This is a genomic window from Thalassovita sp. ABM4_323 (genome assembly GCF_056158665.1).
This window is the reverse complement of the sequence record NZ_JBSWTS010000001.1, coordinates 1-57,671: the sequence shown is the minus strand read 5'-3', so window position 1 is coordinate 57,671 and position 57,671 is coordinate 1. Positions and strand designations below refer to the sequence as shown.

42 protein-coding genes and 1 pseudogene (1 of these 43 running past the window's edge) are annotated in these 57,671 nt (G+C 57.9%); 20 read left to right on the top strand and 23 right to left on the bottom strand.

Going from position 1 to position 57,671, the window contains the following annotated elements; genetic code table 11:
* The 3 genes in view from ACXADQ_RS00215 to ACXADQ_RS00205 are tightly spaced (at most 26 nt apart) and all read right to left on the bottom strand, a layout consistent with a single transcriptional unit that may run on beyond the window.
* Positions 1-103, bottom strand: partial view of a hypothetical protein gene (locus ACXADQ_RS00215; RefSeq protein ID WP_475313648.1) — the 5' end (the start) only. The gene continues 992 nt to the left of window position 1, outside the view; only the first 103 of its 1,095 coding nucleotides appear in the window; the start codon lies at positions 101-103; its stop codon lies beyond the left edge, outside the window.
* A gap of 5 nt (positions 104-108) precedes the next feature.
* On the bottom strand, positions 109-1,200 hold the full coding sequence (locus tag ACXADQ_RS00210; protein ID WP_475313644.1) for a hypothetical protein: 1,092 nt from the start codon (positions 1,198-1,200) through the stop codon (positions 109-111).
* 26 nt (positions 1,201-1,226) lie between these two features.
* Entirely contained in the window at positions 1,227-4,181 is a 2,955-nt protein-coding gene (locus ACXADQ_RS00205; RefSeq protein ID WP_475313640.1) for a glycosyltransferase, read from the bottom strand.
* Between the two features lie 562 nt (positions 4,182-4,743).
* On the opposite strand from ACXADQ_RS00205, the gene ACXADQ_RS00200 reads away from it, so the two are divergent.
* Together ACXADQ_RS00200 and ACXADQ_RS00195 are read left to right on the top strand one after the other, a co-directional pair.
* Positions 4,744-6,660: a class I SAM-dependent methyltransferase gene (locus ACXADQ_RS00200; RefSeq protein ID WP_475313636.1), complete on the top strand. Its 1,917-nt coding sequence runs from the start codon at positions 4,744-4,746 to the stop codon at positions 6,658-6,660.
* A 196-nt stretch (positions 6,661-6,856) separates the two neighbouring features.
* Positions 6,857-8,278 (top strand): mannose-1-phosphate guanylyltransferase/mannose-6-phosphate isomerase, encoded by a 1,422-nt coding sequence (locus ACXADQ_RS00195; protein WP_475313633.1) that lies wholly within the window; start codon positions 6,857-6,859, stop codon positions 8,276-8,278.
* 60 nt (positions 8,279-8,338) lie between these two features.
* Here ACXADQ_RS00195 and ACXADQ_RS00190 read toward each other — a convergent pair whose 3' ends face one another.
* The 4 genes from ACXADQ_RS00190 to ACXADQ_RS00175 form a co-directional block, all read right to left on the bottom strand.
* The gene (locus ACXADQ_RS00190; protein WP_475313628.1) at positions 8,339-8,758 is read right to left on the bottom strand and encodes a DUF4376 domain-containing protein; all 420 of its coding nucleotides are present in this window, start codon (positions 8,756-8,758) and stop codon (positions 8,339-8,341) included.
* On the bottom strand, positions 8,751-9,065 hold the full coding sequence (locus tag ACXADQ_RS00185) for a hypothetical protein (protein WP_475313625.1): 315 nt from the start codon (positions 9,063-9,065) through the stop codon (positions 8,751-8,753). The genes ACXADQ_RS00190 and ACXADQ_RS00185 overlap by 8 nt, the downstream gene beginning before the upstream one ends.
* A 10-nt stretch (positions 9,066-9,075) precedes the next feature.
* Positions 9,076-10,479, bottom strand: coding sequence for a DUF2793 domain-containing protein (locus tag ACXADQ_RS00180; protein ID WP_475313621.1), 1,404 nt, complete (start codon positions 10,477-10,479; stop codon positions 9,076-9,078).
* 119 nt (positions 10,480-10,598) lie between these two features.
* Positions 10,599-11,996 (bottom strand): glycosyltransferase family 2 protein, encoded by a 1,398-nt coding sequence (locus ACXADQ_RS00175; protein WP_475313617.1) that lies wholly within the window; start codon positions 11,994-11,996, stop codon positions 10,599-10,601.
* A 15-nt stretch (positions 11,997-12,011) separates the two neighbouring features.
* On the opposite strand from ACXADQ_RS00175, the gene ACXADQ_RS00170 reads away from it, so the two are divergent.
* Positions 12,012-14,585, top strand: coding sequence for a glycosyltransferase (locus tag ACXADQ_RS00170; RefSeq protein ID WP_475313613.1), 2,574 nt, complete (start codon positions 12,012-12,014; stop codon positions 14,583-14,585).
* 80 nt (positions 14,586-14,665) lie between these two features.
* A complete protein-coding gene (locus ACXADQ_RS00165) occupies positions 14,666-15,463 on the top strand; it encodes a Stf0 family sulfotransferase (RefSeq protein ID WP_475313608.1) in 798 nt (265 codons plus the stop codon).
* On the opposite strand, the gene ACXADQ_RS00160 is transcribed toward ACXADQ_RS00165, so the two are convergent.
* Positions 15,460-16,374 (bottom strand): glycosyltransferase, encoded by a 915-nt coding sequence (locus tag ACXADQ_RS00160; protein WP_475313603.1) that lies wholly within the window; start codon positions 16,372-16,374, stop codon positions 15,460-15,462. The genes ACXADQ_RS00165 and ACXADQ_RS00160 overlap by 4 nt on opposite strands.
* A gap of 84 nt (positions 16,375-16,458) precedes the next feature.
* On the opposite strand from ACXADQ_RS00160, the gene ACXADQ_RS00155 reads away from it, so the two are divergent.
* The gene (locus tag ACXADQ_RS00155) at positions 16,459-17,673 is read left to right on the top strand and encodes a KpsE/RkpR family capsule polysaccharide export protein (protein ID WP_475313599.1); all 1,215 of its coding nucleotides are present in this window, start codon (positions 16,459-16,461) and stop codon (positions 17,671-17,673) included.
* 8 nt (positions 17,674-17,681) lie between these two features.
* A pseudogene (locus ACXADQ_RS00150) lies at positions 17,682-18,317 on the top strand (ABC transporter ATP-binding protein); the annotation flags it as partial.
* A gap of 948 nt (positions 18,318-19,265) precedes the next feature.
* Here ACXADQ_RS00150 and ACXADQ_RS00145 read toward each other — a convergent pair.
* From ACXADQ_RS00145 to ACXADQ_RS00135, 3 genes are all read right to left on the bottom strand, one after another.
* Positions 19,266-20,081: an ABC transporter permease gene (locus tag ACXADQ_RS00145; RefSeq protein WP_475313594.1), complete on the bottom strand. Its 816-nt coding sequence runs from the start codon at positions 20,079-20,081 to the stop codon at positions 19,266-19,268.
* 109 nt (positions 20,082-20,190) lie between these two features.
* Positions 20,191-21,192, bottom strand: coding sequence for a ParB/RepB/Spo0J family partition protein (locus ACXADQ_RS00140; protein ID WP_475313590.1), 1,002 nt, complete (start codon positions 21,190-21,192; stop codon positions 20,191-20,193).
* Positions 21,185-22,585: an AAA family ATPase gene (locus ACXADQ_RS00135; protein ID WP_475313666.1), complete on the bottom strand. Its 1,401-nt coding sequence runs from the start codon at positions 22,583-22,585 to the stop codon at positions 21,185-21,187. Before ACXADQ_RS00135 ends, ACXADQ_RS00140 begins: the two co-directional genes overlap by 8 nt.
* A gap of 457 nt (positions 22,586-23,042) precedes the next feature.
* On the opposite strand from ACXADQ_RS00135, the gene ACXADQ_RS00130 reads away from it, so the two are divergent.
* The 7 genes from ACXADQ_RS00130 (at position 23,043) to ACXADQ_RS00100 (ending at position 31,798) form a co-directional block, all read left to right on the top strand.
* Entirely contained in the window at positions 23,043-24,059 is a 1,017-nt protein-coding gene (locus ACXADQ_RS00130; protein WP_475313588.1) for a replication initiator protein A, read from the top strand.
* A 176-nt stretch (positions 24,060-24,235) separates the two neighbouring features.
* On the top strand, positions 24,236-24,796 hold the full coding sequence (gene rfbC, locus ACXADQ_RS00125; RefSeq protein WP_475313585.1) for a dTDP-4-dehydrorhamnose 3,5-epimerase: 561 nt from the start codon (positions 24,236-24,238) through the stop codon (positions 24,794-24,796).
* 3 nt (positions 24,797-24,799) lie between these two features.
* The gene (gene rfbB / locus ACXADQ_RS00120; RefSeq protein ID WP_475313583.1) at positions 24,800-25,870 is read left to right on the top strand and encodes a dTDP-glucose 4,6-dehydratase; all 1,071 of its coding nucleotides are present in this window, start codon (positions 24,800-24,802) and stop codon (positions 25,868-25,870) included.
* Positions 25,867-26,748: a dTDP-4-dehydrorhamnose reductase gene (gene rfbD, locus ACXADQ_RS00115; protein ID WP_475313580.1), complete on the top strand. Its 882-nt coding sequence runs from the start codon at positions 25,867-25,869 to the stop codon at positions 26,746-26,748. Before rfbB ends, rfbD begins: the two co-directional genes overlap by 4 nt.
* Positions 26,745-27,626, top strand: coding sequence for a glucose-1-phosphate thymidylyltransferase RfbA (rfbA, locus tag ACXADQ_RS00110; RefSeq protein WP_475313576.1), 882 nt, complete (start codon positions 26,745-26,747; stop codon positions 27,624-27,626). Before rfbD ends, rfbA begins: the two co-directional genes overlap by 4 nt.
* A 119-nt stretch (positions 27,627-27,745) precedes the next feature.
* Complete coding sequence (locus ACXADQ_RS00105; RefSeq protein WP_475313571.1) at positions 27,746-30,253, top strand: calcium-binding protein; 2,508 nt, start codon at positions 27,746-27,748, stop codon at positions 30,251-30,253.
* Positions 30,254-30,313: 60 nt separating this feature from the next.
* Positions 30,314-31,798, top strand: coding sequence for a CAP domain-containing protein (locus ACXADQ_RS00100; RefSeq protein ID WP_475313567.1), 1,485 nt, complete (start codon positions 30,314-30,316; stop codon positions 31,796-31,798).
* An 11-nt stretch (positions 31,799-31,809) separates the two neighbouring features.
* Here the strand turns inward: ACXADQ_RS00100 and galE are convergent, their stop codons facing one another.
* From galE to ACXADQ_RS00065, 7 genes are all read right to left on the bottom strand, one after another.
* On the bottom strand, positions 31,810-32,793 hold the full coding sequence (gene galE / locus ACXADQ_RS00095) for a UDP-glucose 4-epimerase GalE (RefSeq protein WP_475313563.1): 984 nt from the start codon (positions 32,791-32,793) through the stop codon (positions 31,810-31,812).
* Positions 32,794-32,802: 9 nt separating this feature from the next.
* The gene (galU, locus tag ACXADQ_RS00090) at positions 32,803-33,696 is read right to left on the bottom strand and encodes a UTP--glucose-1-phosphate uridylyltransferase GalU (RefSeq protein WP_475313558.1); all 894 of its coding nucleotides are present in this window, start codon (positions 33,694-33,696) and stop codon (positions 32,803-32,805) included.
* A gap of 161 nt (positions 33,697-33,857) precedes the next feature.
* A complete protein-coding gene (gene pgi / locus ACXADQ_RS00085; protein ID WP_475313663.1) occupies positions 33,858-35,471 on the bottom strand; it encodes a glucose-6-phosphate isomerase in 1,614 nt (537 codons plus the stop codon).
* A 105-nt stretch (positions 35,472-35,576) separates the two neighbouring features.
* The gene (locus ACXADQ_RS00080; RefSeq protein WP_475313554.1) at positions 35,577-36,479 is read right to left on the bottom strand and encodes an aldose 1-epimerase family protein; all 903 of its coding nucleotides are present in this window, start codon (positions 36,477-36,479) and stop codon (positions 35,577-35,579) included.
* A gap of 15 nt (positions 36,480-36,494) precedes the next feature.
* Positions 36,495-37,340 (bottom strand): 3-deoxy-8-phosphooctulonate synthase, encoded by an 846-nt coding sequence (kdsA, locus tag ACXADQ_RS00075; RefSeq protein ID WP_475313549.1) that lies wholly within the window; start codon positions 37,338-37,340, stop codon positions 36,495-36,497.
* A 3-nt stretch (positions 37,341-37,343) separates the two neighbouring features.
* Complete coding sequence (locus ACXADQ_RS00070; RefSeq protein ID WP_475313544.1) at positions 37,344-38,135, bottom strand: 3-deoxy-manno-octulosonate cytidylyltransferase; 792 nt, start codon at positions 38,133-38,135, stop codon at positions 37,344-37,346.
* 10 nt (positions 38,136-38,145) lie between these two features.
* Complete coding sequence (locus tag ACXADQ_RS00065) at positions 38,146-39,129, bottom strand: KpsF/GutQ family sugar-phosphate isomerase (protein ID WP_475313540.1); 984 nt, start codon at positions 39,127-39,129, stop codon at positions 38,146-38,148.
* Positions 39,130-39,365: 236 nt separating this feature from the next.
* On the opposite strand from ACXADQ_RS00065, the gene ACXADQ_RS00060 reads away from it, so the two are divergent.
* Genes ACXADQ_RS00060 through ACXADQ_RS00050 form a run of 3 tightly spaced genes read left to right on the top strand, consistent with a single transcriptional unit; the run spans position 39,366 to position 44,234 of the window.
* Positions 39,366-40,748, top strand: a complete 1,383-nt coding sequence (locus ACXADQ_RS00060; protein ID WP_475313536.1) for a calcium-binding protein — start codon at positions 39,366-39,368, stop codon at positions 40,746-40,748.
* Between the two features lie 21 nt (positions 40,749-40,769).
* Positions 40,770-42,467, top strand: coding sequence for a calcium-binding protein (locus tag ACXADQ_RS00055; RefSeq protein ID WP_475313531.1), 1,698 nt, complete (start codon positions 40,770-40,772; stop codon positions 42,465-42,467).
* Between the two features lie 9 nt (positions 42,468-42,476).
* A complete protein-coding gene (locus ACXADQ_RS00050) occupies positions 42,477-44,234 on the top strand; it encodes a calcium-binding protein (RefSeq protein ID WP_475313527.1) in 1,758 nt (585 codons plus the stop codon).
* 78 nt (positions 44,235-44,312) lie between these two features.
* Here the strand turns inward: ACXADQ_RS00050 and ACXADQ_RS00045 are convergent, their stop codons facing one another.
* Positions 44,313-45,488 (bottom strand): nucleotide sugar dehydrogenase, encoded by a 1,176-nt coding sequence (locus ACXADQ_RS00045; RefSeq protein WP_475313523.1) that lies wholly within the window; start codon positions 45,486-45,488, stop codon positions 44,313-44,315.
* A 284-nt stretch (positions 45,489-45,772) separates the two neighbouring features.
* On the opposite strand from ACXADQ_RS00045, the gene ACXADQ_RS00040 reads away from it, so the two are divergent.
* Together ACXADQ_RS00040 and ACXADQ_RS00035 are read left to right on the top strand one after the other, a co-directional pair.
* Positions 45,773-46,891, top strand: coding sequence for a polysaccharide biosynthesis/export family protein (locus ACXADQ_RS00040; protein ID WP_475313519.1), 1,119 nt, complete (start codon positions 45,773-45,775; stop codon positions 46,889-46,891).
* Positions 46,892-46,991: 100 nt separating this feature from the next.
* Positions 46,992-47,957, top strand: a complete 966-nt coding sequence (locus ACXADQ_RS00035) for an NAD(P)H-dependent glycerol-3-phosphate dehydrogenase (RefSeq protein WP_475313515.1) — start codon at positions 46,992-46,994, stop codon at positions 47,955-47,957.
* A gap of 161 nt (positions 47,958-48,118) precedes the next feature.
* Here the strand turns inward: ACXADQ_RS00035 and ilvD are convergent, their stop codons facing one another.
* From ilvD to ACXADQ_RS00015, 4 genes are all read right to left on the bottom strand, one after another.
* Positions 48,119-49,963, bottom strand: coding sequence for a dihydroxy-acid dehydratase (gene ilvD, locus ACXADQ_RS00030; protein ID WP_475313511.1), 1,845 nt, complete (start codon positions 49,961-49,963; stop codon positions 48,119-48,121).
* Between the two features lie 175 nt (positions 49,964-50,138).
* The gene (locus ACXADQ_RS00025) at positions 50,139-51,590 is read right to left on the bottom strand and encodes a CgeB family protein (protein WP_475313507.1); all 1,452 of its coding nucleotides are present in this window, start codon (positions 51,588-51,590) and stop codon (positions 50,139-50,141) included.
* Entirely contained in the window at positions 51,577-54,867 is a 3,291-nt protein-coding gene (locus ACXADQ_RS00020) for a glycosyltransferase family 2 protein (RefSeq protein ID WP_475313503.1), read from the bottom strand. The genes ACXADQ_RS00025 and ACXADQ_RS00020 overlap by 14 nt, the downstream gene beginning before the upstream one ends.
* Positions 54,864-55,658 carry a sulfotransferase gene (locus ACXADQ_RS00015; RefSeq protein ID WP_475313499.1) on the bottom strand — a complete coding sequence of 265 codons (795 nt, stop codon included), beginning with the start codon at positions 55,656-55,658 and terminating at the stop codon, positions 54,864-54,866. Before ACXADQ_RS00015 ends, ACXADQ_RS00020 begins: the two co-directional genes overlap by 4 nt.
* Positions 55,659-56,009: 351 nt before the next feature.
* Between ACXADQ_RS00015 and ACXADQ_RS00010 the strand changes: the two genes are divergently transcribed.
* Positions 56,010-57,146: a GSCFA domain-containing protein gene (locus ACXADQ_RS00010; protein WP_475313497.1), complete on the top strand. Its 1,137-nt coding sequence runs from the start codon at positions 56,010-56,012 to the stop codon at positions 57,144-57,146.
* A gap of 248 nt (positions 57,147-57,394) precedes the next feature.
* Positions 57,395-57,671, top strand: a 277-nt coding sequence (locus ACXADQ_RS00005; RefSeq protein WP_475313496.1) for a hypothetical protein, incomplete at its 3' end; no start/stop codon positions are given.

Here is a 57,671-nt window from a genome sequence, read left to right as displayed (position 1 = left end):
ATCCGGATTTGCCGAGAACCTTCCGGTTTTCCGACATCAGACTCTGGATTGATGTTGTCCCGGTTTTTTCCATACCGATGTGCAACGAACACTTCTTAAACATTTAGCTCAGCTCCTTCCTACCGTTCGATCATCAGCATCAGTCCGCTGTTTCAACAGCTTCGATTGCTTCTGCTGAAGCCGCGTCATCGCAATGCCAAACGTACGCGCTGACAGCGTTTGGAGCACCTGAGGATTTACGAGAATAACATCTTGCAGCGTTTCAGGCTGGAAGTTTGTCGGCTCCTCTGTTTCAGAAATAGCCTTGTACAAATCAGAATCCGCAAAGCTAAAGCCAAACTCGTCACGCAGTCGAAGCGTGTCCGCCCGCGTGATTGCAACGACCCGCTGATACACATCATCCCGAAGCGAAGGTTTGCTAACCACAACACCCTCTGGAAGGCTTTTTTCGGCCAAAGTAACCAAATTTCGGAACCGGCGGGTCGATTGATTAAACTGGTTGTTGTTATTTGGAAAATTCACCGCGCGAAACTGTTGTAGCAGCACCATAGCCTCGGCTGACATCGAACTGTTCCTCTGAACAATCGTCAATGTGTCAGCATCTACCCGGCCCTCCAAGGCCGTCGCGCAAAAGTCTGAAATAACATCTCCACCGACCAGTGTGTCGCGATTGAACTCTCGGATGATAACCGGAGCCAGATGGCTCCAGCGTGCGATTTGCATTGACCAGTTCCGAGGCTCAATGGTCCGGATTTCGCTGGAAGCTTTTAACACTTGCTGCAGGCCGGAAAGGTAATGCGCCGCCGGGTGACGGACATAACACCGCAAATCAATATCTGCGCCGGGGAAAACATGGGCCAGCTGGGCAGAAAGCCCTTCCACATCTTCTATTCCCAAGAACCGTTCCCCCGACAACAGAACAATTTCTGGGGATTTCTCGGAGACCTCTTGTCGTACCTGCTCCCACAGCTTCATAGCTGCAGCATCGGCAGCGGGCTTATCTCGACCGAAACGCCCCCAAAACTCACGCGGCAAGCGTTTCTTGTAGAACGGTACGCTTAGAAGGCAATGTTTTTCCAGCCGCCCCAACTGCGGGTAATATATTCCGTGCTGCTCCAGAATGTCGTGATTGGCGCTGCAGGTACTCTGGATCGAGGATGTCCCCGTCTTTCCCGTACCGATATGCAGAATGACCTTCATATTTTATCTCCCTTCATCCCCAAGCCTCAGCTAGCAACCTTATCCGACTTCAACGCCTGCCCAAAACTTGGCCATGTCAGTTGCTCTGCCACTTGGCGCGCGGCGGCCTTAGCCTCGGAACGCTCTTCCGGAGTTTGTTCAAGAATTTCACGCATTGCGCGTTCCATATCCGCTTGCGAGCCATCATAAATCCGGCCAGCCTGCGTACCGCCCAGAACTTCGCGGGTCATGCCCACTTCGGGGATGATCGCAGGCACACCATAGCTCAGCGCCAGCAACAATGATCCCGATGTCAGGATCTTCTGGTATGGGTAGACCGCAAAATCCGAAGCCCGCAAAAACAGTTGCAGCTCCATATCGTCCACAAAGCGTTCCGTCGCAGTGATCCGGGCCTGCTCGGCTTTGGTCAGCTTGGGCTTGATCTCGGCGAACAGGTCGAACCGCATTTCCCCGACGATCAGCAAACGCAGCTTGGGGCGCTCTTTCAGCAGCTTTCGGAACGCTTTCACCAGCGTTTCGACCCCTTTGTACGGCCGAACCTGCCCCGAGAACAGGATCACTTCGTCATCCTGCGCGATCCCCAGCTGTTCTCGGGCCTGTTCGCGGGTGACAAAATCAGGATAGACACCAACATAGCTACCATGGCGCGAAATCTTCACCTTTTCACGCGGTACGTCAAAGACCTCGGCAACCTCGTCGATCGAAGCCTCGGAATGGAAGTGCAGGACATGCGCGGCCTTGGCGATCTCGTTCGACATCCAGACCTCAAGGTCATGGAACGGCGTATCGTGCGACACATGGTTGTGGATGGTCCAGACAAGGCGCCCACCCTTCCAGACGAACTTTTTCAGCTTTTCGATATAGTCTTCAGCGGTCTTCTTGGCGACCGCTGCATCGGTGATGTCGCGCAGCAGGAAGTTGAGCCAATGCAGATGGAATGTCAGCTTGGACTTGTCCGCCATGGTTTCCAGAACCTTCAGCGCGGCGTCGATATTGCCCGCGACGACCTCGGCCTCCTGGCGCAGCTTGCCATATAGCAGGTGCTGATAGGGGTTCGCCCGGGAATAATCCGGCCAGAACATAACCACATCAGCATCATCACGCAGCTTGTAGGACACACGACGATCATCATCCGGGTTGGGCAGATAGATTTCCCAGAACGGCAGCATCCCAAGACGTTCCAGCGTCTCGTTCTGCACCCGATACGTGTTGGTCGTCTGGAAGCCTTCATTGACGTTCGATGTGTTTTCACCATGCCAGCGACGCTGGTACATCATTTCATCGATGTGGTGGAAATCACCCACTTCGCTCATCTTGAGGAAAATATCGTAATCCACCGCATTCACGATGTCCTCGCGGAAATACGAGGTCCGCTCCCAGGCCTGCCGGCGGAACATGCGGAAATGGTGCGCGATCGAGGTGATCATCATCTTCTCGCGCGAGAATACCGGCCAGCTGTACTCGTCTTTGACGTAGTTCCCCGCCGCATCCACGCGTTCGCACGAACCATAGCAACAGGCCACTTCGGGGTGGTCATCCAGATATTCCATCAGACGGCGCACAGCGCCCGGCTTCAGACAGTCGTCCGAATCCAACTGACCGATATAGATGCTGTTCGACATCCGTATCGCCTGGTTCGACGCCCACCCAATACCACCATTCGGGTTATCCACCCAACGCACCCGCGGTTCATCGCTATAGGTATCTTCCAGCAGTTGCAGCGTGTGGTCTTTAGAGCCGTCATTGGCCAGACACACATCCAGATCCTGGACATCCTGGCTCAGAATGCTGTCCACGGCCCGCTCGATATATTTGCTGGCGTTATAGGTCGGGATATAGACGCTGACCTTGGGCGTCAGGAATGTCCCGTCTTCTTTGCGGTCCCAATGGTTTGGGCACAGTTCGATATACAGTTTCTGATCGTCTTTGTACTTCTTCTCATCGTGATACTTGTCCACCTTGCGAACTGCCACAGCCGAGAAATAGGCGCCAACATTGAACATCCGGTACGCCAGTTCGCGCGCAGCCACATAGGTGCTGCTCAAACGTCGGTCCAGCATGCCCACACGGCGCAGCAAGGCCCCGGTGACCGCGAAATTCAAGCCTTTCACATCGCGTGACGGATAACGTCCGCCAAACAGCTTTGTCAGGCCCGAGACAGCAAAAGGTGTCCGCATCTGATCGCCAGAGGGCAGCTCAACAAGCGGCTGCACCAGCATGTCCGTCACGTTGGCCATCCGCTGCATACGGGCCAGGACCAGATTATCCAGCACCACCTCTCCGGTCAGGAACAACACCAGGTCGGAATGGGCAGCCGCCCGCACCAAACGCTTGTGGCCTTCTTCATCGGTTACAGCGCACTTGGCCTGCTCGGCCAGACCGCCGCCGGGCAACGACAGCCCCTTGGGCAAACTACCCTTGCCGTCGGGCGTAAAGACACTGACATCAACACGACCGTTGAAATGCTGCTTGGACAGCTGTTCCAGAACGGCTTTGGCATCGCCTCCTGCTGGCGGCGTATAAAGGACATGCACACGCTGAATACTGCTCTTATAGGCGCCCTCGAGACAGGCGGCGGCATCCTCGAGAAAACGGGAATCGTTTCTGGGCCCCGGCAAAGGCGGCAAGGTCATGGTCGGCGGGTAGGGATACGGAACTTTACGGTCGGCATAAACGCGACGGAACTGTGGGCGCATCAGGCCGCTGGGATGATGCAGATAATCGGTAGGGATATTAATCTTGGCCGCAGTACCGGCCTTTTGCTCGGCCTCAGACAGAAGCCCCTCGTACAGGTTGTAGACCTCACTGGTCACAGCAGGATGATAGCGCACGCTCTCCAGCACACGACGCGCCCGGTAGAACTCCCCACGGCGAATCAACTCCAGCAGCACATTGCAGCGTGTCCATAAATTCCGCGGCCGTTCCCTGATGCGCTCAACCGGATCACGTTCCAACAACAAATCCCGATCAGACAAGTTCATATCTTTCCCACCTAATACCTATCAGTTCCAATTCAGTTCCAATGAAGCGTCGCAAAAAATCGACACCCACCCCCTACGCAACCATCGCGTATCAATGTCGTCCGGGTTTGTGAAAACTCACCCATGTTTTTCAAAAATCTTGACGTTCAGGTCATCTTTCACGACCTCTCCTGAATCAAGCCTTTAATCAAAAGTTAGGACACACAGAAGCATGGATATGCGCCCTGCGATCACGCTCTAAGTTTCGGCCACATGCTGCACACTATTTGAGCACTTAAGTCAACTCTTTGGGGTGTGTTTCACACGATCGTTTCCATTTGAACAGCCTCAGGTAAACCTGCGACCAGACGCCATGCTCAAAGCGGCGGCACTTATGTGCTCGAGCCATATTTGCACAACTCATTGGCTTGCGCGGATCAAAACGAACTTCAACACGCCCGTTCTTTGTGCAAGAACTAGACCAAGACCTTCATTCCAAAAAGAGCAGAGCCTTGACACAGTCCGCTTTTCATAAGGCTCCTACAAAATTTCGCCTGATTTTGGGCATTGCACGAGACCACCTATGACTTCCGAAATTATGACGGCCACTTCGAATGCGCTAAGCACAGGCAACATCAGCCCCTTCGCTTCGCAAACACTCTTCTGGCGCGCCCGCTTTTTGTGCGACAGCCCTTTCCTGCATCATCTCTCGTCCCTGTTCTGGATCATAGAAGCCCTGCGTCCAGCGGTCGCGGTCGAAATCGGGGTCAGCGATGGAGCCTCCTATTTCGCCACCTGCCAGGCCATGGACAAGCTGGTACAGTCCCCGCGCTGCCATGGCCTGGGCGTCTGGCCAAGCGACACGCCTCCCGCCGCAATCCAAAGCTACAACGACCAGCAATACGCCGAATTTTCCACCCTGGAACCCTATGCAAAGGCAGGGGCCGCTGACCGCTTTGAAAGCGGTAGCATTGATCTTTTGCATGTAGACCTGGAAGTTCTGGAACTGAGCGACGCACTGGTCAGCTCGCTGCGCAACGATTGGTCCCGCAAAATGTCCCGCAGGGGTGTCGTCGTACTTCACGGTATCTACAAAGGCCTGGAACACAGCGCGACCAGCGACTTTCTAAAGACACTGGGCAAGCACTATCCAACCGTTTCACTAGAGGCCGGAAATGGCGCTTTGGTTGTGCTGTTTGGCGCAGCCCGCAATCCACGGCTGGAAACATTGGCCTCTTTGGGCCATGGCGAGGCAGGATTTTCGGAAATTCATCAGATGTTGCGGCGCCTGGGCGCCCTGCACCACTTCGAACAGGCCAACCGTGAAAGTGCCGAACAGGTTCAGGACCTGACCCGAAAACTGGCCGAAGCTGAAGCCCGGCTGGCGGCACAATCCGCTCCGGCACCAAGCGAAGCACAACCGCCTGCGCCAGACGCGGCCCAACTTCAGGCCCAAACAGAAATTGACCGTCTGACCGAAGCTCTGGCCGACAAAGAGCAGGGAATCGCCACCCTGACTAAGACCTTCGAGCAAGAGACCACCCAATCGGCCCAGCTCTTGCAGCAAAAAGAAGAGGAGTTGGCCAACCTCAAAGCCGAGATTCACGCTCTGACATCTCAGGCGGAGCATGATCCGGGAATCACCACCCTGACCCAAGCCTTCGAAGCGCAAACCGCCGAGGCCACGGCGCGCATGCAGGAACGCGATGCTGAAGTCTCCGCGCTCAAAGCCGAAATCCAGACCCTAGAGCAAGCCCTGACCAGCAAGGAACAGGGAATCACCACTCTGACCGAGACCTTCGAGGAACAAGCCACCCAATCGGCCCAGCTCTTGCAGCAGAAAGAAGCGGAATTGGTCGACCTCAAGGCCAAGATTCAAGCTCTGGAGGCGACCCTGGCGAACCGCGATCAGGGAATCATCACCCTGACCCAGACCCTCGAAGCGCAAACCGCCGAGGCTGCGGCGCAAATGCAGGAACGCGACGCTGAACGCACCGCACTCAAAGCCGAAGTCCAGACCCTGGAAAAGACCCTGGAAGACCGCGACCACACGATTGCCGATGTCAATCAACAGCGCGACCAGACCGTACGCATTCTGACCGACGCCCTGGAAGAGCAGACCGCCGAAGCCCTGCAGGCCCAGCAGGAACAAGCTGCAGCCACCTCGCCACTGCAAGCCGAAGTGGACCGCCTGACTGAGGCCTTGGCGGATAGCGAGAAAAACTTCACCGAGTTGAACCAGAGCCTTGAAACACGGGGCGGCGCACTGGCCGTGGTTTCGGCCCAGTCCCAGCAATGGCAGCAAGCCCTTCAGGCCAAGAAATCCGAAGCAAGCGCTTTGAAAAAGGAAACCGAAGCCCTGCGCACCAATGTGACTGCGCTGAAGAAGCAGGTCCGCCATCTGGAAAAAGAGCGTACAGAACTGCTGAACAGTACGTCCTGGAAACTTACCGCTCCAGCTCGGAAAATCCTGGGACGTAGCCGCAATACCCCAAAATGACCCCCGACAGGACCGCCTGGACCGGGGGTATCACTTTGAAGCAGAGCGGCGTACTCGGCCAGCCGGTCTGACTAATAAATGAGCATGAGAAAATCGGTCGGTTTTACATCTTCACAAGGCAAACCAGATTGGGTCTTGTTTTTGGCCAGCATGTCGCGGAAAACATCAAAGAAAGTTCAATACCAAAGGTTTTTACATGATTTACCCAATTCTTCTGTGTGGGGGATCAGGGACTCGTTTGTGGCCCTTGTCTCGCAAGTCCTATCCCAAGCAGTTTGCCAAATTGATGGGCGAAGAGAGCCTGTTTCAAGCATCGGCAAACCGCCTCTCAGGCGATGGGTTCAGCGCGCCTATTGTTCTGACCGGTGATCCATTCCGCTTTATCGTCACCGAGCAACTCGCCCAGATCGAACAGTCCTCTCTGGGCATTCTGATCGAACCCGAAGGCCGTAACACGGCCCCTGCAGTGCTGGCCGCTGCCTTGTGGCTGGCGCGCACGGATCCGGCGGCGGCAATGCTGATTGCACCCTCAGATCACGTCATCCCGGATGCCGCAGCTTTCCAGAAAGCTGTGCAGGATGCTGTTCCGCAAGCCCAGGCCGGCAAGCTTGTGACCTTTGGCATCACGCCGTCACGCCCCGAAACCGGATATGGCTATCTGGAACTGGCAGAGGGTTGTGATCCTGCGGCCACCACCCCCCAAGCTCTGTCCCGGTTTGTCGAAAAACCCGATGCCGAACGCGCAACCCAAATGCTTGAGGCAGGAAATTTCCTGTGGAACGCCGGGATTTTCCTGTTCACCGCGGAAACCCTGATTGCGGCCTACAAAACTCATGCCCCTGACCTGTTCAAGACCGTCAACGCCTCATTGGAAGACGCCCAGATAGACCTCGGGTTTACGCGTCTGGAACCCGAAAGCTGGTCGAAAGCCGAAGATATCTCGATCGACTATGCCATTATGGAGAAGGCGGACAACCTGGTCGTCATGCCCTACGCCGCTGGTTGGTCGGACCTGGGCGGCTGGGATGCCGTTTGGATGGAAAGCGGGCCAGATGACAACGGGAATGTCTGCTCGGACCACGCCACCGCGATTGACTGTCAGGACACGTTGCTACGGTCAGAAACGGCCGGACAACAGGTGGTCGGGATCGGGCTGGAGGACATGTTGGTTGTGGCCATGTCAGATGCTGTTCTGGTTGCGCATAAATCCGAAGCACAACGCGTCAAGGATGCCGTCGCGGCTCTAAAAGCCAAAGGGGCCAGCCAAGCGGTGCAGCTTCCGCGCGACTACCGCCCTTGGGGCTGGTATGAAAGTCTGATCATCGGTGGGCGTTTCCAAGTGAAACGGATCGTCGTACATCCCGGGGCTGCTTTGTCGCTGCAGTCACACCATCACCGCTCGGAACACTGGATCGTTGTTGAAGGCACCGCACGAGTCACCGTGGATGAGGATGTTAAATTGGTGACCGAAAACCAATCCGTCTACATTCCTCTGGGGGCTGTGCACCGCATGGAAAACCCCGGGAAAGTCCCCATGGTTCTGATCGAGGTGCAAACCGGATCCTATCTGGGTGAAGACGATATCATCCGCTACGAAGACGTGTACGCACGCAGTTGAGCACACACTCTGCCCCCAGAGAGGATACTCGGGGGCAGAGCACTCTTTTCAGGAAATATACTACAGCGTTACATCTGCGCTCGCCATCTCGAAGGCAGTATGGATGTCAAAGTCAGACAAGTCCCCAGGTGTGTTCTCCATCTGAAACGCCACATTCTTTTCCACTGCGAAACAGGTCCTGACATGCGCAAGCACGGCTGTCGCCACAGTTTCTATCTGTTCTGCGCTCAACTGCTGCCACCCACTTTCAAGCTTCCAGTCGACAGGCCCGCTCATCAGGCCTGATTTCATCATCTGCACGGCACTGGACAATTGCGCCTGGCAGTCTCGGGTGGTCAGAACCCGAGTGCCATCCGGCAAAGTTATCCCCCCGGTTTCATGACGCCAGCGCAAATCGGCCAACTCGGCCATGCGCTGCGCGCGCGCCTGTGTCAGTTTGGTGTCGGCTGAAATCAACTGGCTCAGGTCGATATTAGACATCGGACACCTCTTCGGTCTCGGTGGGGAGATGGATCAGACCATCCTCCTCAATTTCAATCGCTGCAGGAAATAGCAAATCTTCCGACGCACCGGCACCATGCGGCAAGATCACTGCCAGGTGCAGACACCCGTCTTTTCGCTCGATGTCCGAAGCCAGCCATCCGCAATTCACAGCCCTGCGCGGCAAAGTTGCCCCATCCGGCACACCCGAAAAATCAAAACTCTCCCCGTTGAAGCTCAAAACGTCCCCGGTCTTCACAAGTGTCAGAACCTCATCCCGGCGTTGGGGTATCAAAGTAATCTTCACGTCCTTCTCCTTAGTACCAGCGGCCCACGGCCAGCAACGAAACTTGCGTATTTTCTCCAGCGAGCCCGGTAATGCTGAGGCCACTCCAAACAGAGACTTCGTCCCAATCCGCTTGCAGGGTCCCACTGCCGGCGCGCACCTTCAAAACACCCGCGTGATCACGGATGGCTGTGTTGTCGCTGCCATCTATGACCGCCCCAACCGCATCCGCGCCAGCCCCGGCAAAAGACGCAGGAAATGTAAACGTTCCCAGCGAAGCCCGAAACACGCTGCCCGACGCTGTCGAGATGCTCAAACCCGAAACAGATACCCGCCGTGTGCAAATTTGTGTTCCATCCGCAAAGCGCACATATTCGCCGTTGGCATTAGCACCCCGCTCGATCACCGCCCCGGTTGGCACTCCTGCATTTTGGCTGACAACCCCCAACATCTGCTCTCGCGAGAGCAGGCTATGCACCTGCTCCCAGGCAGAGCTCAGGGTGGTTTTTTCATAGATGCTGATATCTTCTCCGAAATACATTCGCACCTGACCATAGTTTCCTGTCGCAACCCGTCGAGTCATGTTCAGGAACGGTTTGTACCGGGCATTCCCACTGGGAAAGGTGCTCATATCCGCCGAACTGCCGCCACCCGCATAAAATCCCGAAGGCAAGTCCTCCTGCCCGTTGTCCAACCTGACCTGTGCCAGATCCGAAGCCCCCAACCCAAAGGCCCCGACCTTCAGCAAGGTGTCCGCGGTATCGTCAAGCGCCGTACTCTGCACAGCCGTCCCAGTGATCGGAGCGTCAACCTGAATGGCACCGGGATCCGCACGCATCACCTGATGCCAAGCCAGACCGTCAGAGCTCAATTTCAGCGACCAACTGGTATCCCCCGTCAACCCCATCTCGGCATGGCCGGTCCAGCCAGACTGAAACAATACCGAGGCCGTTTCCCCTGCCCCAGACTTGTTGATTTTCAATTGGTGCCCAGCCCCGTCATGGTTCAACAACACAGCCTGGGAACTGACAGACAAGCGATTGACCGGGTCAGCGACCGCTCCGACGCCAAGGCCATCCAGATTGTCGAGTTGCGTGATCAAAGAGTGCCAGCTTCCATCTCGCCAAACCCGCAGTTCAGTCTCTGATACACCCCAAGCGCGCCATCCTTCCTGCGGCATAAGAAACATCCAAGCACTTCCATCCCAGTATGCAACGCTCCCGCCTTGCCCAGACCATGCGCCAGTAGGCGCAGCGCCCAAACCGGCCATATAGCCATCTTCCGGCTCTGCAGGAGGATCTGTCTCGGCAAAGCCCGACAGCGTCAGGTGGATCACGGCATCCAGCCTTTGCAGAGCCTCGTTATGCGTGACATGTTTCTGTGCTTGCGACGGCATCAAAAAGGGCAACTCGACCCGAGGAGAAGTTGAGGACATCCGATACTCCCGAATTTCACGACACAGCTGTGCCTTCGAAGCAGGAGTTCTACGCACAAAACTTCAACAGAAACTCAGGCCACAGTACGCATACTTCAGACCTCGTTGGGCTTTACGTCCTACTCACCCAAACCGAAATCAGACAGATTTTCCAGAATGTGTTCTTGCGGCACATCCGCCAGCTCAGGCAAGGAATATGGTCTCTGTTTCGGCGGAAAAGCATAGTAAGCCGTCTTGGGATTCAGATGCGCGGCTTGCCACCGGCGCCATACTTGCCGATAGGCTTGCCGCCCTTCCGTCACGCCGAAATCCGGATGAATGCCCGTCACAGGATTGTTTGTCAGGCTACCGGGTACATCCAAAGACAGGCTGGCGCATATCGGAAACGTGTGCATTGGTTCTCCAAGTATCGCTGCTACACGGCCCTGCATTTCCTTGTCCGCCCCAAACCGGGCACAATCCCAAGACCCCAGCGCCTCCAATAACAAAGAACGCTCAAACAAAGGTGAAACAGGGCAATGCTGCAGAACACCGTCGTGCACTTCTTTGCCTATACGCCGAATTTGGGAAAACCGCCCCTCAGGGGTCATACGCAGCATGGAATGGGCGCTGGCGCGCAGAGGGGGGCCAGCCTCCAATGCAGCACGCAGATGGCGGGCCAGTCGCATCGGGTGCGACCATTCATCGGCGTCCTGGCCCGTAATCCAATCACCTGTTGCCAGCTGCAAAGCGGTATTCTTGCTGACAAAAGGTCCAACATTGTGCCGATTGCGCAGCACACGCATCCGGCTATCCTGCTGTGCCATTTTTTGCAGGATCGGCCACGTACCATCAGTGCTGGCATCATCCACTACAATCAATTCTAGATTGCGCCAGCTTTGCTGCAAAATCGACCCTACAGATGCGCGAATTGTATCCTTGGCCTCATATGCCGCCATCAGAACGCTCACCTTTGGACCGCCTCCAATTGTAGAATGCGCAGGCGCCGACAATCGGTCAAACAGCTGGTCCCCAGACCCCAATTCCACCCCGGGTTCGCCTCGGGCGCTCAAATATGCATTCAGGTGCTTCAGCCAGACCTCGTGATCGGGCAAGGACGCATTGCAGTGCAGGATATGTACCGTATGTGCCAACTCTGGAGGCAAATCACGCGTTGCCAGTCGCACCGCCAAATCTGAGCGACCTCTCTGGGCCACAATATCCGCGGCATATAAGACCGTGTTCACATCCAGGCCGGACTGCGCGGGATCCGTATGATTCAGCGCATGTAACAAGGGATTGGCCCCACGGCGACGCGCCTTGGGATGGGTCTCAAGATAGTACTTTGCAGAGAAATCGGGGCCCGGATCATGATTGCCGCCAGCCCCATACGCCAGAAAATGCTCGGCCGGATCCGGGCCATCCCCGGCAAGATAGGTCGCTCTGTACCATTTGGAATCAAACTGCTTTGCGCCACGGATCATCCGCAACTTGTCATCATGTGAAAAGGCCATTTGCCTGCACTGTTCCTTGCTCACTCAAGGGCACCGGGCTTGGAAAACCCGGCAATCTCTCCTAATACCAGATCAGGCACACAGAACTATAGCATCCCATTTTCAATGGGACACAGAATTGGACAGATATTGAAGCGGCTGATCAGCATTTTTTCCAGGTTCCGTGCTGCCAACCTGATACTTACTGGCCCAAGCGTTGCGCTGCGGCGCCAAGACGGTGGGCGCGCCGGCGAAATCAGCGCCGTCTCTTTGCGTAAGGACCGATTGTACGTTCAAGGGAAGGCCCCTGGTGGACCGGTCACCCTGTCTATCGGACAAATGAGCACCAGCACGACGCTGCCAACCTCTGGTGGAAGCTTTCGCCTGGAATTACCACGCCCGACCGACCTGCCTTTGAATCGTTTCCGTGCGGACCTGACCGCAAATGGCCTTCCCTCGCAGACCGTGCGCCTGTTTTCTCCGGGTCCAGCTCTGCTTGCTCTGGGGCTACGTTTTGCCTTTATCCTTCTGCAACTCAGTCCCGATATCTTGCGATGGATGTGGCGCAAAGATCCTCACAGCAAGAACAAAATCAAGTCACGGCTGGGATTGAACACCACTGCAGTCACTGCCGGCCCTCTACCCAAAGACCTGTTTACGGCATCTGACCTTCATCATGTTCCAAATGGCGAACCGATCATCATCGTATTACCGGTCTTCAATGCCCACGACCTTCTGACAGAATGCTTAAAAAGGATCAGCCGCCATACGGATTTACCCTGGACATTGATCGCGATTGATGACGGCTCGGATGACCCGCAGATACGCCCGGTTCTGAAAGCCTTTGAGGCCGCTCATTCGCCTGGGCAGGTACGCCTGCTTCTAAAAGAAAAAAATGCCGGCTTCATCACCAGTGTAAACTCTGCATTCGAGACTATTCTGGCGGAAAACGCGCTATCAGATCGCCCTGTTATCCTCTTGAATACGGACGCCTGGGTGCCCGCTGACTGGGCCTCTCGTTTGATTGCGCCGCTGCGCCAGGACACATCTATCGCCAGTGTCACCCCTATGTCGAACGACGCCGAGATATTTTCCGTACCCGCCATTTGCACCCGACAAAATCTGCGCCCCGGACAAGCCGAGGCGATCGACGCCTTGGCGCGCGACCTGCCGCCCGACCCAACATTGGCCGAAGCCCCAACCGGAGTCGGGTTTTGTATGGCTCTGAGCCCGCAATATCTGCGAAAGGTTCCCCAGTTCGACACAGCTTTTGGCCGAGGCTACGGCGAAGAGGTCGACTGGTGTCAAAAAGTACGCGCCTTGGGCGGGCGGCACGTTGGCACCGCCAGGCTGTTTGTCGAACACCATGGTGGCAGCAGCTTCGGCACTGATGAAAAACGTGCATTGATAGACACGAACAACCGGATCGTGACCGCCCGCTATCCTTCCTATGATCGCGAGGTTCAGGACTTCCTAAGCACAGACCCGTTGAGAGCCCCCAGATTGGCATTGGCAGTGGCGTGGGCCGCCAGCGCAACGCCTGGGTTGGCAATTCCGATCTATATCGCTCATTCGCTGGGCGGGGGGGCCGAACATTGGCTGCACGCGCGCATCCATCTTGATGCCGAAGAGGGCGTGCCATCGATCGTTTTGCGCGTCGGCGGAAGTGCACGCTGGCAGATCGAAGTTTGGGGACCCCACGGCAATACAGCTGGCTGGACGGATGACACCGCCCAGTTACACCAACTTCTATCACCTCTGAAACAACGGCGCATCATTTACTCATGTGGTGTCGGCGACCGCGACCCCATTGAACTACCAGATTTGATGCTGTCGCTCCGAGGCGCAGAACACGACCAAATCGAAGTCTTGTTTCATGACTACTTGCCGATCTCGCCGTCTTTTACGTTGCTCGACGGCAACGGGAAATTCCACGGCGTCGTAACACCTGAGCGGCTGCAGCATCTCTCTGCCAACACGGTGAACGCGCATCAGATTCCCCGTCCAAATGGGATCACCCTGCCCTTATCAGAGTGGCAATCATCCTGGGGGTCACTATTGCACGAAGCCGACGTTATACGCGTCTTCAGCCCATCCGCCGCGCAATTCGTATCCGAAGTCTGGCCGGAACTCAGCGCACGGGTCACTGTCCGCCCACACCACCTTCTGACTGACATCCCTCACCTGGACCCCTTTCCAGAATCGCAGCCTCCAGTCCTTGCCGTGCTTGGCAATATAGCCCCGCACAAGGGGGCCCGTTTGGTGCAGGAACTCGCAAATCTATCCCCCCAACATCTTGGAGCAAAATTGATCCTAATAGGCAATATAGACCCTGAATATCCGCTTTCGCGCAAGATCCGCGTACACGGAGACTACACGCCTGCGGACATCCCTGCTCTTGTCGCCCATTACGGCATTACACATTGGCTAATTCCCTCTGTCTGGCCCGAAACCTTTTCATTTACAACGCACGAAGCCCTGGCAACCGGACGGCCCGTTTTGGCATTCGATATCGGTGCCCAAGGAGATGCTGTATTCAACGCCGACAACGGAATAGCCCTTCCCTACCGACCCGACGCAGATCACGCCGCATTGGTTGTCAATGCCCTGAAGCAGCTGACAAATCGCGCATGAGCCATCTGAGCAAAACCCTGCGGCGGCACATACCGCGCCGGGCCTGGTCCGGATATGCGGCACCCTCGGAACTCGACCGGATGCAGTTCAACGCAGACATGCGCCTACCCGAACCAACAACGCGGTATGTGATGTTCTTCACGCCTCGTTCGGGCAGCTCTTGGGTCGCGGATCTTCTCTCACGAACCAAGCGGATGGGGCGCGTTACCGAGTGCTTCAACCCGAACTTCATGCCCCGGATGACCCGCTCCGTGAATGCGGCTTCCCTGGACGAATACTGTGCTGTTCTGCCACGCCGCTTGCAATCCGGGGGCAGCTTCGGATTTCAGATCACCCTATTTCAAATGCGTGCGGTTTTCAGCCGAGACAAGGTGTTTCTGAACCGCTACGCAGACCAACCTTGGATCTGGCTCATCCGCAGTGATATCGTCCGACAGGCAATCTCTTTGTACAAGATGGAGATGGGGCAGATAACACATGCCCCGCAAATGAAAGGGCGTTCCATCACGCAGGCGGAACAAGCACTCTCGTATAATGCAAAGCGCATCCGGTACTGGCTGGAACATGTCCTATCAATGGAAGAAGAGACCGAAGCCCTGTTCCGCCATGCCGGACAGCAGCCCCTGCGCATGAACTATGAACGCAACGCGGAAATGAAGCCCAATCACATTGCAAACGTCATCGCTCGTCATGCTGGGCGTGACACAATGCGGATGAAAGCCCTGCAAAGCCCCCATAGCAAGATTGCCACACTTCAAAACACGGAATTCGCGGAACGCTTTCGCGACGAAAACGCGGAGTTACTGAAACGAGTCACCGAGGAACGCGCGGAAAGGGTCGAAAAAAGTCTCTATTATGGCCCAAAGGGCAGTTATTAGACGCGCCCGGATACAGCCGCAAGCCGCAACATTACGTCGCCCAGGCCACTCTGTCGACGGACCCCCATGGCTCTCAATCCGCCCCCACAGCATCCACGCCCCAGGCCGGTCTTCCAGTTAGAAAAACGACTAAGCAACTGTTGATTGTCTTCGGTCAATTCCGAAGATAGCCGCTGCAACGCGATCAGGTTGCGATCAATCCAATCCCCATACTGCCCGCTCCAAATCATTCCGAACCGCCCCAGCGCCTGCCGCCCTCCGCGGTTTGCCCCCAGCAAGTTATGATCGTGCTGCCGATAATATAAACTGGGCTCATCGTCATTGATGACCAGACCACCAACACCCGTCAGCATCAGGTATATCCACCAATCATGATGAGCCACCCCAGCCTCCAGCGCAGCAAAAGCAGTTCTGCGCAACACGCTCACCGCGACGGGATCCAACACCAGTGTATTCCCCGCCAGAACATTTTGCACCAAAGCATTGCCGAACACAGGTTGCCTTGGACGGTAACGGGACACACGGCGTGAGACCAATGCCTCGTCTGTCAAAACAGTCCGGCTTGCATAGCCACGCGGACGACCGCCATCCTGTTCTTGTAACATGCCTACAGCGCGCTCTAGGCGATCTGAGAACCACACATCATCCTGATCGGACAGCGCCACCCAGGCCCCTTCCGGCAAATCAGCGCGCTCCAGAAGGGATAGAAAATTAGCAGCGCTCCCCTGCCCCGGCCCCTCCAACATATGGACGTTTCGTTCAGGATGATCGACGGAAAACTGCTGAATGATCTGGCGTGTTAAATCCACCGAGCCGTCATCACTGACATAAAGCGACCAGTCCGTGTGGCTTTGCGCCAGAAAAGACTCCAGCTGAGCAGACAGATGCTGTGCTCCGTTCCAGGTGCCCATCAGGATGCATACATGCACTGACATGATCCGCCGCCGTCCTTTTTTATAGCTTCTACTGGCCAACTAAGGACAGTGTATGTAGGAGTGAATCACATTGTTCAATCAAGCGATGCGATACTTTTTGTTCCCAACTCTCCGTTTCTTAACATGACCGATACTTCACCCAGCCTGTCCTCCGTCCCCCCGGCCCGCCCTCGCAGACGCCACTGGCTGGCCGCGATCAGCTTCCTGTTGGTCGTCGTCGGTCTCCCTTTGCTCTCCGCCTGGTACCTATGGGAACGCGCCTCCGAGCGCTATGTCTCGACTGTTGGTTTCTCGGTAAGAACCGAGGAACTGGGTTCGGCTATTGAAATGCTGGGAGGGATCGCTGAGCTTTCCGGTTCCAGTTCTTCTGACACGGAAATCCTGTACAACTTCATCCAAAGTCAGGAACTGGTCCGTCAAGCAGATGAAAGCCTGGACCTGCGATCGCTCTGGGCTAAAGGGGATGCCGAAAAGGACCCAATCTTTGCCTTTGCCCCCCCCGGCTCCATTGAAGATCTCGTCAAATACTGGCGCCGCATGGTCAAAGTCTACAACTACGATAATGGGTTGCTGGAATTGCATGTACAGGCGTTTGATCCCGCAGATGCCCAGGTAATTGCGCAATATATCTATGATGCCAGTTCCGAGATGATCAACCGATTGTCCGCAATTGCACGTGAAGATGCTACGCGCTATGCCCGGGAAGAACTGGACCAGTCTGTTGAAAGACTGAAAGATGCCCGCGCAGCTTTGACCCAGTTTCGCAACGAAACACAGATTGTGGACCCCTCTGCCTCGGTCCAAAGTCAGATGGGCTTGCTGTCCTCGCTACAATTGCAATTGGCGGAAACCCTGATCGACCTGGACATCATGTTACAGACGGCATCAGAAACCGACCCGCGCGTTACGCAGCTCACCCGCCGCGTGGCTGTGATCGAATCCCGGATCGAACAAGAGAGAGACAAGCTTGGGATCGGGGCAAACAACCGCCAAGGTAGTGAGGCATTCGCCAGCCTTGTCGGAGAGTTCGAACGCCTGGCCGTGGATCAGAAGTTCGCCGAGGCGTCCTACACCGCGGCCCTGGCCGCATATGATGCTTCGGTTGCCGAAGCCCGACGCAAAAGCCGCTATCTCGCCGCTCACGTTCGCCCGACCTTGGCCGAAACCGCTGAGCATCCTCAGCGCATGTCGATCCTGATGCTCAGCATTTTGTTCTGTTTTCTGACTTGGTCAATCGCGGTTCTGGCAGCATATGCGCTGCGTGATCGCCGCTGAGGTCCGGCATGATCGTCCTGAAGAACCTGACAAAAGTCTTTTCAATGAGAGGACAGCACAAAACGGTCGCGGACAATATCAACGCCACCTTTCCGACCGGGGTTTCCGTCGGTCTTCTGGGCCGTAACGGCGCTGGAAAATCGACCCTGTTAAAGCTGATTGCAGGGACAACCCACCCCACATCCGGCGAAGTTTTATCGACTGGAACAATCTCTTTCCCTGTGGGGCTGGCAAACTCGTTGCACCCAGATCTGACTGGCGCACAAAACACCCGGTTCGTGGCACGCATCTACGGCGCCGACACCGATGCGCTAATGCAGTATGTCGAAGAGTTTGCCGACCTCGGCGAGCATTTCCATTTACCCGTCCGCTCCTATTCATCAGGCATGCGCGGCCGACTAAGCTTTGGCATCAACATGGGATTGGATTTTGACACCTACCTTGTGGACGAAGTCACGGCGGTGGGCGATGCCTCGTTCAAAAAGAAAAGCCGCGATGTTTTCCTGAACCGAATGAAAGATGCAGGAGCCGTGTTCGTTAGTCACTCGATGGGCACCATCCGGGAATTATGTACAGCTGGCGCCTATCTTGAAAACGGTCATCTGAGGTATTTCAACGAGGTCGAAGACGCGATCGACCACTATATGTTCAGCCTCGATGAATCCATGTCGCATCTGATGCCTGCCCTACCTGAAGGCACGGCGCAAATGAAGTTCCCTCGTGACGCCCGGATGCTGTTTGGAATTGGCCTGCCCCAAACCCGGCAAGATTGGCTGGGCGATTGCCTTCGACGCCACCGCCCTTGTCACTTTGGCAAGAACCGCGAGCCGCATTACTTCGATGTTCGAGCAGGGCTGTCCGACATCATCAAAGACCGCCGCATGAAAACAGCCCAACAACTGGCAAACCGCTTGCGCACAGAAGAGCCTGATCAACAGCGTAATACCCTGCGTCTGCTCAGCGAAGTCAGCGACCTGGTTACGATCCACACGGCCCCGCAAGACGGAGATGATCGGCACGACGCCTACCTGGAATATGTCCTGACCGGGCGCAAGACACAGCCTGTCATCTGCGATTTCACACCGACCTATAGCCTCCTGTCCTCGGAGGATTTCGTCGAAATGTCGTCGGTGGGCTGGGCAAGGTTTGTCTGCGTTCTAAGGGACCCGGCTGACCGCCTGTGGGCGAATATCTGGGACAGCCTGCCCGGCAAGAACCGAACGGCTAAAGCTTGCGCTGATGCTGCTCGGAAACTGATCACAGCCCCCGAAGATATGTTTCAGATCTATCCCGCGGCTGATTACGTCCGCCTGTTCGAGGCCGTAGACAGCGCCATAACCGAGGACCGTATATTCTGGTTGTTCCACGAAGACCTGACCGGGCGGGATGCGCTGCGCAATTTTAGTGACTACCTGGATATCCCGAACGTACCGGAAATCAGTCTGCCACCACTGCCAGCTCCGACAGAGCCACCTCTGCCTGCTGACATCCGGGCGGGGCTGGTAAAGGTTCTATCCCCGCAATACCAAGCGGCGCAAACGCGGTTCAAAGAAAAACTTCCAAAAAACTGGTTGTCTTGAAACCCGAGTTTTTTACAGCTCCAGCATATCCCGGTGATACCGCCGCAGGAAAAGCAAGCCTAACAGTAAGCTGACGGCCGCGACGCCAAACACATAGGCTGGGGACACATACTTTGCCTCATACTGCAAAAAGAATGCCCCACGCATTTCACCCGTCGCATGGATCACCGGGTTGAACCAAAGGTAGTCCGAGTACGGGGTGGGAATATTTTCCAACAGCAAGATCACGCCAGACAGCACGAACATTGGGCGCATGAGGATGCCCCATATCATCTGCCAAAGGGGAAACATCGTGATCAAAAAACAATTCAGAGTGCCGACCCCGACCCCCAAAGCGATCGCCATTGAATACGCCAAAATAGCCCGATCCAACTCCAGAACGGTTCGTGTTTCCCACGCCATGGTGATTGCAAACAAAAGAATGAAGCCAACCATCAGATTGGTGGTCACCGTAAGAACCATCCTTGAAATCAGCGTATCCATAAAGGTTACACGCGGGTAATTCAAAAGGGCCTTAGAATAGTTGATCGCCTGAGCCATCTTGTTGCTGGCTACCGAGAACATAGAGAAAGGCAACAGGCCTGTGGCATAGAAGATTGGGAAGTTGTCCCCCAAGGGCGGCGTCTTGAATCCAAGAGAGAAAACCAGCGACAACAGAGCAATCCCCAAGGCGGGTTCAAGCACTGTCCACACATACCCCCCCGGGGAACGGCCATAGGTCGACGTCATTTCACGCAAAATCAGCGCCAGAATATTTCGCAAGCTGACGAAACGCACGGTTTCTCGCACCGGTGCAAGTTGCTTTTGAGCTGGGCGAGAGGCATCCATGAGCATCAATCCATTGTTACGCTACAGACCAGTAAGATAGCGCGAAACGCTCGTGGACAGCAACGCCACAGCACCCCAGCCATTGCAGAACCTTTCGCGTGCGAAAGATTTAATCTCGGCCTCGTTCCAGCAGCCAGCGCGTCAAGTCTGCACATAACTCTGATGTAACGGCGGATCCGCTGATCTGTATCTTTCCCTCGGCCGATTTCATCCGAATACCAGGCGCCAATTCAGAGATTGTTGTGTCTCTGTTTCGGGGATCAGACCCCTTTTTTCGACCAGCTACCGCAGCCAACAGAACCTGGGTTTCCGCGTCTGGTGTGTCAGGGACCTCCTGGCGCAAAGCCTCGATGATCCGGTCAATCACAGCGGGCTCATCCGCCAACGCTTTGCTCAAAGTCAGGCCTGTCCGTTCAGTCATCTGGGCAGGAAACCGCAGCTCGCCATCCAATGCCGAAACGACGGGTAGAAATGACTTGATTTTGGACCTTTTCGGGTAAGAGGCAGAAGAAAAAAGACTTTGTAGCGCCTGTTTCTCAGTCTCAAACACGCCCGAGTTCAGTGCTTTCAGCACAATCCGCGCCCGTTCAAAAAAGGATAGGTTTGCCCGAATTTCGTTCTCTTCAACCATGGCCACATAGGCTTCTGCCTGATCGCGCGGTTGGCGTAGCAAAGCCAGCACCGTATCGAAACGCTCTTCGCCAGTCTCTTCAGACAGAGCGCGCAATGCTTGCAGCCGCCTCCACCCGGAAATCAGGCCAAACCGTGTGCGCCCATCTGCAGCCAAAGGAAGCGACGTCACCTCAATCGGAGTTTGCTGCCCACGCGCCTCGAGGCTCTGTTTCAGGGCCTGCATCTCTTCTGGGTCACTTCCCATCCGGTCGCGCACCAGGTGATCGCTTACGATACTGTCCAGAGGCAAGGCCTGGATCATCCGCCCCTCGGCCTGAGCTTTTTCCAAAACATCCGAGACTTCACGCACCGCTGCTGCCGCCGAGATATCTCCGGCGACCTGGGCAATCGGGGGGCGGCTGCTTACAGAGACAGGAGAGGGAGATGCAGGATCCAAAAAACCAGATTGTGCCGGGGTAAGACGTTTCCGTTTAGCCATGGTTTTGCTCCTGTACCTGTTGGTGTTCCAGTTCTTCCCGGCGCCAAGTCCCAATCAACAGCCGTTTGAACGCAGCATAGGTCGCATCAAAAGTCTGTCGCCCACGCACATAGGTTTCGCGGTTGAAATCCCGATAATCCGCTTCGTAAATGCCATTCACCTGTTCGCCAGCCTGCCCAATCAGTGCCGTAAAATCCTGTCTGTGCGGGGACAGGACTGGCCCAAGATAGGCCTGCATTAACGCCGCCAATTCAGCTTGCTGTCCGCTGTCGTAGCGCGTGATCACAGCTCTCACAGCATCCCATTCGAATTGTAACCCTTCACGCCCCAAAGCGCGCGCGGCTATGTTTTCGGCCTCTTCGATCGAAGAAAAGGTGGAGTTCAGCATATCGAAAAACCGCCCCGTAAAGTCAAACTCCAGAAAGGACGCCCCTAGAGGCACCAACAGAATGTCCGCCGCAGCCAAACCGTTGATTGTCAGGTAACCAAGAGCAGGAGGCGTATCCAGGAAGATCAGGTCATATTCTTCCAGGACCCCGTCCTCGGCCAGCGTATCCGTCAGCGCATCCCACAGCTTCCAGCCTCGTCCCTGCATGCGCCATACCGGGATCTGAAACTCAGCCCAATACAGATTCAACTGCGCTCCGATCAGGTTGATGTTGGGCCAATGGGTGGGCTGTATCAGGTCCTGCGCCTTTACGTTCAAAGCATCTGACAGGGTATCATCCAGTGGAATAGGATCCTCGCCGCGGGCGATCCGGCTTTGGTTATCGGCCTGCAAATGCCGTCCGTAATGCCGGGCGATCAGCGGAAAGACTGTTTGCCATTCATCCTTGATATTCCCACCAAAGATCGAGGTCATCGAACCCTGGCTGTCTAAATCCACGACCAGCACGCGATAGCCATCCAAAGCTGCCGACATGGCCAGATGGGCACAGGTTGATGTCTTGCCAACACCGCCTTTGAAGTTAGCTACGGCCACAATCTTGGCGTCCAGACCTTCCGGGCGATAGGGGCGGTATTCTTTGGCTTGGCTACCTTCTGCTGCGAAATGTGCCCGTAAGGTTAGAACTTCGTCCAGAGTGAACCATTTTGCTCCGGCTTCTGTGGAAGATTGGCCTTGGGGCAGATTGGGGTTCTGACGCAGCACACGGCGAAAATGGGCAGGCGCAACAGGGATAAGATACCGTGTGATTTCCCATGTAGAGAAACGTCGCAATGTACGATGACCTTCGGGGTTCAAGCCTCGGCTGGCCAGGTCATTGCGACCCTGTGCGCAAGATTGTGCTATCCGGGCAAAGTCGGCAGTGCCGGTTGGGTTTCCAAGCTCATTAAGCGCTTGGTCTGGATCAATGTTGAAATAAGGAGGAAGAGAGAGAGTATCACCGGTCATGCTTCGCCTCATGTGCTTCTTTTGGCGCAGAATATCAAAAAAGATAGCACATGTAACCCAATAGAGTACATGCAGTGATTTCTTCAGTAAATTCGGGGGGATAAGTCTGAACAAAATCCTTAAAAGAAAGAGCTTTGCGAGGATCTGGGCAGATTTTGCTAAGTTATTTTAAGTTATTTATAGGTTACGGGTTTTGCGGTGATCTCATAAGTAACTGTTTTCATTTTATAATTCAGTAGTTCTTTTGGTTACAGCGATTCTGAAACCACGCTTAAGTGACTCTGAACCCCCGATAAAGCGATTCCGAACCCCCGCTAGGCTGGCGGCAAGGCTGGACTCTGTGCTGTGGATAACTTTAAGTTGGGTGTTACTGAAACCACGTTGGATCAAGAGGCTCCGTTCAGAGAGACCAGGTATCCGCAGGCACGGCCGGGCAGGGCCAGAAGGACAGGCAGACATGGGCCGCGCGATTGCACCGGCACCCGGGGGGTTGGCCCCTGATCGTCACCCGACATCTGATTTCTTTATTTGCGATATTTTCGATGCCGCGCCCAAAGATGACATGGGGTCGATGGAACATCCGATGTTTTCGCTTTCTACACGGCCTGATCGGCGGATCCTGAACTATGAACACAATGGGACCCGTATCGAGGTGACCCCTTCGGTCAAGGGTTTGGCCACGATTCACGACAAGGATATTTTGATTTATTGCATCAGCCAGTTGATGGCTGCGGTGAATGCCGGGCGGCAGATTGGTCGAACCTTGCAACTGCGGGCCCATGATTTGCTGGTGGCAACAAACCGCGAGACCAGCGGTGACAGCTACAAGCGCTTGCGCGAGTCCTTTGAACGTTTGGCCGGGACGCGGATCACCACCAATTTCGAAACCGGAGGCGAAGAGGTGACAACCGGGTTCGGTATGATCGAAAGCTGGCAGATTGTCCGCAAGAGCCGGGGAGGGCGCATGGTCAGTGTTGCTGTGACCTTGTCGGATTGGCTGTATCGCGCGGTATTGTCCAAGTCTGTTTTGACACTGTCACGTGATTACTTCCGGCTGCGTAAACCGCTTGAGCGCAGAATTTATGAGCTGGCGCGCAAACATTGTGGGCGTCAGCCTGCATGGCAGGTCTCGGTTGAAACTTTGCTGAAGAAATCCGGGTCCGCGTCACCCCGCCGGGTGTTTCGCAAAATGGTGCGCGACATGATCGCGGCAGACCAGCTGCCTGATTACCGGTTGTCCGAAGAGCCCGGAGACATCATTCGTGTCACCCCGCGCAGTTCGATGGTCGAATCTGCCACCGATATGCGTACACCACTGCTGAAGCCCGAGACGCTTGAACAGGCGCGTACGTTGGTGCCGGGGGCGGATGTCTATGCCCTGCAAGCGGACTGGCAGGCCATGTGGCGCAGCTCGGGCAGCCCGGTCTTGCGCAGCCCCGACAAGGCGTTTCTGGGGTGGCTTAAAAAACGATAAATCCCGACGGATGTTGAGGCGGATTTTGGGCATCTGCGTTTTCAAGCAGTCGAAGGCGTTAATGTGGTGCGGAATGGGGCGTCGGCTGTGGTCAACCGAGGGGCTTCTAAGGTAAAATAGCTAGGATTGGTCGCTCGTGTGATGGGCGATGTTTTACCTGTCTGGAGAGAACTAATTTGAACATCGAGAAGACGGCGCTTGACGGCGTATTGATACTGTCACCAGCCCGATTTGGCGATCACCGCGGGTTTTTTTCCGAAAGCTATAGTCGCAAGGTCATGTTCGAGCATGGCGTTGATATCGAGTTTGTGCAGGACAACCATTCGCTTTCGCGTGAGGTAGGAACGATTCGAGGGCTGCATTTTCAGGCCCCTCCTCATGCGCAGGATAAGCTGGTGCGCTGCGGCAAAGGCGCGCTGTTCGATGTGGCCGTAGATATTCGGGCCGGCAGTCCGACTTATGGACAATGGGTCGGTTGCGAACTGAGCTTTGAGAATGGGCGCCAACTGTTGGTGCCAGCCGGGTTTGCCCATGGGTTTGTAACCCTGCAGCCCGATACAGAGATTATCTACAAATGTTCGGACTATTACGCGCCGGAAACCGAGGGCGCGTTGATTTGGAACGATCCGGATATTGGCATTGAGTGGCCGCTCTCTGGTGATCCGGTTCTCAGCGGCAAGGATGCTGTGGCGCCTGGCCTGCAAGGTTTTGATAGTCCGTTCACCTGGGAGAGTTGAGCTATGAAAATCCTAGTAACTGGTGGCGCCGGGTTCATTGGATCGGCTGTTGTTCGACTGGCGATTGCGCGAGGGCACCATGTTGTGAACCTGGATGCGCTGACCTATGCCGCCTGTCTGGAAAATGTTGCCAGCGTGGCTGACAGTCCGAACTATGCGTTTGAACATGTCGATATTCGGGACCGTGCCGCTTTGGAGCGGGTTTTTACTCAGCATCGCCCTGATGCGGTGATGCACCTTGCCGCTGAATCTCATGTGGACCGGTCGATTGACGGGCCCGGAGATTTCATCGAAACGAATATCACCGGCACCTACAACATGCTCGAGGCCGCCCGTGCGTATTGGGTTGGGCAGGGGCGCCCCGAAAGCTTCCGGTTCCATCACATTAGTACAGACGAGGTGTTTGGGTCTTTGCCAGCTGACCCGGACGTACAGTTCACCGAGGACACGCCTTATGACCCACGTAGTCCCTATTCCGCCTCGAAAGCGTCTTCTGACCATCTGGTGCGCGCCTGGCACGAGACCTATGGGCTGCCGGTTGTTCTGACGAATTGTTCGAACAACTATGGCCCTTACCATTTTCCTGAAAAACTGGTGCCGGTCATCATTCTGAATGCCTTGGCGGGCAAGGAGCTGCCGATCTATGGCGATGGTTCCAATATCCGCGACTGGCTGTATGTCGAGGATCACGCCGATGCTTTGTTATTGGTGGTGGACAAGGGCGAACTGGGCCGATCCTATAATATTGGTGGTGAAAACGAGCGGACCAATTTGCAGCTGGTTCAGACTTTGTGTGGGATACTGGATGAGTTGCGGCCGAAACCGGCGGGCTCCTATGCCGATCAAATCACCTTTGTGACCGATCGGCCGGGACATGATGCGCGCTATGCGATTGATCCAACACGTATCCGCACCGAACTGGAATGGCGCCCCAGCGTCACGGTTGAAGAGGGGCTGCGCCGCACTGTTGCCTGGTACCTGGAAAACGAAGCTTGGTGGAAACCGCTGCAATCTCGGCACGGTGTTGGGCAACGTTTGGGAACCGGCACCGATAGCGGAAAAGGTGCGGCATGATCCTGGTATTCGGAAAGACGGGGCAGGTGGCCACAGAGTTGCAGCGTCAGGCGGATGTGACTGCGCTGGGGCGGGACGAGGCGGATCTGTCTGATCCCGATGCCTGTGCTGCGGCAATCCACGCGGCGGCACCACAGGCCGTTATCAACGCTGCCGCCTACACAGCTGTCGATCGTGCCGAGGACGAAGAACCCCTGGCCACCCGGGTCAATGGTGACGCGCCGGGGGCGATGGCTCGGGCCTGTGCAGAGTTGGACATTCCGTTCGTGCATGTCTCTACGGACTATGTTTTCGATGGTACTGGCGAACAGCCTTGGCAGGAAACAGACCCTGTTGCACCGCAAAATGCCTATGGGCGCTCAAAGCTGGCGGGCGAAAATGCGGTGCGGGATGCGGGGGGGCGTTATGCGATCCTGCGGACGTCGTGGGTGTTTTCCGCCCATGGAGCGAATTTCGTCAAAACCATGCTGCGCCTTTCGGAAACCCGGGATACATTGAGTGTGGTCGATGATCAGATCGGAGGCCCCACGCCGGCCGATGCGATTGCTGCCGCGTGCCTGTCGATCGCCCAACAATTGCAGCAGAATGCTGACAAGGCGGGTATCTATCATTTCTCTGGCATGCCGGATGCAAGTTGGAAAGCTTTCGCATGCGAAACATTCACACGCGCGGGGCGGAGTGTGGATGTGGCCGGAATTCCCACGTCAGACTATCCGACGCCCGCCGTGCGGCCCCTGAATTCCAGGCTGGATTGTTCCGCATTGCAACGGGTCTTTGGGATTGCCCGCCCTGATTGGCGCGATGCGTTGGATCGCGTTCTACAAGATCTGGGCGTTGGGCCCACGGATAATTTTACAAAGGACGATTTGAAACCATGACACAGCGCAAAGGTATTATTCTGGCGGGGGGGTCGGGCACGCGGCTTTACCCCATCACCATCGGCGTTTCGAAGCAATTGCTGCCGATCTATGATAAACCGATGATCTATTATCCATTGACTGTGTTGATGCTGGCAGGCATCCGCGAGATCGCGATGATCACAACTCCGCAGGATCAGGATCAATTCATGCGAACGCTGGGGGATGGCAGCCAGTGGGGAATTTCGCTGACCTATATCGTTCAACCCAGTCCCGATGGATTGGCCCAAGCATATCTGTTGGCCGAAGATTTTCTGGATGGTGCCCCGTCGGCGATGGTGTTGGGCGACAATATATTCTTTGGCCATGGCTTGCCGGGCATGCTGGCCGAGGCTGACAGTCAGAACAGCGGCGGGACGGTCTTTGGCTATCACGTGGCCGATCCTGAACGCTATGGCGTGGTGGATTTCGATGACGCGGGAAATGCCCGCTCGATCATTGAAAAACCCGAGGTGCCGCCGTCGTCTTATGCGGTGACGGGCCTGTATTTTCTGGATGGCACTGCTCCGCAGCGGGCGCGAGATGTGAAGCCCTCGCCTCGCGGCGAGTTGGAGATCACGACGCTTTTGGAAAGCTATCTGTCTGACGGGGCGCTATCGGTGAAACGGATGGGCCGTGGCTATGCCTGGCTGGATACCGGCACGCATGGCTCGTTGCTGGATGCGGGGAATTTCGTGCGCACTCTGACCAAGCGGCAGGGGCAGCAAGTGGGCAGCCCGGATGAGGTCGCTTTCCAGATGGGCTGGATTGATACGAAGGCTTTGCTGCAACGTGCCGGTCGGTTCGCCAAGAATGAGTATGGCGCTTACCTTGAGGCATTGGCTAAGGGCAGCCTGTAGCTGGGCATTCAAAAGAATTTAGAAAAGCTGTCAGCAAACGCCGTTTTGCTGCCATAAAACTCTAAGAAACCGTTAACGCCCCTGGCTCACCTTGTTCCACGTGGGAAAAGGGTGAGCGTATGACTCAGGTGGATTTGGGCGGAAACGTCCGAACCGCCGGGCAGGAAGATATCTTCTTGTCCGGGGTGGTAGATATTGACGTTTTCTATGGATCAGACGGGGCGGTTGTCTATACGGCGACCCGGTCAGGTGGAGCTGGGCTGTCTTCGGTGTCGGTGACGCAAGCGGCGATCACGCAAACTGCGTTTGGTGTCTGGCCAAGTGATGTACAGCTGGGACAGGACAGTGCGCTTTTTCGTTATACGGCAGGGGATGAGGCCTATCTGGCGGTCACAGGGGTCAGCGCGGCTGGTGTTTGGCTCTATGATTTGACGGCGGATGGGGATGTGCCCTTGCGGGGGCATCTGCCTGTCGGAGAGACCCTTCCGACAGGCCTGTTGCATTTGCAGGTCCTTCAACCAGGGGGGGCCAGGCGTTTCCTGTTCGGAGTCGAAGCCGGAAAGTCCCGTATCCTTAGCTGGCAATTGGAGGAGGATGGCAGCCTAAGTGGGTTGCGAAACCAGGGAACGGATCTGATTGCAGGAACTGGCGGTATTGTGGATCTTCAGGTGCTTGAGGATCGCGAAACACCGGTGTTGCTTGCTTTGACCGGGGGGACTGACATCCTTGCCAGTTTCAGTGTTGGGGCCAGCGCTAAGATCAACCTTGTTGATCTGCACACGCAGGCTGAGGGATTGGGAATTTCCGAACCCACGGTGCTGCGGATCATGTCCGTTGCTCAGGAAGATTATGCTATCGTCGGAGCGCGGGGGAGCGGCACTTTGACGGTGTTTCACATCAGTGCTGCGGGGCGGCTGACTCCGGTTGATCATTTGATGGACAGCCCGGATACGCGGTTTGGTCATATCACTCATCTGGAAGTGGTCGAGCTGAATGGCGCGACCTATGTGTTGGCCGCCGGCGATGAGGATGGCATCAGCCTGTTTCAGCTGCTTCCGGGGGGGCGGCTGCTGCATCTGTCGACACTGGCGGACACCCTAGAGACGACGTTGGCGAATGTCTCGGCCGTGGCCATGGCAGGGTATGACGACGCTTTATCCATTGCAGTCACCAGCGAGGTTGAACCCGGATTGACCTGGATCGAAGTCAGCATGGAAACCCAGGGCGAGACTCAACTGGGTGGAGCAGGGAATGATCTGTTGTTGGGAACCAGTCGTGATGACGTTCTGTCCGGCCAAGCCGGAGATGACAGCCTGCGTGCGGGAGGCGGTGATGACGTTCTGATGGACGGGCTTGGCGAAGATACCCTGTCGGGCGGGACAGGCGTGGATGTTTTCGTGCTGTCTGCAGATGGGGCCTATGACGAGATCACGGACTTTCAGCCGGGGATCGACCGGTTGGATTTGTCGAACTGGGCCTTTCTACGCAATACAGGGCAGCTGACGATCCTGGAGCGGACGGATGGGGCAACACTGGCCTTTGGCGAAGAAGTACTGCGCTTGATCACGATCAATGGCACTTCGTTGAGTGCGGAGCAGCTGGGCGCCATGGATGTGTTGGATGGGGATCGGATGTTGTCCAGCTGGCTGCAAACTCGCAGCTTGCTGGCAGATGCGGCCACCGGAGGCAGTGGACAGGACAGCCTGACCGGCACACTGGCGCGGGATGTCCTGGACGGAGGGGCTGGCGCCGACACACTGTTGGCGTTGGCAGGGGATGACCGTTTGGATGGTGGCGCCGGGGCGGATGTGATGAACGGGGGGCCTGGGTCGGATCTGTTTGTCGTGGATGACCTGGGTGATCAGGTCATCGAAAGCCGCCGCTGGGACGGGTCTGATCACGTGCTCAGCCAAGTGGATTTCTGGCTGGCCCGCGCGCATATCGAGGACCTGACCTTAACCGGCAGTGGCAACATTCGGGGCGTCGGTAATGGGTTGGTGAATGTTCTTACCGGGAATGAGGGTGACAATATTTTGGATGGTGGCAAAAACAACGACACCATGCTGGGCGGATTGGGCGATGATATTTACTATGTGCGGGCGCCGCAGGACACGGTGATCGAACTGCCTGGCGAAGGTACGGATATCGTGCGGGCGTACCGATCCCTGCAGATCCCCGATGAGGTCGAGTTTTTGTACTTGCAGGGGTTGGCGCCCATCAACGGGGTCGGAAATGATGTCGCGAATGTCATCATCGGAAATATGGATGACAACGTGATCGTTGGGCGGAACGGGCGTGACACACTGAAAGGGCAGGGCGGGGCGGATACGTTTGTTTTTGACCGCGCCCCGGGCCGTAACAACGTGGATCGTGTGGTTGATTTCGCGCCAGGCGAAGATGTTCTTTGGATCAAGGCCAGCCTGTTCGGACTGGAGCGTGGCCCGGCCACCGGCGCAATGTGGCATGTAGGCCGAACCGCAGACGAGGCGCAGGATCGCTTGCTGTATGATCTCGATTTGGGCGGATTGTGGGTGGATCCCGATGGCTCTGGCCCGGAAAAGGCTATGCTGACATTTGTTTTACTGAATGACGTTCATTTGACCCCATCCGATATTGTGCTGTTCTGATTGGCAGATCATTGTCGGCCAGAAGGCAGGCCTTGCTCAAGGCGATGGTTGCCTGAGGAAATGACACAGCAACAGGGGTTCTCGATGTCGGTATCGGTGGCGTCCGAGCTTGAACGATACATGCTGGATCTGGTGAACGGAGCCCGCGCCGAGGAAGGCCTTCCGGCTCTGGTTCTGGAACAGCATCTGAACAGTTCCGCAGAGCTGCATTCGCAATGGGTGCTGGACGAGAATATCTTCAGCCATACCGGGGTGGGTGGCAGCACTGCCACCGAGCGCATGGAGGCCGCCGCGTTCGACTTTTCGGGGACATGGTGGTCAGGTGAGAACCTCGCCATTCAATCCGAGCGCGGGGCCGAAGGATACACGGACGATGTCTATGACCTGCATGTCAGCCTGATGAACAGTCCTGGCCATCGCGCAAACATACTACACGCAGAATACGAACTGATCGGCATTGGAATCGAGCAGGGCAGCTTTACCTACACGGATGAAGAAACAGGCCAACATGTGACCCTATACTCCGTAATGGTGACGCAAAACTTTGCCAAAACAGATGGCGTGGTCGCGTTGGACCTGGGACAGGTTCCGGTTGGGACGGCGGGGAATGATTATCTTAGCGGGACGGTGGGCGATGATACTCTGAACGGGCTTGCTGGCGACGATACGCTGGACGGTGGGGCGGGCAATGACTTGCTGATCGGTGGTCATGGGTCAGATTTTTTTTATGTCGACAGCGATGGCGACCGGGTGGCCGAAAGCCGCAAGTGGTCTGGGCATGATACGGTGATCAGCTCGGTCGATTTCCGGATGGGAAGCGCTCATATCGAAGATCTTGAGCTGACCGGCACAGCGCGCATTGGGGCTGGCAACGGGTTGATGAACCGGATCGAAGGCAACGACTCTGACAACATCCTGGATGGCGGCAAGAACGTTGACACGCTGATTGGTGGGCTTGGCGATGACCGCTACCTGATCCGTGCACCAGGAGACACGGCACGTGAACAGGCCGGGGAAGGCGTGGACGAGGTGTTGGCCTATCGCTCTTATTCCCTTGAGGCGCATGTCGAGAAGTTGTTCATGCAAACGGTTTACACGCGGGACGGAAATCCAGCGCTCTTCAACGGGATCGGCAACGGTTTGGATAACACGATTGTCGGGACACCCTTTGCCAACACGATTGTTGGGCGCGAGGGGAATGACGTGCTGAAAGGTCAGGCCGGGGACGACACGTTCGTCTTTGATCGCGAGATTGGGGCAGGCAACGTCGATCGTCTGATCGATTTTGAGACCATCCTAGGTGATGATGACACGCTGAAATTCAAAGGGTCAATTCTGGGCGGGGGGGTGGTCGCGGGTGTTCTAGATGTGGCAGATTTTGTTGCTGGCACAGCGGCAGAGGATGCCAGCGACCGGTTCATTTTCGACCAGATCTCGGGGCAGTTGTGGTTCGACGCGGATGGCTCCGGGACGACTGATCAGGTGCTTTTGGCCACGTTCGAGCAGAACGCGATCGTCCAGGCAGATGACATTTTGATTTTTTAAACCTGGCGGGGCTACTTGGTGTAATGGCCCGTCTGGTGCCAGCGCCAGGCATCCGCGATCATCAGATCCAGGGTCGAGCGTTTTGGGCGCCAGCCCAGCTCTTCTTCGGCGCGGGTGGATCCGGACACCAGCTTGGTGCAATCGCCCGCCCGGCGGGGCCCTTCGTTGAAGGGCACCTTGCAATCTGTTACGGCGGCGGCGGCGTCCATCACCTCGCGCACGGAAAAACCGCTGCCAGTGCCCAGGTTGAACACCCGGCTGCCCTTGCCAGCGGTCAGCCAGTTCACCCCCAGAACATGGGCATCCACCAGATCGCAGACATGGACATAGTCGCGAATGCAGGTGCCATCGGGCGTGTCGTAATCGGTGCCGAAAATGGTCAGCGCGTCGCGCTTGCCGTCAATCGCGTCCAGGATCAGCGGGATCAGATGGGTTTCGGGGCGGTGGAATTCGCCCACCTCGGCCTCGGGGTCGCCACCGGCCACGTTGAAATAGCGGAAGATCACCGATTTCATCCCATGAGAGGCGTCAAAGTCGCGCAGCATATCCTCGATCGCGCGTTTGGAGCCGCCATAGGCGTTGATCGGCAGCTGCACGCTGTCCTCGTTCAACACCACGTTATCCTGTTCGCCGTAGGTGGCGCAGGTCGAGGAAAAGACGAAGTTCAGACAGCCCGCCTCGGCCGCGGCCTCGATCAGGTTCAGCGATCCGCCGGTGTTGTTCAGCCAGTATTTGCCGGGGTTCGACATGCTTTCGCCGACCTGTGACAGCGCTGCGAAATGCATCACTGCTACGGGCTGGTATTGGGCAAAGACCTGATCCAGGCGGGCGCGGTCCAGCAGATCGCCCTGTTCGAAGGGGCCGAATTTCACCGCGTCCTGCCAGCCGGTGACCAGGTTGTCGAAGGTCACAGGGGTATAGTCGGCGGCCTTGAGCGCCTTACAAGCATGGCTGCCGATGTAACCGGCCCCGCCGGTTACCAGGACGTTTGGCATGGGAGCTCCTTACTGAGCGGCCTTGTCGGTATGGGTGATGGCTTGCAGGTAATCCATCAGCTCGTCGCGCAGATCCGAGCGCGACAGGCCAAAGGCGATGGTCGCCTGCAAGAAGCCCGCCTTGGAGCCGCAATCGAAGCGTTCGCCGTTGAAGCGCAACCCGTAAACGCCGCGCCCTTCGGTGATTTCGCGCGCGATGGCGTCGGTCAGCTGGATTTCACCACCCGCACCGGTTTCCTTTTTATCTAGTGTTTTCAATACGTTGGGCGACAGTATGTAGCGGCCGATCACGGCCAGGTTCGACGGTTCGGTGCCCGCGGGGGGCTTTTCCACCATGCCATTGACCGACACGACCTTGCCCATGTCCTCTTTGACGTCCAGAACCCCGTAGGCCGAGACCTTTTCGGGCGGGACCTCCATCGCGGCGACCATGCTGCCGCCGGTTTCTTCATAGGCTTCGACCATCTGTTGCAAACAGGGTTTTTCGGCCGCGATCACGTCATCGGGCAGGATCACCGCGAAGGGTTCGTCATGGATCAGGCGACGGGCGCACCACACGGCGTGGCCCAGGCCCAGGGCTTGCGCCTGGCGAATATAAGCCACGGCGCCGCTTTCCATATTGGTGGTTTCCAGGACTTCCAGCAGCTTGGTCTTGTTTTTCTTGCGCAGCTCGTCTTCCAGATAGGGGCGCTGGTCAAAGTAATCCTCAAGCGCGGATTTGCCGCGCGAGGTGACAAAAATGAACTCTTCGATGCCGGCGGCGCGGGCTTCGTCGATGGCGTATTGGACCAGCGGGCGGTCGACCAGTGTCATGATCTCTTTGGGGACGGATTTCGTAGCGGGCAAAAAGCGTGTTCCCAAACCAGCAACCGGAAAAATCGCTTTGGTAACCTTGCGTGTCATCATGAAGTCCTTTGAAAATAGATTTGCGTGGAATTCTACCGGAAGCCCCGGTCAGGTTTCCACCGTTGTTTTACGGTATGTGCTGTGTGTTTAGGCGATTTCTGTCCGATAGGCTGGAAAATGCCCATTCTATGGGTCATCGGAGGAGTCCGGGCGCGTGCTTATCCTTGGTGCTGCTGAAAATAGTGCAACAATTGCCGGGTCGAGCCGTCTTTGCCGTCACTGCTGGCCTGTCCGTCCAGAATCGGGCGCAGGGTGGTGGCCAGTTCCTTGCCCAGTTCCACCCCCCATTGATCGAACGAGTTGAGCCCCAGGATCACGCCCTCGACGAACACCCGGTGTTCATAAAGGGCCACGATCTGGCCCAGCCGGTAGGGCGTCAGCAGATCATATATCAGCGTGCTTGACGGGCGGTTGCCCGGGAAGGTCCGGTGATGGGCCAGCTTTTCGGCCTCGGCCCCGGTCAGCCCGGCGGCATGGGCCTCGGCCAGGGCAGCCTCAAACGAGCGCCCCTGCATCAGCGCCTCGGACTGGGCCAGGCAATTGGCCACCAGCAGGCTGTGCTGATGCGCCAGATCGGGTTCATGCCCGCGCGCCCCCAGCAGGAATTCGCACGGCACCACCGAGGTGCCCTGGTGGATCAGCTGATAAAAGGCATGCTGGCCATTGGTGCCCGGCTCGCCCCAGACAACGGGGCCGGTGGGGGTGTCCAGGGGGGTGCCATCCATGGCGACGCGCTTGCCGTTACTTTCCATTTCCAGCTGCTGCAAATAGGCGGGCAGGCGGGTCAGGCGTTGTTCATAGGGCAGCACGGCGCGGGTGGGATAGCCGCAGATCTGGTGGTGCCAGATGCCGACCAGGGCCAGCAGGACCGGCAGGTTCTGGGCCAGGGGCGCATCCCGAAAATGCGCATCCATCGACGCACCGCCCGCCAGGAAGGCGTCAAAATCCTCGGGGCCGATCGCCATCATCAGGCTCAGCCCGATGGGCCCCCACATGGAATAGCGCCCCCCGACCCAATCCTCGAAGCCAAAGACACGCTCGGGCGGGATGCCGAATGCGGCGGTTTTTTCGTCACTGGTGGACAGGGCCACGAATTGCGCGGCCGGCTGATCCACCGAGGCCGCCATCCAGCGCCGGGCGGTGTCGGCGTTGGTCATGGTTTCAACCGTGGTGAAGGTTTTCGAGGCGACGATCACCAGCGTGGTTTGCGGATCCAGCGGCGCCAGCACGTCCTGCACATGCGCCCCATCCACGTTGGAGACGAAATGCGTGCGCGGCCCGTCACAATAGGGCGCCAGCGCCAGCGTGCCCATCACCGGCCCCAGATCCGAGCCGCCGATGCCGATATTGACCACATCGGTAATGGCGCCGCCCTGCCCGGTGAAGGCTCCGCTGCGCACGGCATTGGCAAAATCGGCCATACGGGCGCGGGTGGCCAGGACCTCGGGCATGATATCGGCGCCATCCACCCGGATCTGCGTGCCTTGGGGGGCGCGCAGGGCTGTATGCAGCACGGCGCGGTCCTCGGTTTCGTTGATCTTGTCGCCCCCCAGCATGGCGGCGCGTTTGCCCGGCACATCTGCGGCCTGGGCCAGGTCGATCAGGGCGTTCAGAACCGGGGTGTCGATCGCGGTTTTGCTGAAATCGAACAGCATCCCGTCAAAAGCGCAGGAAAACCGCTGGGCACGGTCGGGATCGGCGGCGAAAAGCGCGGCGATGTCAGCCGCAGCTGCCTGGCTGTGCAGGCGGCGCAAAGTATCCCAAGGCATCATCAAATCTTTAAACATGTCAGTTTCAGGCAGGCTATCCCAGGGGGCAGGTGGGAACAACAGGGAGCAGAGGAAACGGGCGTAAATTTCCCGTTGAATGAGCGCAGATCAGGCAGCTGGGTGGATCGTGACCTTATAGCTGAAGGGGCGAGCCTGCCCCTGGGGCAACTGGATCGCGTTGGGACGGTCCTCGATGGCGGGGCCATCGGTGGTGCGGGCGGCGGTGCCGTGCCAGGGCTCGATACACAGGAAGGGCGCGCCGGGCTTGGTCCACAGCGCCAGATCGGGCAGGTTTTCAAAGGCAAAGGTCAGGCGGGGGCCCTGAGCGTGATCGTGCTGCGGCCCATAGTCGAGCCCGGGGATGCCTGCATTCGGAAACAGCATCGCATCGGCCTCAAACAGGCTCTGATCCAGCTCTAAACGGCCCTTTTCAAAGGGCGAGGGCAGGCGCTCGGGGGGCAGCAGACCATCCTGAAGGCGGGCCATATCAGGGGCGCTGCCATCTGACAGGGTCACGTGATGGGGCTGGCCTTCGGCGCCGGGCAAGGGCCAGCGAAACGCCGGGTGAAAGCCCAGGCCAAAGGGCAGGGGATCTGTCCCAGTATTGGTTACGGTGGCCGTCACGCTGAGGGTATTGCCTTGCAGGCTGTGGGTCAGCTCCAGCCGGAAATCGGGGGGGTAAACGGCGCGGATCGCCTCGGTCGGGGTCAGCACATGGGTACAGCTGGTCTGATCGGCCTCTCGCAGGGCAAACCGGCTGCGCCGGGCGAATCCGTGCTGGGACATGTCGGCCAGATGATCGCCCACGCGGATCTGATCCCCCGGCGCACGGCCCACGATGGGAAACAGGATCGGCGCGCGGCCGCTCCAGTATTGCGCATCCCCATTCCACAGGTAATCGCGGCCCTTTGCGTCTTGCAGGCTTTGCATCTCGGCGCCCAACGCGCTGACCGTGACAGACAGCTGGTCGTTCGAAATCTGGATCAGGTCATCTGTCAGGGTATTTGTCATGGGGCGCGTCCTGTGTCAGAGGCTTTTTGCCAGGCTATCAAAGCCACGCAACGTTTTTATCAAACCGGCCATCTGATCGACCGGAATCATGTTCGGCCCGTCGCTGGGGGCGGTGTCCGGATCCTGATGGGTTTCGATGAACAGGGCCGAGACGCCAACCGCGCAGGCCGCGCGCGCCAGAACCGGGGCGAATTCACGCTGCCCGCCGCTGGTGGTGCCTTGCCCGCCGGGTTGCTGCACCGAGTGGGTCGCGTCAAACACCGTGGGGTATCCCGTCTGCGCCATGACCGGCAGGCCGCGAAAATCCGTGACCAGCGTGTTATAGCCAAACGAGGTGCCCCGGTCGCACAGCATGATCCGGTCATTGCCGGTGCTGGCGATTTTCTCGGCCACGTTGCCCATGTCCCAGGGCGCCAGGAACTGGCCCTTTTTGACGTTGATCGCAGCCCCGGTTTCGCCCGCCGCCAGCAGCAGATCGGTCTGGCGGCACAGGAAGGCGGGGATTTGCAGCACGTCGCAGACCTCAGCCGCGGGGGCACATTGGGCGGCGTCATGCACATCGGTCAGGATCGGCACGCCGAATTCGGCTTTGATCTGGGCCAGGATTTCCAAGCCCTTGTCCATGCCCAGCCCCCGCTGGGTGGAAATCGACGAGCGGTTGGCCTTGTCATAGCTGGCCTTGAAAATGAACTGCGTGCCGGTTTCAGAACAGGCCTCGGCGATCTTTTCGGCCATCATGCGGGCGTGATCCAGGCTTTCCAGCTGGCAAGGCCCGGTGATCAGCGCGATGGGGTTTGACCCGCCGATCTGAATGTCGCCGATCGTGACTGTTTTCGTCTCTGTTACAGCGGATTCTTGCATGGCTTACAGCTCCTTCAGGACCGAGTTGATGCGGGCGATATCTTCGGGGTTGTTGAGCTCCCAGAACACCCGGCCGCGCCCTTCGACCTGCACGCAGGCCACGGTTTGACCGTTTTCCAGGAACCGCAGCTGTTCCAGCCCCTCGCGTTTTTCCAGCGCCCCTTCGGGCCAGCCGGTATAGGCGCGCAGGGCACTGGGGCGATAGGCATAGACGCCCACGTGGTGATAGACGGGAATATCGCCGTCGGGCACCTTGTCAGGGTCGATATAAGGGATGACCTCTTTGGAGAAATACATCCCGTGACCGGCGCGATTGAACACAGCCGTGGTGCCGCCCACGCGGCCGGCTTTGCGGTCCTCGACGAAATGGCCATAGGTCAGCGGATCGCATTGCAGCACGGGCGTGGCGACCTGGGCGGCCGGATCGCGCGCCATGGCGGCGATCAGATCCTCGATGAACCATTCCGGCGTCAGGGGCGCATCGCCTTGCAGGTTGACCACCAGATCAGCCTCGACATCGCCATTGGCGACAGCTTCTGCGCAGCGGGCGGTGCCATTTTCGGCCTCGGGGCTGGTCATGATCACGCTGGCGCCAAAGTCCTGGGCATGGTCGCGTATACGGTCATCATCGGTGACCACATGGACCTCGGCCACGCCTTGCACGCGCAGCGCGGCCTCCCAGCTAAGCCGGATCAGGGATTTCTTCTCGCCCGAGGGCAGGGTCAGTTCGGCCAGCGGTTTGCCCGGATAGCGGGTTGAGGCATAGCGGGCGGGGATCAGGATCACGGTTTTCATCAGGAACCTTTCAGACAACGCCTGCGCGCAGCAGGTCATGCAGATGCAGGATGCCCACGGGGGCGTTGGTGTCATCGACCACAAAGAGCGTGGTGATCTTGCGTTCATTCATCAGCGCCAGGGCCTGCGCGGCCAGCAGGGTAGGGGCGACGGTCACAGGGCCCATCGTGGCCACGTCTCCGGCGGTGCTGTCCATCAGGTGGGTCATGTTGCGCCGCAAGTCGCCATCAGAGACGATTCCAGCCAAACTGCGCCCCTTCAGCACGCCCACGGTGCCAAATCCCTTGGAGGTCATCTCGATCAGGGCATCGGACATGGGGGTGTCTGTCTGCACCAGCGGCAGGGCGTCCACCCCGTGCATCAATTGCGCCACGGTGGACAGCTGCGCGCCCAGCTTGCCGCCCGGATGGAAGGTGCGGAACTGGTCGGGCTGGAAATTGCGCTGCTCCATCAGGGCCACGGCCAGCGCGTCGCCCAAAGCCAGCGCCAGCGTGGTCGAAGTGGTGGGGGCCATGCCCATCGGGCAGGCCTCGGGGGCGGGGGGCAGCAGCAGGCGATGGTCTGCCGCCTGCATCAGCGTGCTGTCATTGCGCGAGGAAATCGCCACCAGCGGAATGGAAAACCGGCGGGTATGGGCCAGGATATCGCCCAGCTCCTGGGTTTCGCCGGAATTGGAAATCAGGATGCAGATGTCATCAGGCGTGATCATGCCCAGATCGCCGTGGCTGGCCTCGGAGGCATGCACAAAGAACGAGGGCGTCCCGGTCGAGGCAAAGGTGGCCGAGATCTTGCGCCCCACATGGCCCGATTTGCCGATGCCGGCCACGATAACGCGGCCCTTGGTGTCCAGGATCAGGCGGATCACGGCGGCGAAATCGGCGGGCAGGTGGGTCGATAACAGGCGCAAGGCTTCGGCCTCGATCTCCAGCACATGACGAGCCGAGGCCACGATCTGCGGGTCAGCCCCGCGGTCATTTGGGATTTGATCACTCATGTTTCTGCAATGTCACAGGACCATGGGCCGTTCAACAGCGAACACCGTCCGTATGCCTGTGGGTCTCGGTTGTCTGGCCCGCGCAGCGGCGTTTCGCCGGTGGGGTGGGTTTTCACTCCGGTACACCCCGAGGTGGTATAATCTACTTGGTCGCCACATAGAATCAGCGCGGTGCACGGTGTTGGTGCACTGCGCGGTGGCGGTTTCAACGTGTGTTTTCTTTTGGGAGATTTCAAATGGCGACTAAAATTGTAAACGGCCAAAGCACGATCACCGGCTCTCGTGGCGCGGACACGCTGATCGGGGGCAACATACCGGACTCGATCTTTGGCGGCAGCAGCCATGATCTGCTTATGGGGTTAAATGGCCCCGACTTGCTTAGGGGTGGTAACGGGTCGGACCGGCTTTTTGGTGGCTCGGGCAATGACACGCTGGGGGGCGGTGACGGCCCGGACCTGCTGAACGGCGGCACCGGTGATGACCTGATGATTGGCGGCAATGGCAACGACAACTACCATGTGGATTCCGCTGGCGACAGGATTGTTGAAAAGGCAAATGGCGGCACAGATTCAGTCTTTACCACTCTGCACGCCACCAACCTGGCGGCCCCTTTGGAAAACCTGTTTCTGCGCGGGCAGGCCCGGATCGGCAACGGCAACAATCAAGACAACATCATCCACGGCAATGCCTTCGATAACCTGCTGCAAGGCAATGGCGGCGATGACATGCTGATCGGGAACGCAGGGGATGACACGCTGAAAGGCGGCTATGGCAGCGATACCCTGTCCGGCGGCGCGGGCAGCGACACCTATTTTGTAGCCCTGGGCGATGTGGTGCACGAGGCGTTTGTGGCGGCGCAAAACAACGAGGTCGATACGGTCATCTCTTTTGTCTCTTTCATCGGGGGGATCACCGCCCATATCGAAAACATCCGCCTGCTTGGCACCAGAGACATCAACGCCACGCGCGGGGATTTTGCGACCACTGCGGGCGAGCTGCGCGGCAATTCCGGCAACAACATCCTGGATGGGTCCAGCCAGGCCGTGGACGTCATGCTGGGCGGGCAGGGGGACGATATCTATGTGGTCGAGAACCCCAAAGACCGCGTGATCGAAGGCGCGGGGGCTGGCGTTGACCTGGTGCGCAGCACAGTGAGCCACAGTCTGAGCGCCCATGTGGAGCAGTTGGAACTACAGGGCAGTGGCAATCTCAACGGCATCGGCAATGGCATTGCCAATACGCTGACCGGGAATGCCGGGAACAACGTGCTCAACGGGCGCGAAGGCAACGACACGCTGACCGGTGGTGACGGTGCCGACGCCTTTGTGTTCACCCGCGCCCTAGGACCAACCAACGTGGACACGATCACTGACATGGCAGCCGAGGACACGATCCTGCTGCACAGCAATGTCTTTACCGCACTCAGCGCGGGCGCCTTGCCTGCCTCGGCCCTGGCCTTTGGCACGGCGGCATCTGATGCCGATGACCGGATCATTTATGACCAAAGCACGGGTGAGCTGTATTATGACGCCGATGGCACCGGGACCGAGGCACAGGTGCTCTTTGCTGTGCTCGACAACCAGACCCTGATCAACGCGGATGTGTTCGAGATTGTGTAACCCTGATTAAGGAGACCCCCAATGGCGACCACGATTGTCAACGGCCAAAGCACCATCACCGGCACCCGTGGCCAGGACACGCTGACCGGGAGTGATATTCCGGACTCTATTTTCGGCGGCAGCAGCCATGATCTGCTCATGGGGTTAGGAGGGCCGGACCTTCTGCGAGGTGGAGAAGGATCAGACACCCTGCTTGGAGGCCAGGGCAATGACACGCTTGGGGGGAACCAAGGCCCGGACGTGCTGGATGGCGGACCTGGCGGTGATCTGATGGTCGGCGGCCCGGGAGATGACGACTACTATGTGGACTCCAAAGACGACCGGATTGTGGAAAAGGCAGATGGCGGGACCGACTCACTTTTTATCACTCTGGATACCATCTTGGCCCCAGCCCTGGAAAACCTCTACCTGGGCGGCGAGGCCCGGATCGGTATCGGGAACGATGGGAACAATCACATTGGCGGGAATGAATTCGACAATGTGCTGCGCGGTGGCTTCGGCAGAGATGTTCTGATTGGGTTTGCTGGCAATGACACATTGCTGGGAGGACCCGGCAATGACCAGATGAATGGTGGGGCAGGCATCGACTATATGGCAGGCGGTGGCGGGGACGACACCTATTACGTTGATGATCCACGGGACCGGGTGGTTGAAAGCTCCCTCGCGGGCAGTGATACGCTGTATTCAACGTTTGACATCACCCTCGCACCGGCCCTGGAACATCTCTATTTGGTGGGGTCCGCCCGCATCGGCATCGGCAACGGCAAGGCCAACCGGATCCGCGGCAACGACGAGGACAACCTGTTGCAGGGCAATGGTGGGGCAGACACGCTGGCCGGCGGTCTCGGCGATGACACCCTGAAAGGCGGCGGCGGGTTTGATGTCTTCGAGGGCAGCGAAGGCAGCGATACCTATTTTGTCACTGGATTCCGGGACGTTTTGCGTGGGGAACACACATGGCGCGCAGGCAGTGACACGGTTGTGACATCTCTGAGCTTTGCCGGATCTGAGATCGCAGACATCGAAGTCATCCGACTGGTGGGCAGCGGAGACGCCAATGCAGCCCGCTATGATCTTGGGGTCAAAGAAGGTGAACTGCATGGCAACGCTGGCACCAATGTGCTGGAGGGGTCCAGCCAGGCCAAGGACCTCATGCTCGGAAGGCTGGGGGATGACATCTATGTGGTCAAACACAAGCAGGATGTGGTGATCGAGGGCGCCAATGCCGGAACCGACACCGTACGCAGCGCTGTCAACTACGCGCTGACCGCCCATGTGGAACAGCTGGAACTGCAGGGCGATCGTGATCTCAAGGGGGGCGGCAACAAGCTGGACAACGTCCTTGTCGGAAATTCCGGGCGCAACACGCTCAATGGCCGCGAGGGCAATGACACGTTGGCTGGTGGCGATGGCCCAGACACTTTTGTGTTCTCTCGAGCTTTGGGTCCAACCAACGTGGACACGATCACTGACATGGCAGCCGAGGACACGATCCTGCTGCACAGCAATGTCTTTACCGCACTCAGCGCGGGCGCCTTGCCTGCCTCGGCCCTGGCCTTTGGCACGGCGGCATCTGATGCCGATGACCGGATCATTTATGACCAAAGCACGGGTGAGCTGTATTATGACGCCGATGGCTCTGGGGTTGGGGCGCAGGTGCTGTTTGCCGTGCTCGAGAACACGCCCGCAGTGACTACGGATATGTTCGCGATTGTGTGAGGAAAGACCATGGCGCTTCTTCAAGGCACCCGCTTCGGAGACCCTCTGACCGGAGGGGCGGATGACGATACGCTTCTGGGAGGGGCAGGGCGGGACACCCTGGAGGGGGGCGCCGGGAATGACCGGCTTGATGGGGGCAATGACGCCGATTCCCTGCTTGGCGGAGAAGGGGATGACACATTGGTTGGCGGGTCTGGACCTGACACGCTGGCCGGAGGAGATGGGTCGGACACCTATGTGCTGACATCGAACCTTGTTACCCGTAACGGTGTCTTCCTGCAGGAAGACACCGTGATCGAGCAGGCCACAGACAGCGGCATCGATCATGTGATCACAGACAGTCGTCTTGATGTCCGGCAGCAGCATATTGAGAATATCTCGATTGTCGGAAGGAACGGCGATGTCCTTGTCCGTGCCAATAACCTCAACAATGTGGTGCAAATAGCACCAAGCGAAGACTACTTCTCCATTGAGGTGCACACCTATGGGGGCGCGGATTTGATCCGCGGCTCGGCTGGCCGTGATCGTATTTTTGCGGGCGCCGGTAACGACACTCTGATTGGCGGCGCCAGAGGGGACCGGCTGGATGGCGGCGTCGGGGCGGATGTGATGTCAGGTGGTTCGGGCAACGACACCTATTTTGTCGATAATGCCGGGGACCGGATCATCGAAGGTGCTGACGGTGGGACAGAGGACACTGTGTTTACAGTGTTCGACACCGTTCTTCCCGCTGCATTGGAAAATTTGTACCTGATCGGATCGGCCCGCATCGGGATTGGCAACGCAAAAGACAACCGCATTCAGGGCAATAACGAAGACAACCTGCTGTACGGAAACGGTGGAGATGACACCCTGACCGGAGGTAACGGCGATGACACGCTGCGCGGCGGCGCCGGGGCGGACTTGTACTATGGTTACGACGGTAGCGACACCTTCTTTGTTATGGATCCCGGGGACACCGTCTCTGAAGAAGAAACCATTCGCGAGGGTAGCGATACGGTGGTGACCAATCAGGGTTTTACCGGCAATCGCTTTGCAGATATCGAAAACATCCACCTGGTCGGCAGTGGTGACATCGATGCGGTGCGCTACGACAGCACCCTCTTATGGGAGACCGTGCGCCCCGGCGAGCTGCGCGGCAATTCTGGCAACAATCTTTTGGACGGCGCCAGCCGGGTCGCGGACACCATGCTGGGCGGTCACGGCGACGATATTTATATGGTCGAAAACAAAGGCGACGTGGTGATCGAAGGCGTCAACGCCGGGACCGACACCGTGCGCAGCACCATCAATTACGCGCTGACCGCCCATGTGGAACAGCTGGAACTACAGGGCGATCGTGATCTTAAGGGGATCGGGAACGGTCTGGACAACGTGATAGTCGGCAACTCCGGCGACAACGCGATCAACGGACGTGAGGGCAGCGATACCCTGACCGGTGGGGCCGGGGAAGATACCTTTGTGTTCTCACGCGCGCTAGGGCCTGATAATGTCGACACGATCATGGATCTATCACGCAATGCCGATACGATCCTGCTGCACAGCAATGTCTTTACCGCTTTGTCCGGTATGGCAGGGGGGCGGCTAGTAGCCTCGGCTCTCAGGGGGGGCACCGAGGCAGCGGACGCCAATGACCGGATCATTTATGACCGGACTACGGGTGCGCTGTACTATGACGCCGATGGCACAGGAGGCCAGGCGCAGATACTGTTTGCGGTCCTGGATAATCAGACACTGATCAGTGCGGATGTGTTCGAAATTGCGTGACATAGCTGTCGCGCGAACACCTATGCAAAAGGCCACCCAGTTGGGTGGCCTTTGGTTGATCAAACCAACGCGGAAGGATTAGTCCGAGCCGAACAGATCGCGGGTGAAAACCTTGCTCACCACATCTTCCAGTTCGGGGGCATGGCGGTTGGCTAGGATCACGTCGGCCCGCGATTTCAGCGCATCCAGGTCATGCAATACCTCGGAGCCGAAGAATGTTTCCTCGTGCAGGGTGGGTTCGTAGACGATGACCTCGATCCCTTTTGCCTTCAGACGTTTCATGATGCCTTGGATCGAGCTTTGCCGGAAGTTATCCGATCCTTGTTTCATGACCAGTCGGTATACACCGACACAGCTGGGTTTGCGGGCCAGAATGCTTTCGGCGATGAAATCCTTGCGGGTCCGGTTGGCCTCGACGATCGCGTTGATCAGGTTTTGCGGGACTTCCGAATAGTTGGCCAGCAGCTGCTTGGTGTCCTTGGGCAGGCAATAGCCGCCATACCCAAAGGACGGGTTGTTGTAATGCGGGCCGATCCTTGGGTCCAGGCCGACCCCCTGAATGATCTGACGAGGATCCAGCCCATGCGCCAGGGCATAGCTGTCCAGTTCGTTGAAATACGCCACACGCATTGCCAGATAGGTATTGGCAAACAATTTGATGGCTTCGGCTTCGGACGGATCAGTCTGCAAAACCGGCGTGCCCTTGGTCAGGGCGCCCTGCTGCAGCAGACTGGCGAATTGGCGGGCCCGTTCGGATTGCTCGCCCACCACGATCCGCGATGGATGCAGGTTGTCGTGCAAGGCTTTGCCCTCACGCAGGAATTCAGGGCTGAAGATCACCTGCTTGGTATTCAGTCTTGAAGGGATGCCTGCAGTATAGCCGACAGGGATCGTTGATTTGATGACGATCGTGGCGGTGGGGTTGATCTCGGTGACGGTCTGGATAACGGCATCCACACTTGATGTGTCAAAGAAGTTCGTTTGCGGATCATAATTCGTCGGCGTGGCAACGATGACGAAATCCACCCCGCTGAACGCGGTGACAGCGTCGGTCGTCGGGATCAGGTTCAGTTCTTTTTCAGCAAGGTAATGCTCTAGATCCGCATCAATGATCGGGCTTTTCCCGGCTTTGATGGTTTCGATTCGGTTGGTATCAATATCGAAGGCGCGTACTTCGTTGTGCTGCGCCAGAAGAACGGCATTGGACAGGCCGACATAGCCCATCCCAGCGACGGCAATTTTGAAGTCAGACATCAAAAATCTCTTTTGTGTACATGGAGAGAGTGCTGGTGTGTAAAAGGTCTTAACCGCATCTTTAGCCAGCGTGTGCCCGGACTTCAATTGAAACGCTTCTGCCGTGTGCCAAAAAAATAGCCTGTTGCGACATTTGTCATCGTGTTGTCATATGTGCGACCCCGATGCATCAATGCCATGGTTGCCCGTGAAAATGGCGTTTGCGGTAGTTAATACTGTTTTTGAAAGGGGCATGCGGTTAAAAGAACGAGAAAAGAGCAGAGTTCCCAGGAAAGAGAAGAATCGTGCACCGATTGAAGACATGTTTGGCCGTGTGCCTTTCGATGCTGGTTCTGGCGGGATGTACCATTCCCCGCGGGGCGGCCCTGTCCACTGAAATTCTGAAAGAGCAAAGCAAAGCCGATGCGTCGTATCAGGTTGTGCCTGTCACCCGTACGAATGTGTCTGCCCTGTCTTCTTGGCCCACCACCGGCTGGGCCGGCGGCTACAGCTGGATCAACAATCAGCGGGGTCCCGAAAGCCCTTTGATCCGAACCGGCGATCAGCTGGAATTGGTCATTTGGGATAGCCAGGAAAACTCGCTGTTGATCGGCTCGCAAGCCAAACAGACCGTCTTGCCCAAAACGGTTGTTTCTCCGGCCGGGACGGTTTTCATTCCCTATCTGGGGGATGTGAAAGTTAGGAACCTGACCCCTGTTGCCGCACGAGAAAAGATTCAGCAGGCCATGGAACCCATCGTTCCATCTGCACAGGTGCAGCTGTCATTGGTCCCGGGGCGGCAGAACTCGGTCGATCTGGTCAGTGGCGTTCCCAATCCCGGCACCTATCCTTTGCCAAACCGCAATTACACATTGCTGAGCCTTCTGGCGCAGGGCGGTGGTATTCAAACCAGCTTGCGCAATCCGGTTGTCCGGTTGGTGCGTGCAGGGCGCAGTTATGAAATTCGGGCAGAGCGCCTGATGGCTGAGCCACAGCTGAACACCACGCTGCGTGGGGACGATAAGGTCATGGTCGAAGAAGACCGGCGCTTCTTTACTGCTCTGGGGGCCACTGGCCGCGAGGAGCTGGTGTATTTTGATCGTGATCGTATCACGGCCATCGAGGCGTTGTCGCTGATTGGCGGTTTGTCGGACGCTCGGGCCAACCTTAAATCCGTTCTGGTGTTGCGGGACTACCCGGTAAAAGAGCTGCGTTATAACGGTACGGGCCCTGCGCATCAGCAGGTTGTGTTTACCTTTGATCTGACCACTGCGGACGGATTGTTTGCCGCACGCAAATTCCACATCAACCCGCAGGATACTGTGCTGGGAACAGAAACCCTGCTGACATCGGCTCGCACTATTCTGGGGCTGATCGGTTCGGCGGTTGGTGTGTCGAACGCGGTTTCCACCGCAACAAACTGATCCTGATCGCCCCTGATCTTACGGCTCAGGGGGATAGGTCTTTCCAAGGAAGGCTTTGCAGCCCTTTGGCAAGTGGGACAGGAAGCAGGCGGAAAATACGATGCCAAATGACAATATTGCGGTGATCGGGGCAGGGGCTTTTGGCACTGCTCTGGCCGTCGCGCAATCCACACAAGCGGCTGTTAAGCTGTGGGGGCGCGATTACGAGGCAATGGCCGCGATGCAGGCCGCCCGGGAAAACCAGGTGCATCTGCCCGGCGTTCCCTTGCCCAAGACGATCACGGCCACGGCCGATCTGGGGGCGCTGGCGGGCTGTCAGGTGATCCTGTTGTCGATCCCCACCCAGGCGCTGCGTGGGTTTTTGTCGGCGCATGGCGCGGATTTGGGCGCGCCGGTTCTGGTCGCTTGCTGCAAAGGGGTCGAGCGCGGCACCGGCCTGTTGCCCTCGCAGATCATCGCGGATGTTCTGCCCGGCGCGAAAACGGCCGTTCTGACCGGGCCCAGCTTTGCCGATGACATCGCGCGGGGCAAACCCACGGCGCTGACCCTGGCCACCGATCTGCCCGATGGGGCGGCCTTGCAGGAACGGCTGTCGACGCCCGCCTTTCGGCTCTATCTCAGCGATGATCCGCTGGGCGCGCAGCTGGGGGGCGCGTTGAAAAACGTGATCGCGCTGGCGGCGGGCATGGTCATCGGCGCCGGTCTGGGCGAAAGCGCGCGCGCGGCCCTGATGACCCGTGGCTTTGCTGAAATCACTCGCCTGGCCGCCGCCCAGGGCGCGCATCCGGAAACCTTGCTGGGCCTGTCGGGCTTTGGCGATCTGATCCTGACCTGTTCCTCGGAAAAGTCGCGCAACTTCAGCCATGGGATCCGCGTGGCGCGCGGGGATGTGGATACGGGCGGCAAAACCGTCGAGGGCGTGATGACCGCCCATGCCGTCAGCGAACAGGGCGCCGAGATGGACCTGCCGGTGATCCACCAGGTCTCGGCCCTGCTGAAGGGGCAGGTGTCGCTGTCCCAGGCCATGGACGCGCTGCTGCAACGCCCGCTGAAATCCGAGCGCTGATCTTTGCCGTTGCTGGCGGACGACCAAAATTTCAGGAAAATTTTGGTCGAATTCTATGAAGAATTCGACGCGGAAATCGCCTGTATCAGGCTCTGATTTCGACCCTGTTCAGGCAGAACCCCGGCCAGCACGGATCAGCGCAGGCCGGGGTCTGTTTTGGCTTAGTCCTCGCCGGGCAGGATGCGTACGGCGCCTTTGGCCGCAGACGAGGCAAAGGCCGCGTAGGCCTTCAATGCCTTGGACACGGCGCGCGGGCGTGGCTCGGCCGGGCCCCAGGGCAGCGGGCCCTTGGCGGCGCGGCGGGCCTCGAGCACGTCATCGGCCACGGCCAGGTTGATGCTGCGGTTGGGGATGTCGATTTCAATCATGTCCCCGGTTTCCACCAGCGCGATGGCGCCGCCCTCAGCCGCCTCGGGCGAGGCATGGCCGATCGACAGGCCCGAGGTGCCCCCCGAGAACCGCCCATCGGTCAGCAGGGCGCAGGATTTGCCCAGACCTTTGGATTTCAGATACGAGGTCGGGTACAGCATTTCCTGCATCCCCGGACCACCCTGAGGGCCCTCATAGCGGATGATCACCACCTCGCCCTCGCTCACTTTGCCGGTCAGGATGCCGTTCACCGCGTCGTCCTGGGATTCGAACACCTTGGCCGGGCCGGAAAACTTCAGGATCGACGCATCCACCCCGGCGGTTTTCACGATACAGCCGTCCAGCGCGATATTGCCGAACAGCACGGCCAGACCGCCATCCTGGCTAAAGGCGTGCTCTTTGGCGCGGATCACGCCGTTTTCACGGTCGGTATCCAGTTCCTTGTATCGGTTCTGGGTCGAGAACGCCTGCGTGGTGCGCACGCCGCCGGGGGCGGCCTTGAACAGGCTTTCCGCCTCGGGGTTGTTGGCGACCTTGATGTCCCATTTGGCGATGGCCTCGCCCATGGTGCTGGAATGCACGGTGGCGACCTCGTCATTCAGCAGACCCGCGCGGCTGAGCTCGCCCAGGATCGAGAAGATGCCACCGGCGCGGTGCACGTCCTCCATGTGGACGTTGTGGATGTTGGGCGCGACCTTGCACAGACAGGGCACCTGGCGCGACAGGCGGTCCATGTCGGTCATGGTGAAATCCACCTTGCCCTCATAGGCGATGGCCAGCAGGTGCAGCACGGTGTTGGTGGAGCCACCCATGGCGATGTCCAGCGACATGGCGTTTTCAAAGGCCTCGAACGTGGCAATCTCGCGCGGGAGCAGGCCCTTTTCCTCGCCCTCATAGTGGCGCTTGGTGATGTCGACGATGCGGCGACCGGCCTCGAGGAACAGGTTCTTGCGATCGGCATGGGTGGCCAGCGTCGAGCCGTTGCCCGGCAGCGCCAGACCCAGTGCCTCGGCCAGGCAGTTCATCGAGTTCGCGGTGAACATCCCCGAGCACGACCCACAGGTGGGGCAGGCGTTTTCCTCGATATGCTGGACCTGTTCGTCGGTGAATTTGTCGTCAGCCGCGGCGACCATGGCGTCGACCAGGTCGATCTTGGTCATGTCCAGATCTTTGATGTCGATCTTGCCGGCCTCCATCGGCCCGCCCGACACAAAGATCACCGGGATGTTCAGGCGCATGGCGGCCATCATCATGCCGGGGGTGATCTTATCGCAGTTGGAAATACAGACCATCGCATCGGCACAATGGGCGTTGACCATATATTCCACCGAATCCGCGATCACCTCGCGCGAGGGCAGTGAATACAGCATCCCGTCATGGCCCATGGCGATGCCATCATCCACGGCGATGGTGTTGAACTCCTTGGCGACACCGCCGGCGGCTTCGATCTCGCGCGCAACCATCTGGCCCAGGTCCTTCAGGTGGACGTGGCCGGGCACGAACTGCGTGAACGAGTTGACCACCGCGATGATCGGCTTGCCGAAATCGCTGTCGGTCATGCCGGTCGCACGCCAGAGGCCACGGGCCCCTGCCATGTTGCGGCCATGGGTGGATCGCCGGGAACGGTAATACGGCATATGTGTCTTCCTTCGTGGCTGTGGGGCCTATCGTCGATGTGTCAGGGCGAAGGGATACCGCAGAAAACCTACCAAGAACAATCCCGCATCCACCGCAAATGATGTTCGGGAGGGATGCAGGCAGGCGAAACGCGTAACCAGTGTTATGGTAATTTTTCCCTTTAAGACCGTTCGTTTAGGCGGCCAGACGTTTGCGCGCGGCGATACGATCAATGATCTCGACCAACTCGATGGCGCGGTGGTCGAACGTATGGGCGGCCATCACGATGTCATGTGCGTTTCGCGCACGCTCCAGGTAGGGTTCAGGATTTTCCATACAGTCCTGAACAATATCCGCAAAGCTCTCGATATCAGCCGCCTCAGAGATCGCATCTCCGAAGACATCAGCCAGCCCTGCCACCGGGTCTGTCAGAATTGGAGTTGCCACGGCACTGCCGTCGAACAAACGGTTCGACAGGAACCCGTTATCGCGCATGCTGTCCCAATGGTCGTTCAACAGCATCAGATGTCCGCCATAGAAATCCGGAAGCTCGGCATTGCTGACAGAGGTGCCGCGGACCCGGCCCTCGGGCAGGACACCGTCCCACCCTCCGCCATACAGCTCCAGAGGCAGATCCTTCTGCATACACCATTTTACCATGGTCCTATATTCGCGGCGCGAGTTGCCCACGAACAGACAGGCCGGAGTTCTGGGCCGATCGGGATTGTGGAAGAACAGGGTCGAATCCGCAGCCTGATGCATCACACTGACCGATGGCAGCCCCTTTTCCTTCAGGACCTGGGCATACACATCCGACGCCACGGCAATGTGGTCATAATCGGCGTATTCATCTTCGGGAATCCGGTCAGGATGCGAGATAATCCACATGATGTTGATCTTGCCCGGATCGACTTTCACCCGGTGGCGTCCCCGGATCGAGATCACAACATCCTCTTGGCTGGGATGCGCGTACCAGACATCTGCTGTGTCCACATTCGCCTGGTATCCGGCTCTCTCGAACGAGGCCGCCAGGGAATTGGCAAAGTGGAAATCACCCCACATCGGGGCCTCTTTCAGATTGGGGGTCGAGATCTTGATACGGATGGCCAGTTCCTGCAGCGGGCGGGGAATGACATGCCGGTCGATGCTGTGGCGCGTGTGCCCGGCAAAGGTCAATTGCCCCCCTTCCAGAACATAGTCCGATCCCGCAATGCCCAAGGTCAGGGCTGCGGGGATGCCCGCTCCGGTAATCCGGGGGGGCAGCACCAACAGGAAACGCCCACCGCTGTCAGCCCGGGCGGTGGCCACGGCCGCGACCCCGTTCAGGTCATAAGCCACGATCGCCAGATCCTGACCGGGAGAGCGCAGGTTGCGGGCCCAGCCGGTCACCAGGCCACCTTGCACCTGATCCACACGACCTGACCAGCCCCCCACTTGAATGGGCAGCGGGTCATGTCCGGGCTGTGTCAGGGTCATGTCCTCTTGCGGGCGGGACGGGATCAGCCATTGCCCGGTCTGGCCAATCGGCAACAGCGCAGGCTCTGTGCCATCCGCGGACAGGACCTGCACACCGGGCGCATCCAAACGCCCTGTGACCACGATGCCGTCATGTACGACCGGCACAAGAGATGTCTCAGTTTTGGTCATCAATCACCTCGCGGGTCGGAAAATCATGGAGCAAACGATACAAAGCATGGGCCAATCGTTCCTGAGCCTGCTCTGGGTGATACGCGATCCGATGTACGGTCTGACTGCGTTCACGCAGCCGCTGAATGCCGGCTTCGTCGCCCAGAAGCTTGCGGACCTTATCGAAAATCCACTTGGGATCATTCACCTGAATTTCATATGCGGCGCGAGACTCGATCCATTGGCGCGCGAACCCTGTGGCCCGGGCCCGGCCTTCGGCAGGCAATACCGCCGCAGGCACCGCCCTACCCTGCAAGGCGTTCAGCAAAGCCAGATCGAAAGGCTCCAGCTCTGACACATGGGACAGGCAAACGGTCATACCGACCTGCCCAAGATCATCGGGCAGGCATGTCTGGGGGTCCAGATCCAGCGGCGTTTCGCCGGTTTTGTCCAGGCGCACCCATCCTTTGCCCTCTCCTGGTGGCAACAGCAGGGTCAATCCGCGCCGTTGTGCCTCGGATTGCAATTGCTTGCGCAGGGCAGCCCGTTTGGCGGTCTTACCCTGTGTCGGCATCAGCACCAGTACGGTCATGTCCTGAATTGCATGGGGGCCTTGGGGCAGCATCAGGGGCAAGGCCCCCAGATCGAACCGCAGCAACGGCACGTCCAAGCCTTGCAAGGCACTGCCCTCGCCGGTGTTGCGCAGACGCCAGACCAAGGTCGGATCCAGCCCATCCATGGCCCGCAAATACCCGCCACTACATCCGACCGACAGGACTGGACGGCCTCGGATCAAACCTCCAAGCGCGGCCCCCAGGCGACCAGGATCGCGTTGCAGATCCAGCGGGATCTGATGCCGGGTCATGCCGGGCGGGTCCGTCCCCTCGGGGGGGCACTGATCCGGCTCGGGGCCCAGTTCCACCAAATCCACATCGGCCACACGGGCGACCATACGCGCCAGGCTTTCGGCCATGCGCGCATGACCCGGGGCCAAACTGTGCCCAAGGCGATGAGATCCTGCCAAAACGGTCACCCGGCCACGTGTCGGCCAATTGATGTGCAACCGTTCGTGCGCCACCTCAAGCCGACGGCGGGTCTTTTCCCCAACGGTTGCCTGAGCGCTTGAGCCCATGAACAGATGCGTCACCTGTCCCCAGGCAACGTTGCGCCGATAAAACACCCCGACATGGTTCACGAACAGCGGACGGAAGATCGAGGTATACCGCAACGCCAGATCCCAGTCCTGCAACCGCGGCAGAGAGCTGTCGAACCCCCCCATCCAGTCGTAAATTCTGCGATGGTGGACAATCGAGTTCAGGTCCATGAAGTTTTTCGACGACAAACGAATAGGCCTGAAATTCGGGCGCGGGATGCCATCCAGGCGGACCTTGGCACCATCAATCACAGTGTCCAGATACGCACTATAGGCAATCGGGTGACAGGGGTTGGCCATCAAACGCCGCAGCATCAGGTCCAGGAACAAAGGATGCCACAGGTTATCGCTGTCCAGATAGGCGATGTAATCGCCCCGCGCATGTTTCAAACCCTTGTTGCGCGCACCCGCCCCGTTTGATTTCAGGAATTTCATATAGCGGATACGCGGGTCATCGAACCCTCGGACGACTTCGGATGTCCGGTCATCAGAGGCATCGTCGCAGATGATCAGTTCCCAATTCGGATAGCTCTGTTCCAGAACACTCTGAATGGCCTCGCCGATGGTAAAGGCCCTGTTCCAGCTGGGCATGATCACCGACACCAAGGGCGCATGGGGCAACGCCGTGGTGCTGATTTCAGAGCGCATCGTATGATCCGCGCGCGCCAGGTCCGTTCGAATGCTGTCAGATATTTCCAGACGCGACAGCCAGGCAGCGTAAATAGAGGCCGTAGGGTCCTGCGCTTGCACCGGGGATGGCAATTTTGCCACCACGAAAGGCGCGCTGTCGGCCTTGGGCTGTAAACGTGTTTCAGGCAGGTCCACATCCCCCTGAGCCAGCGCCTCGCGCTGGATCGATTTAAGCCCGGCCAACGTGTGCAGACTGCCGCGGCCCAGCACCAGCTCCAGAGCAAAGGCACAGGGCAACCCGGCCTCAGAAATGGCTGGCTCTAATGCCGGATAAAGGACCCGCGCCACCTGTTCATCAAAGAAAGGACCGGGGCCGATCCCCTGCCCGGCGCCGTGATCCCGGTAGTGGGCGATCAGGGCCTTGGGGGTTTGCAGATCCCGCGCCTCTGGGTGGCGCCAACGATACCATAGCGGATCGAACCGATCATCCGGCGCATCACAAAAAGCGGCAAAAGCCTGCCTCGCCGCCTCGAGTGTTTCAGGGCGCAGCGCCTCGGGCGGCAGATCACGACAGATCAGCCGTTCGGGGTGTCCATCCGTAATGGTAAACCGTGCCAGCACCTCGCCCTCTTCAGTGGACACGACCAGATTGCGTGCCAAGGCAGGAAGCTCCGCCTGAACCCCCCCAGGCAAACCCTGTACGGCAACCAGCTGACCATCCGCGCTGAGCGTGACAGGAATATCCGCAGAAACGCCCGTGGAATGACGTAGCATCAGCGTGATACGATTGCCCTCTAGGGCGGCCAGTTCGACCAAAACGCGATCAGGCGTCAATGCAAAGCTCAGAGGCGCCCCGTCCAGGGGAGCCGAGCCATGACCAAAGAAGACCTGCGCCGTATGCGGCAGATCATCCCGCAGCGCATCGGGGATAAAGACACGAAATCCCGGCCGCAGCCCCGATCCGAACCCGGGCACTTCGCGATCCAGAAGCACGGTTTGCGGTGCAGCATCATCAAATTGCACGGTCACGCTGTTACAGCCCATCGCCCAACCGCAAACAGCACCACTGTGGCGATCAAAAAAGGCGACGCCCTCTTGCAGAGTTTGCGGCGTGTCGATGGCCTGTGCCACATCCGTGTCAGGCGCTGCTGGCGCACGCTCCTCGCCTGCGGCGATATCCAATGTGCCACCACGCACGATGGTGCCACTGCTGCCCAGGCGCAGTTCGACCCGATGAGCATTTCCATCGCGCAACCGGCGGGGCAATGAGGCATCAAACCCGCATTTCAAAGGCCCCAGACCCGCATTGCGCACGTCTTCGCGCGGGATATCTGCGACGATGTTCATTTCCGGGCTGCCATCCACATAGAGGCTAAGCAAAGCCGGTTCAGACATATCCTCCGGATCGAACGCCCAGCCTGCAATCCGGGTGCTGTCGAAATGATCCACATATCCGTTCGCTGGCCCCTGCCCCAACAAACGAGCCACACGGGTCAGAACGGACTTAAATGTCATGATTGACCTCGTTCATGAAAAACATCCGCCCAGATCTGTGCCTGTTCGCGCGCAACCTTCCGCAATCCGCGGATGTGGCCTTGCTCAACGGCCTTGTAGGTTTCAATGAACTTCTTGGGTATTTTGCGATTTGGCCGCTCATTGATGAACTCTGCGTGCTGATACAGGGTCCCCGTAAAGTCGTCGTGGCGATCCAGCCCTAAGAAACCAAGCAGGGCTGCCTCGGTCAAAGAGAGGTCATCGTACATAGCATCGTAATCCAGCAGCAGAATTTTCTGACGGATCGGTTTATGCCGCATCAGGTCATGCAGCAGATGATGCTGTTCGCCCCAGCTTTTACAGGCCTCGACAAAACCCTTTTCTTTGGGCCACGCGTCCCGGGGCTTATCCGCCCGGGCTTGCCAGGACAGACCGACATCCTTCAGGTTCCGCAAGATGCAAATATACCGATAACTTGGATTTTCAGTCAGGAAATCCGCAAGCACCGGCAACAAATCTGGGACCTTGTCTCCAATGATACGGGCCTGGTCCCATTTTTCCTCGATCTTGGCATATACTGGCTTCCAAGCCGGGCGTTTCGCCGGATCCAGGTTGGTATCCTCTGGTCGAAAATCAAAAAACCGATCACGTTCGAAAAGCGTGCTCGAAAAATTGTGGGCGCGCAGATACTGAAACTTGAAGCGTTCAATACCAAGGCAGATGTCAGGATGGGCGTTCAGCAGTTCCCCGAGGGCAGTTGTGCCACTGCGGGCCACTCCGGAGACTATCAGGTGAGCCTTCTCGGATGTCATAAAGGTCTTTCTCCCAATCAATTCGTGACCAAAATTTGTGCAGACGCCACCCCCAAAGCCTTTCACAAACCCGTCGGTCAAATTCACACATCAGTATGTGCCGCAGTCCCCTTCTGTGCGCAACTATTATCCGTGCGCACCCCTCTGGACGGGCCTGCGGCAATTCTGCATTGCAGCATCCATATACAGTCAATCCCAGCGGGCGAAAACCAATTCCCGTAAAAATTCCTTGCAGTTTGCATGTACAATTCGTCTTTTGGGTCTAACTATTGAAGGATGCGATCCCCTGCGCCTACAACAACAAGGCCTCAAGTTGATCGCTGAAGTGACGAGAAACAGGATTTCAAGAAAATGACTTCTGCCAAGGACGCTTTGGCCACCACCAAGGCAAACCCTCATGATCGCTGGTCCGGCGGCGAAGGTTCTGCCGAGGAGCGGATCAACAGCCGCATCATCGTACCGGTCGGACGCCAAAGCTTTACCGCCAAACCCTCCGACAAATTCTTCGCCATAGGGTCTTGTTTTGCCCGAAATGTCGAAGAACGCCTGGAGCAGGCCGGTGCCACGGTGACCAGCCGCCAGATAGCCGTGCGCGATCTGGGCAATGCCTCGGCCCGCGAAGGTGGTGTTTTTAACAAATACACCCCGGTTTCCATTCTGCAGGAGCTGAAATGGGCCGCTGGCATCGAAGCCTATCCCGAAGAGGCCCTGCTGCCGCTGGGGGTGGACAACTATTACGACCCCTACCTGTCGGGCAAGGCTGGCCGGGGTCCGGGTGACGAATTGATGGCGCGCCGCGAAGAGGTTGGCCAATATTTCGCCCAGATTTTCCAGGCGGATGTTGCCATCCTGACCCTGGGCCTGATCGAAAGCTGGACAGATCTGGAAACCGGTCTGAGCCTGAACGAAGCGCCCAACCCCAAAATCCTGATGCGCCATTCGGGACGCTTTGCCTTTGAGCAGCTCAGCTTTGAGCAATGCGAGGCCGCCCTGGCCGAGATCGCCGAAATCTTGAAGGCACACGGCAAGCCCGGCCAGAAAAAGGTGGTCACGGTGTCCCCCGTGCCTCTGGGCCGGACATTCACCTCGGATGACATCGTCGTCGCTAATGCAACCTCCAAGTCCACCCTGCGGACCGCCGCAATGCGCCTGGTCAGCCAAAACGACGACATCGACTATTTCCCCAGCTACGAAGCCGTGATGCACAGCGATCCCAACCTCAGCTGGCAGCGGGACCGTCGCCATGTCAGCGATGTGGTCGTGGGACGGATCATCCAGACCTTCTTGCTGCGGTATGGCGTCACCACCCAGGAGCCTGAACCCCTAGAGGAGATGTTGGATGCGTTGCGCAATGATCCCACCTTCCAGAAATGGGCAGACAAGGCCGAGGATCAGGAGGCCCTGATGGCCCGCCTGAACCAAGAGGTGAACAAGTACAAGAACATGGTCATCGCCCTGCAAAAAGAACTGCGCCAAGCAAACGCCTGAGCAAGAAAAAGGCTTTTCAAGCCACCGGGATGGGGCTGTTTTGTTGGCCTCATCCCCGACGAATTTCGCTCCGAAAACCTGAAAATTTCTGCAGTTTTTTCTATTTTTTCAACGCAGGGTTTGAAATACTGCCGTGAAAAAATAACAATTCATAACTAGACCCAAAGGGCCACCATACTGTTTTTTAGCCCGCCCCTCTGATTACACCGTTCTCAAGGTGGCAGAGGCATTCCAAGGAGAGACCCCCTATGCCCACCACGATCGGCCGCCTGACAAAGAATGCGGACTCTATTACCGGCAGCGCGGCAGACGAGCTGATCGAGGTCCCCTCCAGCAATGGGAACCTGACCAGCGCCGACACCCTGACCGGGGGCACGGGATATGACACCCTGCTGTTTGAGCGCACCAGCACATTGGGCGTACATTATTCGAACATGACCGGAGTAACCGGCTTCGAAGAGCTGGACGTCACCGCATCCGCCGGGGCGATCGTGACCCTGGATGATGCGACGATCCAGCAGGCCG

What these genes read in the sequence shown, in the direction of transcription:
- ACXADQ_RS00210 (WP_475313644.1), bottom strand. Translation starts at nt 1,200, where the DNA reads ATGAAGGTCATTCTGCATATCGGTACGGGAAAGACGGGGACATCCTCG.
- ACXADQ_RS00205 (WP_475313640.1), bottom strand. Translation starts at nt 4,181, where the DNA reads ATGAACTTGTCTGATCGGGATTTGTTGTTGGAACGTGATCCGGTTGAG.
- ACXADQ_RS00200 (WP_475313636.1), top strand. Translation starts at nt 4,744, where the DNA reads ATGACTTCCGAAATTATGACGGCCACTTCGAATGCGCTAAGCACAGGC.
- ACXADQ_RS00195 (WP_475313633.1), top strand. Translation starts at nt 6,857, where the DNA reads ATGATTTACCCAATTCTTCTGTGTGGGGGATCAGGGACTCGTTTGTGG.
- ACXADQ_RS00190 (WP_475313628.1), bottom strand. Translation starts at nt 8,758, where the DNA reads ATGTCTAATATCGACCTGAGCCAGTTGATTTCAGCCGACACCAAACTG.
- ACXADQ_RS00180 (WP_475313621.1), bottom strand. Translation starts at nt 10,479, where the DNA reads ATGTCCTCAACTTCTCCTCGGGTCGAGTTGCCCTTTTTGATGCCGTCG.
- ACXADQ_RS00165 (WP_475313608.1), top strand. Translation starts at nt 14,666, where the DNA reads ATGCAGTTCAACGCAGACATGCGCCTACCCGAACCAACAACGCGGTAT.
- ACXADQ_RS00160 (WP_475313603.1), bottom strand. Translation starts at nt 16,374, where the DNA reads ATGGGCACCTGGAACGGAGCACAGCATCTGTCTGCTCAGCTGGAGTCT.
- ACXADQ_RS00145 (WP_475313594.1), bottom strand. Translation starts at nt 20,081, where the DNA reads ATGGATGCCTCTCGCCCAGCTCAAAAGCAACTTGCACCGGTGCGAGAA.
- ACXADQ_RS00140 (WP_475313590.1), bottom strand. Translation starts at nt 21,192, where the DNA reads ATGGCTAAACGGAAACGTCTTACCCCGGCACAATCTGGTTTTTTGGAT.
- ACXADQ_RS00135 (WP_475313666.1), bottom strand. Translation starts at nt 22,585, where the DNA reads ATGACCGGTGATACTCTCTCTCTTCCTCCTTATTTCAACATTGATCCA.
- ACXADQ_RS00130 (WP_475313588.1), top strand. Translation starts at nt 23,043, where the DNA reads ATGGGCCGCGCGATTGCACCGGCACCCGGGGGGTTGGCCCCTGATCGT.
- rfbB (WP_475313583.1), top strand. Translation starts at nt 24,800, where the DNA reads ATGAAAATCCTAGTAACTGGTGGCGCCGGGTTCATTGGATCGGCTGTT.
- rfbD (WP_475313580.1), top strand. Translation starts at nt 25,867, where the DNA reads ATGATCCTGGTATTCGGAAAGACGGGGCAGGTGGCCACAGAGTTGCAG.
- rfbA (WP_475313576.1), top strand. Translation starts at nt 26,745, where the DNA reads ATGACACAGCGCAAAGGTATTATTCTGGCGGGGGGGTCGGGCACGCGG.
- ACXADQ_RS00105 (WP_475313571.1), top strand. Translation starts at nt 27,746, where the DNA reads ATGACTCAGGTGGATTTGGGCGGAAACGTCCGAACCGCCGGGCAGGAA.
- ACXADQ_RS00100 (WP_475313567.1), top strand. Translation starts at nt 30,314, where the DNA reads ATGACACAGCAACAGGGGTTCTCGATGTCGGTATCGGTGGCGTCCGAG.
- galE (WP_475313563.1), bottom strand. Translation starts at nt 32,793, where the DNA reads ATGCCAAACGTCCTGGTAACCGGCGGGGCCGGTTACATCGGCAGCCAT.
- galU (WP_475313558.1), bottom strand. Translation starts at nt 33,696, where the DNA reads ATGACACGCAAGGTTACCAAAGCGATTTTTCCGGTTGCTGGTTTGGGA.
- pgi (WP_475313663.1), bottom strand. Translation starts at nt 35,471, where the DNA reads ATGATGCCTTGGGATACTTTGCGCCGCCTGCACAGCCAGGCAGCTGCG.
- ACXADQ_RS00080 (WP_475313554.1), bottom strand. Translation starts at nt 36,479, where the DNA reads ATGACAAATACCCTGACAGATGACCTGATCCAGATTTCGAACGACCAG.
- kdsA (WP_475313549.1), bottom strand. Translation starts at nt 37,340, where the DNA reads ATGCAAGAATCCGCTGTAACAGAGACGAAAACAGTCACGATCGGCGAC.
- ACXADQ_RS00070 (WP_475313544.1), bottom strand. Translation starts at nt 38,135, where the DNA reads ATGAAAACCGTGATCCTGATCCCCGCCCGCTATGCCTCAACCCGCTAT.
- ACXADQ_RS00065 (WP_475313540.1), bottom strand. Translation starts at nt 39,129, where the DNA reads ATGAGTGATCAAATCCCAAATGACCGCGGGGCTGACCCGCAGATCGTG.
- ACXADQ_RS00060 (WP_475313536.1), top strand. Translation starts at nt 39,366, where the DNA reads ATGGCGACTAAAATTGTAAACGGCCAAAGCACGATCACCGGCTCTCGT.
- ACXADQ_RS00055 (WP_475313531.1), top strand. Translation starts at nt 40,770, where the DNA reads ATGGCGACCACGATTGTCAACGGCCAAAGCACCATCACCGGCACCCGT.
- ACXADQ_RS00050 (WP_475313527.1), top strand. Translation starts at nt 42,477, where the DNA reads ATGGCGCTTCTTCAAGGCACCCGCTTCGGAGACCCTCTGACCGGAGGG.
- ACXADQ_RS00045 (WP_475313523.1), bottom strand. Translation starts at nt 45,488, where the DNA reads ATGTCTGACTTCAAAATTGCCGTCGCTGGGATGGGCTATGTCGGCCTG.
- ACXADQ_RS00035 (WP_475313515.1), top strand. Translation starts at nt 46,992, where the DNA reads ATGCCAAATGACAATATTGCGGTGATCGGGGCAGGGGCTTTTGGCACT.
- ilvD (WP_475313511.1), bottom strand. Translation starts at nt 49,963, where the DNA reads ATGCCGTATTACCGTTCCCGGCGATCCACCCATGGCCGCAACATGGCA.
- ACXADQ_RS00025 (WP_475313507.1), bottom strand. Translation starts at nt 51,590, where the DNA reads ATGACCAAAACTGAGACATCTCTTGTGCCGGTCGTACATGACGGCATC.
- ACXADQ_RS00020 (WP_475313503.1), bottom strand. Translation starts at nt 54,867, where the DNA reads ATGACATTTAAGTCCGTTCTGACCCGTGTGGCTCGTTTGTTGGGGCAG.
- ACXADQ_RS00015 (WP_475313499.1), bottom strand. Translation starts at nt 55,658, where the DNA reads ATGACATCCGAGAAGGCTCACCTGATAGTCTCCGGAGTGGCCCGCAGT.
- ACXADQ_RS00010 (WP_475313497.1), top strand. Translation starts at nt 56,010, where the DNA reads ATGACTTCTGCCAAGGACGCTTTGGCCACCACCAAGGCAAACCCTCAT.